The 48211-nt window shown below is 58.8% G+C and carries 43 protein-coding genes, 1 pseudogene and 1 riboswitch (1 of these 45 running past the window's edge); of the genes and pseudogenes, 18 read left to right on the forward strand and 26 right to left on the reverse strand.

The window, feature by feature from the left end; all coding sequences use genetic code 11:
• The 7 genes from IPM39_29100 to IPM39_29130 all read left to right on the forward strand — a co-directional run.
• Positions 1-410, forward strand: the end of a protein-coding gene (locus IPM39_29100) for an ABC transporter ATP-binding protein (protein ID MBK8990074.1). It extends 502 nt beyond the left edge of the window; 410 of the gene's 912 nt are visible here — the last part of the coding sequence; its start codon lies off the left edge, out of view; the stop codon is at positions 408-410.
• 50 nt (positions 411-460) lie between these two features.
• On the forward strand, positions 461-1270 hold the full coding sequence (locus IPM39_29105; GenBank protein MBK8990075.1) for an ABC transporter permease: 810 nt from the start codon (positions 461-463) through the stop codon (positions 1268-1270).
• 359 nt (positions 1271-1629) lie between these two features.
• Positions 1630-2037, forward strand: coding sequence for a hypothetical protein (locus tag IPM39_29110; protein ID MBK8990076.1), 408 nt, complete (start codon positions 1630-1632; stop codon positions 2035-2037).
• Positions 2038-2056: 19 nt separating this feature from the next.
• Positions 2057-2230, forward strand: a riboswitch (cobalamin riboswitch).
• A 267-nt stretch (positions 2231-2497) separates the two neighbouring features.
• Positions 2498-3481: an ABC transporter substrate-binding protein gene (locus IPM39_29115; protein ID MBK8990077.1), complete on the forward strand. Its 984-nt coding sequence runs from the start codon at positions 2498-2500 to the stop codon at positions 3479-3481.
• A gap of 32 nt (positions 3482-3513) precedes the next feature.
• Positions 3514-4545: an iron ABC transporter permease gene (locus tag IPM39_29120; protein ID MBK8990078.1), complete on the forward strand. Its 1032-nt coding sequence runs from the start codon at positions 3514-3516 to the stop codon at positions 4543-4545.
• A gap of 36 nt (positions 4546-4581) precedes the next feature.
• Positions 4582-5436 carry a heme ABC transporter ATP-binding protein gene (locus IPM39_29125; protein MBK8990079.1) on the forward strand — a complete coding sequence of 285 codons (855 nt, stop codon included), beginning with the start codon at positions 4582-4584 and terminating at the stop codon, positions 5434-5436.
• 31 nt (positions 5437-5467) lie between these two features.
• Positions 5468-8347, forward strand: coding sequence for an FAD-binding protein (locus tag IPM39_29130; protein ID MBK8990080.1), 2880 nt, complete (start codon positions 5468-5470; stop codon positions 8345-8347).
• Between the two features lie 92 nt (positions 8348-8439).
• Here the strand turns inward: IPM39_29130 and IPM39_29135 are convergent, their stop codons facing one another.
• The 6 genes and pseudogenes from IPM39_29135 to IPM39_29160 form a co-directional block, all read right to left on the reverse strand.
• Positions 8440-8895 (reverse strand): hypothetical protein, encoded by a 456-nt coding sequence (locus tag IPM39_29135; GenBank protein ID MBK8990081.1) that lies wholly within the window; start codon positions 8893-8895, stop codon positions 8440-8442.
• 233 nt (positions 8896-9128) lie between these two features.
• The gene (locus IPM39_29140; GenBank protein ID MBK8990082.1) at positions 9129-9938 is read right to left on the reverse strand and encodes a hypothetical protein; all 810 of its coding nucleotides are present in this window, start codon (positions 9936-9938) and stop codon (positions 9129-9131) included.
• A gap of 308 nt (positions 9939-10246) precedes the next feature.
• On the reverse strand, positions 10247-11677 hold the full coding sequence (locus IPM39_29145) for a hypothetical protein (GenBank protein ID MBK8990083.1): 1431 nt from the start codon (positions 11675-11677) through the stop codon (positions 10247-10249).
• 43 nt (positions 11678-11720) lie between these two features.
• Positions 11721-12419 carry a hypothetical protein gene (locus IPM39_29150; GenBank protein MBK8990084.1) on the reverse strand — a complete coding sequence of 233 codons (699 nt, stop codon included), beginning with the start codon at positions 12417-12419 and terminating at the stop codon, positions 11721-11723.
• A 279-nt stretch (positions 12420-12698) separates the two neighbouring features.
• Positions 12699-14046 (reverse strand): annotated as a pseudogene (locus IPM39_29155) (transposase).
• A gap of 60 nt (positions 14047-14106) precedes the next feature.
• On the reverse strand, positions 14107-15033 hold the full coding sequence (locus IPM39_29160; protein MBK8990085.1) for a glycosyltransferase family 2 protein: 927 nt from the start codon (positions 15031-15033) through the stop codon (positions 14107-14109).
• A 569-nt stretch (positions 15034-15602) separates the two neighbouring features.
• On the opposite strand from IPM39_29160, the gene coaBC reads away from it, so the two are divergent.
• Positions 15603-16856 (forward strand): bifunctional phosphopantothenoylcysteine decarboxylase/phosphopantothenate--cysteine ligase CoaBC, encoded by a 1254-nt coding sequence (gene coaBC, locus IPM39_29165; GenBank protein ID MBK8990086.1) that lies wholly within the window; start codon positions 15603-15605, stop codon positions 16854-16856.
• A gap of 13 nt (positions 16857-16869) precedes the next feature.
• On the opposite strand, the gene IPM39_29170 is transcribed toward coaBC, so the two are convergent.
• Positions 16870-17295, reverse strand: coding sequence for a type II toxin-antitoxin system VapC family toxin (locus IPM39_29170; protein ID MBK8990087.1), 426 nt, complete (start codon positions 17293-17295; stop codon positions 16870-16872).
• Positions 17292-17540, reverse strand: coding sequence for a type II toxin-antitoxin system Phd/YefM family antitoxin (locus tag IPM39_29175; protein MBK8990088.1), 249 nt, complete (start codon positions 17538-17540; stop codon positions 17292-17294). Before IPM39_29175 ends, IPM39_29170 begins: the two co-directional genes overlap by 4 nt.
• Before the next feature lie 322 nt (positions 17541-17862).
• Here IPM39_29175 and IPM39_29180 point away from each other — a divergent pair, with 322 nt between their 5' ends.
• From IPM39_29180 to IPM39_29200, 5 genes are all read left to right on the forward strand, one after another.
• The gene (locus tag IPM39_29180; protein ID MBK8990089.1) at positions 17863-20040 is read left to right on the forward strand and encodes a c-type cytochrome; all 2178 of its coding nucleotides are present in this window, start codon (positions 17863-17865) and stop codon (positions 20038-20040) included.
• 237 nt (positions 20041-20277) lie between these two features.
• Entirely contained in the window at positions 20278-20478 is a 201-nt protein-coding gene (locus IPM39_29185) for a DNA cytosine methyltransferase (protein ID MBK8990090.1), read from the forward strand.
• Between the two features lie 29 nt (positions 20479-20507).
• Positions 20508-21314 (forward strand): HNH endonuclease, encoded by an 807-nt coding sequence (locus tag IPM39_29190; GenBank protein MBK8990091.1) that lies wholly within the window; start codon positions 20508-20510, stop codon positions 21312-21314.
• Between the two features lie 496 nt (positions 21315-21810).
• Positions 21811-22176: an AIPR family protein gene (locus tag IPM39_29195; GenBank protein MBK8990092.1), complete on the forward strand. Its 366-nt coding sequence runs from the start codon at positions 21811-21813 to the stop codon at positions 22174-22176.
• Positions 22085-22807: an AIPR family protein gene (locus IPM39_29200; protein MBK8990093.1), complete on the forward strand. Its 723-nt coding sequence runs from the start codon at positions 22085-22087 to the stop codon at positions 22805-22807. The genes IPM39_29195 and IPM39_29200 overlap by 92 nt, the downstream gene beginning before the upstream one ends.
• A 264-nt stretch (positions 22808-23071) precedes the next feature.
• Here IPM39_29200 and IPM39_29205 read toward each other — a convergent pair whose 3' ends face one another.
• The 17 genes from IPM39_29205 to cysK form a co-directional block, all read right to left on the reverse strand.
• The gene (locus IPM39_29205) at positions 23072-24280 is read right to left on the reverse strand and encodes an acetyl-CoA C-acetyltransferase (GenBank protein MBK8990094.1); all 1209 of its coding nucleotides are present in this window, start codon (positions 24278-24280) and stop codon (positions 23072-23074) included.
• Between the two features lie 201 nt (positions 24281-24481).
• Positions 24482-25111 (reverse strand): MBL fold metallo-hydrolase, encoded by a 630-nt coding sequence (locus IPM39_29210; GenBank protein ID MBK8990095.1) that lies wholly within the window; start codon positions 25109-25111, stop codon positions 24482-24484.
• A gap of 110 nt (positions 25112-25221) precedes the next feature.
• Positions 25222-26178 (reverse strand): NAD(P)-dependent alcohol dehydrogenase, encoded by a 957-nt coding sequence (locus tag IPM39_29215; protein MBK8990096.1) that lies wholly within the window; start codon positions 26176-26178, stop codon positions 25222-25224.
• 28 nt (positions 26179-26206) lie between these two features.
• The gene (locus IPM39_29220; protein ID MBK8990097.1) at positions 26207-26722 is read right to left on the reverse strand and encodes a hypothetical protein; all 516 of its coding nucleotides are present in this window, start codon (positions 26720-26722) and stop codon (positions 26207-26209) included.
• A 21-nt stretch (positions 26723-26743) separates the two neighbouring features.
• Positions 26744-26983 carry a hypothetical protein gene (locus tag IPM39_29225; GenBank protein MBK8990098.1) on the reverse strand — a complete coding sequence of 80 codons (240 nt, stop codon included), beginning with the start codon at positions 26981-26983 and terminating at the stop codon, positions 26744-26746.
• Positions 26984-27057: 74 nt separating this feature from the next.
• Positions 27058-29730: a hypothetical protein gene (locus IPM39_29230; protein MBK8990099.1), complete on the reverse strand. Its 2673-nt coding sequence runs from the start codon at positions 29728-29730 to the stop codon at positions 27058-27060.
• Between the two features lie 532 nt (positions 29731-30262).
• Complete coding sequence (locus IPM39_29235; GenBank protein MBK8990100.1) at positions 30263-31519, reverse strand: DUF1501 domain-containing protein; 1257 nt, start codon at positions 31517-31519, stop codon at positions 30263-30265.
• A 21-nt stretch (positions 31520-31540) separates the two neighbouring features.
• Positions 31541-33028 (reverse strand): DUF1800 domain-containing protein, encoded by a 1488-nt coding sequence (locus IPM39_29240; protein ID MBK8990101.1) that lies wholly within the window; start codon positions 33026-33028, stop codon positions 31541-31543.
• Positions 33018-33545, reverse strand: coding sequence for a hypothetical protein (locus IPM39_29245; GenBank protein MBK8990102.1), 528 nt, complete (start codon positions 33543-33545; stop codon positions 33018-33020). The genes IPM39_29240 and IPM39_29245 overlap by 11 nt, the downstream gene beginning before the upstream one ends.
• A 118-nt stretch (positions 33546-33663) precedes the next feature.
• Entirely contained in the window at positions 33664-34179 is a 516-nt protein-coding gene (locus IPM39_29250; protein ID MBK8990103.1) for a hypothetical protein, read from the reverse strand.
• A gap of 6 nt (positions 34180-34185) precedes the next feature.
• Positions 34186-34785: a hypothetical protein gene (locus IPM39_29255; GenBank protein MBK8990104.1), complete on the reverse strand. Its 600-nt coding sequence runs from the start codon at positions 34783-34785 to the stop codon at positions 34186-34188.
• Between the two features lies 1 nt (position 34786).
• Positions 34787-35344 carry a sigma-70 family RNA polymerase sigma factor gene (locus tag IPM39_29260; GenBank protein ID MBK8990105.1) on the reverse strand — a complete coding sequence of 186 codons (558 nt, stop codon included), beginning with the start codon at positions 35342-35344 and terminating at the stop codon, positions 34787-34789.
• The gene (locus IPM39_29265) at positions 35280-35858 is read right to left on the reverse strand and encodes a hypothetical protein (protein MBK8990106.1); all 579 of its coding nucleotides are present in this window, start codon (positions 35856-35858) and stop codon (positions 35280-35282) included. Before IPM39_29265 ends, IPM39_29260 begins: the two co-directional genes overlap by 65 nt.
• A 75-nt stretch (positions 35859-35933) precedes the next feature.
• Positions 35934-36173 carry a hypothetical protein gene (locus tag IPM39_29270; GenBank protein MBK8990107.1) on the reverse strand — a complete coding sequence of 80 codons (240 nt, stop codon included), beginning with the start codon at positions 36171-36173 and terminating at the stop codon, positions 35934-35936.
• Between the two features lie 138 nt (positions 36174-36311).
• Positions 36312-37349, reverse strand: coding sequence for an SIS domain-containing protein (locus IPM39_29275; GenBank protein ID MBK8990108.1), 1038 nt, complete (start codon positions 37347-37349; stop codon positions 36312-36314).
• A 129-nt stretch (positions 37350-37478) separates the two neighbouring features.
• The gene (gene cysE, locus IPM39_29280; protein MBK8990109.1) at positions 37479-38186 is read right to left on the reverse strand and encodes a serine O-acetyltransferase; all 708 of its coding nucleotides are present in this window, start codon (positions 38184-38186) and stop codon (positions 37479-37481) included.
• Between the two features lie 59 nt (positions 38187-38245).
• On the reverse strand, positions 38246-39181 hold the full coding sequence (cysK, locus tag IPM39_29285) for a cysteine synthase A (protein ID MBK8990110.1): 936 nt from the start codon (positions 39179-39181) through the stop codon (positions 38246-38248).
• Positions 39182-39489: 308 nt separating this feature from the next.
• On the opposite strand from cysK, the gene IPM39_29290 reads away from it, so the two are divergent.
• Both IPM39_29290 and IPM39_29295 read left to right on the forward strand, forming a co-directional pair.
• On the forward strand, positions 39490-40176 hold the full coding sequence (locus tag IPM39_29290; GenBank protein MBK8990111.1) for an RNA polymerase sigma factor: 687 nt from the start codon (positions 39490-39492) through the stop codon (positions 40174-40176).
• 72 nt (positions 40177-40248) lie between these two features.
• On the forward strand, positions 40249-40980 hold the full coding sequence (locus IPM39_29295) for a hypothetical protein (GenBank protein ID MBK8990112.1): 732 nt from the start codon (positions 40249-40251) through the stop codon (positions 40978-40980).
• 128 nt (positions 40981-41108) lie between these two features.
• On the opposite strand, the gene IPM39_29300 is transcribed toward IPM39_29295, so the two are convergent.
• Complete coding sequence (locus tag IPM39_29300) at positions 41109-43523, reverse strand: CHAT domain-containing protein (GenBank protein MBK8990113.1); 2415 nt, start codon at positions 43521-43523, stop codon at positions 41109-41111.
• A gap of 198 nt (positions 43524-43721) precedes the next feature.
• Between IPM39_29300 and IPM39_29305 the strand changes: the two genes are divergently transcribed.
• The 3 genes from IPM39_29305 to IPM39_29315 form a co-directional block, all read left to right on the forward strand.
• Positions 43722-45998 (forward strand): hypothetical protein, encoded by a 2277-nt coding sequence (locus IPM39_29305; GenBank protein MBK8990114.1) that lies wholly within the window; start codon positions 43722-43724, stop codon positions 45996-45998.
• Positions 45999-47170: 1172 nt separating this feature from the next.
• The gene (locus tag IPM39_29310; protein ID MBK8990115.1) at positions 47171-47557 is read left to right on the forward strand and encodes a hypothetical protein; all 387 of its coding nucleotides are present in this window, start codon (positions 47171-47173) and stop codon (positions 47555-47557) included.
• On the forward strand, positions 47491-48211 hold a 721-nt coding region (locus IPM39_29315; GenBank protein ID MBK8990116.1), incomplete at its 3' end, for an SIS domain-containing protein. The genes IPM39_29310 and IPM39_29315, both read left to right, overlap by 67 nt.

Below are 48211 nucleotides of genomic sequence, written 5' to 3' on the forward strand. Positions count from 1 at the left end.
AGCTGCATGGGGTGATGGGCGAACTGCGGCAGCAAGGGACAACCATCATCCTGGCGACCCACGACATGGCCGAGGCGGAGGCGTTGGCCGACCGGGTGGCGATTTTGCTGAACGGCCGTTTAGCCGCCAGCGGCGCCCCTCTGGAATTAACCGCCGCCGGGAACGGCCTGACGAAAGTCTCTGTCCATACCCGCGATGGGCTGCTGTTGGCAAACCACACCCCCATCCCGGCCGTGACGCAGCAAACGGTCAAAGAGCAGTACGCCATCTACTTCAGCCACAACATCGGCCAGACCGTCTCCGCCCTCATCGCCCACATCGCCGACCAGGGGGATGAACTGATAGATTTGCGCGTCGAACGGCCGTCGCTCGAAGACCGCTTCCTGGAACTAACCAACGAACGGCCGTAAGCCGTATTCCATGACCTGGCGACTACCCGACTTTAGACAAGGAGACTACCATGCACGCCTTTACCGCTCACTTCGCTTTTGAATTTCGCAGCGGCATCCGCAACAAAAACCTGCTGCTGCTCAACTACCTCTTTCCGCTCGGCTTCTACCTGATGATGGGGCTGATCATGACCGGCATCAACCCCCTCTTCCAGGACACCATCCTGCCGGCCATGACCCTCTTCGCCGTCCTGGCCGCCACCCTGCTCGGCCTGCCCGACCCGCTGGTCAACGCCCGCGAGAGCGGCATCTTCCGCAGCTACAAAATCAACGGCGTCCCGGCCGCCTCCATCCTGGCGATTCCGGCGCTGACCACCGCCCTGCACCTGACTGTGGTAATGGCGATTATCAGCCTGACGGCGCCGCTGCTGTTCGACGCCCCCACGCCGCAAAATTGGGGCGCGTTTCTGCTGGTCTTCGCCGTGGCGACCTTTGCCTGCGCCAGTTGGGGCGTCCTCATCGGCGTGGTCTCGCCCAGCACGCGGATGACGGTGCTGTATGCCCAGGCCGTCTTTCTGCCCTCCATGCTGATTGGCGGCCTGATGCTGCCCTATGGTATGCTGCCGGAAACGGCCGCTGCCTTCGCCCAACTCTTGCCCGCCACCCACGCCATGAACGCCTTCAACGGGCTGGCGATGGGCACAGGGGCCGACTTTAGCCCCTGGGGGTCGCTGGTTGTGCTGCTGCTGAGCGGGCTGTTGGCATTGGGGTTGGCGGGCTATCTGTTTAGCTGGGACAGCCGTAATACAGAGCGGCGGGGGCATCCGCTGCTGACGCTGCTGGTTTTAACGCCTTTTGTGGTGGGGTTACTGGTGTTCTAATTTGCTGAGGCAATTATGAAAACACACAGCAATTCTCAATTTGGCATGGGGGTATAGTCGGGGTGGGACGGCGCGGACAGGTAGCAGCCGCAGCGGACGGCATTTTCCCGCGCCGTCTCGCCCAATGGGACCCAAAGAGGGGCGAGACAGGCGGGAGGCCAGGCTTTGGTGATTGGCAAAGATGCTCCACCGCCTGTCCCGCCCTGACTATACCCCCATGCCAAATTGAGAATTGCTGGGATGGGATGTGTTGATGGTGAAACGGCCGTTTTTCCTCTCGCCTTCAAGCAAAAGACAGGGTAGGATTGTTGGCCTAGCGTAGCGCTTGAATTTGGGCACGTAGACAGAACGAGAAGCCAATGGTCCACAAAGAAGCAAAAGCCAGAATCAAAATCAACAAGCTGTTGGAACAAGCCGGATGGCGTTTTTTTGACGACAAAAACGGCCGTGCCAACATCCAGCTTGAACTCAACGCCAAAATCAGCCAAACACAGTTCGACGCCTTTGGCGAAAACTTTGAAAGCAGCCAAAACGGGTACGTGGATTTTCTGCTGCTCAACGAAAAAGGGCAGCCCCTTCAATGTCTTGGAAGCCAAATCGCCAGATCATCACCCGCTACCAGCAAAAAATCACAGAGCGCATCGCCCGCGTCTGGGGAGAATAGGCCAGCAATGGGCCAAACCAGCCGCGCCAGGATAACAAAAGCTGCTCGCGCCAAGATTGGTCCAATCTTCCCTTACGTTATAACCGATAATCAGGTAAAATAGGTTCTGTACTTTTCTAACTGAAAACCATTTGGATCGAGGCGCCTTAACCCCCGGATGGGTAGGCTCAATGGCGAAGCCGGTAACGTCTGTGGCAAATAAATTATTTGCTCGCAGAAAGAGTCCGGCGCTGTCCCGCAACTGTATTCCGCGTCAGCGGAGAGTCAGGTCGCCCACCTTGATCTAAGTTACCACACGCTTCGAGGACAAGGAGGTGGAACTGTGATTTGCAAACCCGGTTTCTTATCACACCATTGGTAAATTAAAATCAACCAATCTTAATCCACCCCCCGTCACATGATGGGGGGTTTTTTCGTTTAAAGGCAGATAGTCAATCATTGGAGAAGACTTCATGAGTGGGCTGCATCCACCACCACGAATGAAAACCCTGGGAGCGCAGGCGTCTCGCCTGCCGAAGCGGACGGGACGTCCGCGCTCCCATTTTCACAGGAGATAAACAAACATGAAAAAAAATAGCATCGGCCTCTGGCTGATATTGATGTTAGCGACGGTTTTTGGATTGAGCGGCTGCGGCGGGCAAACGGCCGTTTCCCCCACCGCCGAACCCACTGCTATACCCGCCGCCGTTGAACCAACGGCCGTATCCCCATCCCTCACCTTCACCGATGGCCTGGGCAATACCATCGAACTAGCCGGCCCGGCGCAGCGCATCATCTCCCTGGCCCCGTCCAATACCGAGGTTTTGTTCTATGTCGGCGCGGGGGCGCAGGTCGTGGGGCGTGATTCAGTGTCCGATTACCCGGAGGCAGCCCTGGCTGTGGCCGACATCGGCGGTGGTTTTGGCGAATTGGCGATGGAGACCATCATTGCCCTGGAACCCGACCTGGTGCTGGCAGCCGACATCACCCCACCGGAACAAATCAAAGCGCTTACCGATGTGGGGCTGACCGTGTATGCCCTGCCCAACCCCTTGACGTTAGACGACATGTTTAACAATCTGCGCACCGTCGCCCAACTGACCGGCCACCAGGCAGAGACAGAACGGTTGGTAGCCGATCTGGCGGCGCGAGTAACGGCCGTTACCGACAAAATTGCCACCGCCAGCGCCACCCCCCTGGTCTTTTATGAACTAGACAGCACCGACGCCAACGCCCCCTGGACGGCCGGGGCAGGCACGTTTGTGGATACGCTCATCACCATGGGCGGCGGCCAAAACGTGGGCGCGATGATGGACAGCGCCTGGGCGCAGATCAGCATCGAAGAGCTGCTGGTTCAGGACCCCGACGTGATTTTGTTGGGTGACTACACCTGGGGCGGTGTGACGCCGGAAGATGTGGCCGCCAGAGAGGCGTGGCAAGGGTTAACGGCCGTGCAAAACAATACCATCTACACCTTCGACGACAACACCGTCAGCCGCCCCGGCCCGCGCCTGGTAGATGGCCTGGAAGCGATGGCCAAAGCGCTGCACCCCGAGTTGTTTGAATAGATTGTTTGATGGTGGGGTAATAAGGACGTTACATGGCCCATTCCCGATTTCGCCCCTACCTCATCAACAGCCTGCTGCTGGTCCTGGCGCTGCTGGCCAGCGTGGCCATTGGCGCGGTGTACATCGCGCCGGCAACCGTGCTGCGCATTTTCCTGGGGCATCTTCCTGGGGTGAACATGGCGGGGGATTGGCCGGCAACGGCCGTCACCATCATCATGCAAGTGCGCCTGCCCCACACTGTGTTGGTCGCCCTGACCGGGGCGGCGCTGGCCGGCAGCGGCGCGGCCTACCAGGGCCTTTTTCGCAACCCACTGGCCGACCCGTACCTGATCGGCGTGGCCTCCGGCGCCGGTCTGGGCGCGGTATTGGCAATGTCGCGCAGTTGGCCGACAAACTGGCTGGCGTTGTACGCCGTACCGGTGGCCGCTTTTCTGGGGGCCGTCGTTACCATTATCATCGTCTACACGCTGGCCAGGACTGGGCCAACCCTGCAAACCACCACCCTGATTCTGGCTGGCGTGGCCTTTAGCTCCTTCGCCACCGCCCTGACCTCATTCCTGATGCTGCGCTCCAACGCTGAACTGCGCCGGGCGCTGGGCTGGCTGTTGGGCGGTTCCATTCTCAGCGGCTGGACGCCGGTGTTGGCGATGCTGCCCTATGTCACCGTGGGCCTGCTGCTGCTGCTGACGATGGGCCACACCCTGAACGTGCTGCAATTTGGCGATGACCAGGCGCAGCAAATGGGTCTCAACGTCGAGCGCAGCAAACGCCTGCTCATCATCGCCGCTTCGCTGACGACGGCCGCGGCGGTGGCTTTTTCCGGCATCATCGGCTTTGTTGGCCTGATTGTGCCCCATTTGGTGCGGCTGCTCTGGGGGCCGGACTATCGGCATCTGACGCCGCTGTCCATCATTGGCGGCGGCACACTGCTGCTGCTGGCCGACATTCTGGCGCGGGTGGTGCTGGCTCCCCAGGTTTTGCCGGTGGGCGTGGTGACAGCCCTGGCCGGCGCGCCCTTCTTCTTATGGATTTTGTACCGGGCGAAGGCGAAGGTAATGTGGTAGAGGAAGAAGGGGAATTTATGACAAAGGATGGCCGAGATGTTAGAAATTAAGAACCTGTCAGCAGCCTATGGCAGCCGTATTATCCTACAAGACATATCGCTCAACATCGCGCCGGGGCAAATTCTGGCGGTGATTGGGCCGAATGGGGCGGGCAAATCTACGCTGGTGCGGGCGGTGAGCGGCGTACTGCCGGCGCAAAAGGGGCAGGTGTCTATTGGCGGACGGCCGTTACACAGCCTCACCGCCAACCAACGCGCCCGCTGTCTGGCCGTCGTGCCCCAGGCGCGCCAACTGCCCGGCGCGTTCACCGTCTACGAAACCATTCTACTGGGGCGCACCGCTTACCTGGGCTGGTTGGGCAAAACCGGCAGCCAGGACCACGAACAGGCCCAGTGGGCCTTGCAGCGCACCCGCCTTACTGATCTGGCCGCTCGCAAAGTGGGCGAACTATCCGGCGGCGAGCAGCAGCGCGTGCTGCTGGCGCGGGCGCTGGCCCAGGCCGCCCCGGTTTTGCTGCTGGACGAGCCGACGACCCATCTGGACTTGCAGCACCAATCGGGCCTGCTCAATTTGCTGCGTGAGCTGGCGCTGGAGCAAAAGCTGGCGGTGCTGATCGTCTTGCACGACCTGAACCTGGCGAGTTTGTACGCCGACCGGGTAGCGCTCTTGGTAGACGGCCGTATCCAGGCCATCGGTTCGCCCGCTGACGTGTTGACCAGCAGCAGTTTAACGGCCGTCTTCCAGGTCCCCATCGAAGTGATCCCCCATCCCGCCTATGGCACGCCGCTGGTGCTGCCAGACGGCGTCGCCAACCTGCCCAGCCTCAGGCCAACCCCGCCGACAGCGGCCGTCAGCCAGGCGCCAACCGCACACTGGCAGCCTTTGGCCTGAAAACAGCCAAAATTTCAGGTAAACTGCGTCCATGGATGAGTTTCTGCGTGAACTGCGCCAAAACGTGGCCGGTGACGTGCGCGCCGACGCCATGAGCCGCGTCTTGTACAGCACCGACGCCAGCATCTACCAGGTGATGCCGTTGGCGGTCCTCATCCCGCGCACGGTGGAAGATGTGGTAACGGCCGTCTCCCTGGCCGCCCAACACCACATCCCCATCTTGCCGCGTGGTTCTGGAACCAGCCTGGCCGGGCAGGCCACCAACGCCGCCCTGGTGCTAGATACCACCCGCCATCTGGACCACATCCTGGAATTGAACGTGGCCGAAAAATGGGTCCGCGCCGAGAGCGGCGTGGTCTTGGCCCACCTGAACGCCCATCTCAAGACGCACGGCCTGAAATTTGGCCCCGATCCGGCCAGCGCCAACCGCGCCACCCTGGGCGGCGTGGTCGGCAACAACGCCTCCGGCGCGCATTCCATCCTCTATGGCATGGCCGCCGACCATGTGCTGGCGGCGCAAATGGTTCTGGCTGATGGCTCGCTGGTTGGCTTTGCGCCGGAAAATGGGGCCGCGTCGGTTCTGGCGCAAAAGGTGGCCGCTCTGGTCAATCACCCGGCCAATCTGGACATCATCCGCCAGAGAACGCCGCGCCATTGGCGGCGCTGCGGCGGCTACAACCTGGACCGCCTGACCAACGGCCGTGACCTCACCTTCCAATGGCCCTTCGACGGCCGCTTTAACCTGGCAAAGCTCATCTGCGGCGCGGAAGGCACGTTGGGCTTCATGACCGAGGTGACGCTGAATCTGGTGGACGCGCCGACCCACACCGGCCTGGCAATCCTCCAGTTCGACGAGCAGCGCGCCGCCCTGGAGGCTGTGCCCGCATTGTTGGCGGTGGAACCGGCGGCCATCGAGTTTTTGGACCATTATGGCCTGTCGTTGGCGCAAGGCGTGCCCGCGTTTGCCGGCATGATGGCCGGATTTGTGCAGGGGCAGCCCCACTGTTTGCTCATCACCGAATTTTATGGCGCTTCGGAGCGGGAGATAGCGGCCAAATTTGCCCGGCTGCGCGACCATGTGCGGCGGCGCGGATTACGGCCGTCGGCCATCACCACCCTCACCGACCCGCAGGCCATTGGCAATGTCTGGCGCGTGCGCGAGGGCGGTCTGGGCGTGTTGATGAGTATGCGCGGCGACGTGAAGCCGCTGCCGTTCATCGAAGACGCGGCCGTGCCGGTGGAACATCTGGCCGATTATATCGGCCGTCTGGAACAGTTTTGCCGCGATGAGTTGGACACCGGCATGGCCTATTACGCCCATGCCAGCGCCGGCTGCCTGCACGTCCGCCCGCTGATCAACACCAAAATCGCTCAGGATGTGGCGAAATTACCCCAAATCATGCGCTTTGCCGTCGAATTATTGGGCGATTACGGCGGCGTGTTGTCCAGCGAACATGGCGATGGCAAAGCGCGAAGCTGGCTCAATCCCCGTTTCTTCGGCCAGGAGTTGTACGATTTATACCGGCAGGTGAAGGGTGTTTTCGACCCGGACAACCTGTTCAATCCGGGCAACATCGTCGCTGGCCCGGCGATGACCGATAATCTGCGCTACGGACCAGATTACCGCACCATCCCCATTGCGGCGCTGTTGGACTTTCGCGCCGACCAGGGTTTTGACCGGGCGGTTGAGATGTGCAATGGCGCCGGCGTCTGCCGCCAACAAAGCGGCACGATGTGCCCCAGCTTTATGGCGACCCGCGAGGAGGCGGACAGCACACGGGGGCGGGCCAACGCGCTGCGGGCGGCATTGGCGGGTGGTTTGCCGCCGGGTTCGTTGACCGGACCAGATGTGTATGGGGTGATGGATTTGTGCGTGAGCTGCAAAGCGTGTCAGGCGGAGTGCCCATCGTCGGTGGACATGGCCCGGATTAAGGCGGAGTTTTTGCATCAGTACCATCAGGCGCATGGCTGGCTGCTGCGCGACCGTTTTTTTGTCCACGCGGCCGACCTGAGTCGGTTGGCGAGTGGGCGGCTGGCCCCATTGTCTAATTGGGCGTTGGGCAGCCGGCGGCTGCGCGGGGCGCTGAATCGGTTGTTAGGTCTGGCGGCACGGCCGTTTCCCCTCTTCGCCGCCCAGACGTTTGACCGGTGGTATGCGCGCCTGCCCAAACGAGCGGAAGATGAGGCACGGCCGTCGCTCATCCTGCTGGTGGATATGGCGCACAACTACCACGAACCGGCGGCGGCGCAGGCGGCGCTGAAGGTGCTGACGGCCGTTGGCTTTCAGGTCATTTGCCCACCCATCCACGATTTTGGCCGGGCGGCTTTTTCCAAAGGGGATTTGCCGCGGGCGCGGCGGCTGGCTCTGAGCGCCCTGGCAGCGTTAGCGCCATTGGCCCAGGCCGGGTGGCCCATCGTCGGGCTGGAACCGAGCGACGTTTCCATGCTGCTGGATGATTATGCCGCCTTACTGCCGGATGACGGCCGTGTGCCATTGGTGGCGGCGCAGACGGTGACGTTTGAGGAATTGATGTGGCGGCAGATGGGCGACGGCCGTTTAGACGGCTTGTTTGCGCCGCAGACCGGGCGCGTTTTGCTGCACGGCCACTGCCACCAAAAGGCGCTCGGCGGCGTGCGCGCCAGCCAGGAGCTGCTGGCCTACCTGGGCTACGAAGTGACGGAGGCGGGGGCGGCCTGCTGCGGCATGGCTGGATCGTTTGGCTATGAGGCGGAACACGAGGCCATTTCCCGGCAAATGGGGGAACTCAGACTGCTGCCGGCCGTGCGCGCCCAAACGATGGATACGCTTATTGTTGCTGCCGGGGTAAGCTGCCGCGAGCAAATTCGCCAGGGCGCACAACGCACGGCGCTGCATCCGGCGGCTGTGCTTTATAGTTCGTTGGCTGGTTAGCAGCCGTAAGCCGGAGTCCGTGTGCTGTTTTCCGTTGGCGCTTGCCATAGGCCGCGCCTTATGGCTTACCGAACATGGCTTACCGAATACGGCTACAACCGCTCGCAGCTGTCCAACAGCAGGTTGTACGTCCCAGAGAGGCTGACGTAGACAAAGCCGCCGCACTCCTGGCAGGAAACCTGGTACTCCACGCCCTCTTCGCCAGAAACAGGCTCCCAACCGGTCAGCACGTGGCCGTGAATACTGGCGAAGGCTTCTACTTCGCGCATTTGCCGGTTCAGGAAGCTCTCTTTTTCGATGGCCTCGGTGACGTGCAACGTTTCGGTCGCGCCGACGATGGCCCGCACGACGGCCGCATGGACCAGATTGTCTGGCACGTTGTCGGGCAAGCCGGCCACTTTTGCCAGCAGCAATTCTAATACTTCTGAGATTTCTTGCCGGGTTTCCCGGTCGTAGTGCTGCACGAGGGAGCCTTCTTCTAACAGACTGGCCAGGTAGTGAACGGCCGTTTGCAAATGCGTCTTCCTAACTTCTGCCGACGTGGTCATTTTGCTGCGTCTCCTTGCCTGCCGGCGCTTCTGGCGGCGGCGCGGGTATTCGTGATGCTGTCTGGTTGTTTCTCACCAGCCTGCTAATTATACCGGCTATGTTGTCCTATGCCAGCCGCTTCAAATCAGGTCAGCAATTCTCAATTTGAAATCCAGCCGTCGCTGCGGCTGTTATCTGTCCGCGCCGTCCCGCCCCTACTTAGCACACCAGGGCAAATTGAGAACTGCTAAAATCAGGTCTGGTCTGGCGGCGACGGCCGTTGCAAATTCTGGAACTGCGCTTGAATCATGTCTCGTTCCACCTGTTTGCGGGCAATTTTTCGCTCCACATCGGCTACCATTTCACCCAACAGGTCGCGCCCCTGGCGTTGGGCCAGCTTTACTTCCAGGCTCAAAGAGACCATCGGGCCGGTATGCAGGCTTTGCCGCTCCTGCTGAATACGCTGCAAGCGGCGCTGACAGCGGCTCAATTCTTCTTCCAGCGCGCGCATCATCTCGTTTTCGGTTTGGGCGGAGGCGGCGGGCGCGGCCGGTTGGCCGCCATCCAGCTGGCGGGCGACGGCCAGCAGTTCGGCCAGACTGCGGGCGGCGTAAGCATCGTTGACGGCCGTCATCATCTCGGTGCGGTAGGCGCGGTCGGCCGCCTCGGTGGTCAGGTCTGGGTGCAGGCGGCGGGCCAGTTGGCGGTACAGCTTTTTGATTTGCGCCTCGGTAGATTGGCTGACAGGTTCAGACGGCCGTTTGGGGGCCGCCTGGGGTGGTGTTTGCCAGGTACGGCGAAACTGTTCTTCCACCGGGCGAAAGTCTACGCCAAATGTCTGTTCGTTGCGGCGGCGCTGAATGCGGTCCAGCAGATCGGCCACTTCGGCTTCGACGGCCGTCAACTGCGCCAGCCGCTCGCCCAGCCGCGCCGCAAAGGCAAATTCAAACGCCTCGATGTCGGCGCGATAATCGGCCAGTTTTGCCTCGGCTTCAATCAGGTCGGTGCGCGCCGTTTCTACAGCGGCGCGCAAACGGGCGATTTTATCGGCTCTTGTTTGCAAGGCGGTTTTTCTTTCCTAACCTGGACAAGCCAGAACCAAAAAGGTTAAATTCTTGCACAGTGAGCAAGAATCTGACTTGTAAGGCACTTATTTAGACCTGACAGGTTGCTATGCGCGCAAAGGTCATCATCCAATTTCAATGATAAACCTGTCTCGCCCGGTTCAGGCGAAAATGGGCGAGACGGCGCGGGAAAATGCCGTCCGCTGCGGCTGCTGCCTGTCCGCGCCGTCCCGCCCCTACCAACATTGGAATGGTCGGTCACAATCTGCCATTTTTGTCACCTTGTCAGATGTCGCCTTGTCGGGTCTTAGCGGTGAATGGCCGGTAGATAGGCGTGGTAGATAATGTCGGTGACGGCCAGGGTGAGGGGGATGGCTGCCGGCAGCCCGGCCGTCTCGGCTGTGGCGCTGATGGTGAGAGAGCCGGTGTAAATGCCGGACGGCCGTGCCACACTCTCAATTGCCACCGTCACCACGCTGCGCTCTCCCGGCGTCAGCATCCCGCCGTCGGGGGCAAAGACCGGGACCAGGTCTGTGCCCGCGTCGGCCTGAATGGTAAAGGTGATGGTCCGCGTGCCCACGTTGTCCACAACGATCTGGCGTGTGGTCGAAAACGGCTGCTGCGTCGGGGTGATGATGGCCGCCAACTGGCCGGGCCACACACTGGCGGCGGCAAAAGTTGGCACTTCGGCTTTGGGCATGTCGCGCAGAGCGGTCTCGGCCGGGCGGCCTTGCACGGCGTAGTAGCGCATTTGCTCGCACTCCTGGTACAGGCCGGGCTGGTTGAAATTGAGGTTAAAGACGATCAGCGCCTCCATCCAGGGCCAGTTGGCGGCGGCGTATTGGAACGCGCCCACCAGGTTGTCCGCCTGTTCTTGTTCGGTGACGAGCTGCCAGAGACGGCCGTCCCAAGAGCCATCGGCGCGGCAGTGGTCGGGCGGTGTCACCAGCCAGCCAAACTCCGTCGCCCACATCGGCTTATGGCCGTAGCCATACTGCTGCATGAGGGCGTACAACTTTTCCGCGCCACGGAAGCAAAAGCCATTGACGCAGTTCTGGGTTGGGTCGGCCGAAGGCATGTCGGGCGCGGCGTCGAAATTGGCGCGAAAGCCGTAAGGATGGTAGCCCACGCCGTCCAGGCAGCTGCCGCCGCCGGCCGCCAGAAATTCCTTAAAAAATTCGCGTTCATCCTGATACAGCCCATTGTGGCCGGGATGTCCGTTCCAATTACCCGTCACCCGGCCGGTGGGGGCCAGCCCGGCGGAGATGACTTTGGCCTGGGGGTCGGCGGTTTTGATGGCGGTGTAGGCGGTGCAGAGCAGGCTGGCGTAGTGGGCGGCATTGGGTGAAGTGGTCCAGCCGTAGCTGGCGTCCAGGTTGGGTTCATTGCCGATTTCGTAGGCGTCTACATAGCCGGCCTGCGATTCGGCCAATTGGCTCATGGCCGCGCCAAAGGCGGGCAGGTTGTTAAACTGATTGACGCTGGCCTCGACGCGCAGCAGCACATGCACCGGCAGACGGCTGCCGGGTGGGTTGAACACCTTGATCCAGTTGAAGCCCATCGTTTGCAGGCGGTCTACATCCCAGGCGGCGACGTTGAAGCCGTAGCCCAAAGCCAGCTCGGCCGGCTTTTGCGGGTTGGCGTGTAACTGGCTAAAGAGAAGGCCCAAGCTGAAAAATGCCAGGGTAAAGCTGTTAAACAGGGAAACGGCCGTGCGCCGCCCAATCTTCCAATCCATTATGTTCTCCTTGTCAATCATCAAGCCTTCGACAAGCGCAGGACTAATCGCCCATCGCCAACTGCCGGACGCCAACGGTACCGCGCACCAGTTTAAATAACAGGTAGGAGGCCAGGGCAAAGGCGGCTGCGCCAAAGGTGGTCAGCGTTTGCTCAAACCAATGGAGGGCGATGGGTTTGGGCTGGATGGGGGCGATGGCCTGTAAAACAAAAATCATCCCCACGTTGACGATGAAAAGCAGCGAAACGCCCCACTTGCCGCGGCGGCCGGCTTCGATCATCAGCAGCGCGGTCAGCCACAGGTTTGTCAGGCTGGCCAGGCTCATGATGGGCATGAACCAGCCGCGCTCCACGCCCTGCAGCCAGAAGCGCAGCGCGGCGATGCCATAGACCAGCACAATCGCAGCCAATGGAGCAAGCCACACGTTTTTAGGGCTGGATTTTCCGTGCAGGCGGCGCATGGCAATCCATACGGCCGCAGCCAACAGCGTAAAACCCGGCGCCATGAGTGGAAACAACGCCTCTGCCATCCAAACCACGTCCTGGCCGGCAACGGCCATTTCCAGTTTCCAGATGGCTTTCAGTAGACCGGCGGTCACGACCAGCCCTGCGCCGACAGCAGCCATCAGCTTTTGGTCCGGCGCGACGGTTTCCACCAACCGGGTTATAAAAAAAAGAGCGACCCCGGTGAATATAACCGGCAGAAAATCGTACAGCGCCAGACCAATGGTGTAATCGTTCATGCAAACCTCCTTCGTAAACGGGGGCGCGGATGTCCTGTCTGCCCTGGCAGGCGAGACGCCTGCGCTCCCAGGGTTCTCATTCATGGTGGTGGGCAAACCACTCATGAAGTCTCCTAGCAGGCTGTCGGAAAAATATCTTCTGAAGGCCCCATGATAGACAAATAACGATTTCAAAGCATCAAGACAAGCAGTTTGCAACTCATATTGGCCTCATTACCATGAATTTTGCACGGTTTTACAGCCCGTTTTCGGGCATCAGGCAGGGGCAATAACGCCCCATCAACCAACCTGCAAGGTATGCAATCGTTTCAAGTTGTAAGCCAGACAAACCAATGTCCATTCGCCACCGGCAGCAACCAGGCCTCGCAGAAAACTGGCGAGACCCAAGGTTTCCTTGATGATACCGATAACCGGTTCAACCGTCGATTTGCGCAACGGTAGGTGGCTTTGCCGAGGTGGTCTGCAGTTTGTAAGCCATTTGCTCTTTGACGGAAGCATCATTGGGTGGCGGGTTGGGATTGTCCAGGAAAAGGCACGCCAACCCTGATGGTGTGGGCTGCGACCGTGGCGATGTAGGGGTCAATGCCGCGCGCTTCCAAGCTGGCGATGTTGTTTTCGCTGAAGTAGCCGGTGTCCAAATTGACCTTTTTCGGCTGACCCACGACTGGTGGTACGGTGTCGAGGTTGGCAGGGCGGCCTGTTTATCGTTGGTATGGTCACACAACCAATTGCCCACTACCAGACGACTGTCATGGTCAACCACTACCTGGACGTTATAATGTTGGTCAAAGCCGCTGTTGGTGGCGTTTTCATGATGCGCGATTCGGGGTCGGTGAAGTTGTACTGGTCTTTATCTCTGGGTCCTGGAGTGGGTGGCTGCGGTGGTTTGCCCGGCGGCTTTTTTTCCCTGTGGGTCGGTCTTTTCGGCCCGGGCTTGCATCTTGGCCTCGTATTCGGCTTGCTCGGCTTCATACCGGGCCTGGGCGCGTTCCTCCAGCACCTTCTTGGCTTCGGCCAGCCGCGCCAATTGCTGCTGGCGTCGGGCAATCTCATCGGGAATGTTCATCTCTTCGGGCAGTTGTCCTCCATCGGCAACTTCAGCCAAAGTGAACAACTCCTCGACTTCGGCTTGCAGATGGCTTCGATAGCCAACAGCCGCTGGTAACTGACCGCTTTGCTCTTGGACGCATCGGCATGGTTTGCTGCCATCCAGACTGACGTTACCCAATTGCAAATAGCCCATCGCCTGGGCAATCAACAGTATCTGGACAAACAACTCTTTCAGTTCAGCCAGAAATTGTTGGCGGAAAGCCGCAATCGTGTCATGGTCCGGGGTGCACGTCACCGGTAATGAAACGAAAGGGAATCACCTCATGGGTGGCGCGTTCAATCTTGCGCGAACTGAATACGCCGCTGGCATAGCTGTAGAACAGCAATCCCAACATCACTTCCGGGGCGTATGGGTGGCGCACCCTGCTCGCTATACCTTCTACACATGATCCCCAAATCAGTTGGGCGACGACAGCGACAATGAAGCGAGCCAAATGGTCGGGTGGCGGACATCGCGCAAGGTGATTTGCAGGTCCAGGGTCTTTTCGTAATCAGCAGTTCTGAATTTTCTTGCCATACCCAAAGTTTACACCGAAATCATTTTTGTTCGGAGAAACGTATCTTCTCCGACAAGCTGCTAGGTTAATTTATGCTTCATCACCCGAAACCAACCGCGCACCTGGATGCCCGCCAGCACAAACCTGGTGACGACGGCCGGATACTGCTGGCTGTAAAACTTGCGATAAAACACCTGCATCGCCCGCACCGATTCCTGGGCTACTTTGATGCGCGTCTCTTTTGGCGGACGGGCGATGTCGGCCGATTCTTTGCGCAGACCGGAACTGGCCCCTTTGTAATGCAGCACAGTGACGTGTGGGTAGTAGATGATTGTATACCCCGCCTGATGGATGCGGTAACAAAAATCTATGTCTTCGCCATAGAAAAAGTAAGTCTCGTCCCAGCCGCCCAACGCATCAAATAGGGCGCGGGGCATCAGCATATAGGAACCGGCGATGACGGGCACGGCGTGGGTCTGGTTAAAATCGGCGTAGGATTGGAAGTAGCCGTTGAAGCGTGGCGCGCGCGGGAACAGGCGGCTGAGGCCGGCGAAATGGCACAGTGCGTTCCAGGGAGTGGGAAAGCCGCGATGGTTGTCCGGGTCGCGCCGGCCGTCTGGATAGATCAACCGCACTGTCAGCGCCCCCACGTCGGGATTGGCCTGCATGTAGGCGACTGGCCCGCTGAGGGCGTCGGGTTCGACGCGGGTGTCGGAGTTGAGGAAGAGGACGTATTGGCTTTGGGCAACGGCCGTGCCGACATTATTCGCCGTCGCAAACCCCTGGTTGGTCTCGCTCGCCACCATCCGCACCTGCGGATACCGCTGGCGCACCATCGCCGCGCTGCCATCCGTCGAAGCATTGTCCACGACGATGATCTCCAGCCCACCCGGCGGCGCTTCGGCCGCCAGCAGCGCAGCGAGGCAATCATCCAGCAGCTGCCGGGTGTTATAAGAAACGATGATGACCGAAAGGGTAAACGGCCGTGAGTGGTATGTATCGTTCATAGATGTTCCGTCAGTCGCCAATCGTCAGACTAGCAGCCTGTCGGAGAACTCAGGATAGGTACACGGATTGAACGGATTCGACGGATTTTTACGGATAAATCACCAGAAAATCGGTGTAAATCCGTGTCATCCGTGTATCCATTTCTACTTTTCCGACAACCTGCTAGTTTCCGTATTCGGTAATCCGTGATTCGTAATCCGGGCATGGTTCATTTCAGTTGATTTGTGCTTTACAAATTTTGCAAAAAAGCGTGTCATGCTGAGGTCCTCCGAAGCATCCCGTTCCTCTGGCGTTAGCGGGATGCTTCGCTCCGAAGACTCCGCTCAGCATGACAATGCCGCGTAAATTTGTAAAGAAGATGTTTCGCCCGATGAACCATGCCGTAATCCGTAATCTGTGTTCCGTAGGGCGCTAACTCTGGCAAATGCCGACGGAAACGGCATACGGACTTCGGTTTACGGCTGCGAGCCTCTCTCTGTGCTACGCCTGACGCCTGACGCCGTTAGTTTATCACGTTCTGTCATAAACTGGTTCGATGTTGCCCGGCGCATGGCGTATAATTGCCTTCATGGAACCCATTAACCCTATCTCCCTCTTACACAACAAACATATTTTACTCGGCGTCAGCGGCTCCATTGCCGCTTACAAAAGCATTGACCTGGCCTCCAAACTGACCCAGGCCGGGGCGCTGGTGGATGTGATCATGACCGAAGCGGCGCAGCAGTTTGTCACGCCGCTGGCTTTCCGTTCTGTAACCGGCCGGCCGGTTTACACCTCCATGTGGGATTTGGCGGACCATGTGCGCCACGTAGGATTGGGCGAAACGGCCGACCTTTTGCTGATCGCCCCGGCCACCGCCCACACCATCGCCAAACTGGCCCAGGGCATGGCCGACAATCTGCTGACTGTCACCGTGCTGGCTGCTCGCTGCCCCATCCTGCTGGCCCCGGCGATGGACGGCGGCATGTATGAACACCTGGCGACCCAGGCCAATATCGCCACGTTAAAAGAGCGCGGCGTCATATTCATTGGTCCGGCGGCGGGGCGCATGGCTTCTGGCCTGACCGGACTGGGGCGCATGGTGGAGCCGCCGGAACTGCTGGCCCAGGCGCGGTTGGCTCTGGCGTGGTCTGGTCCGTTGGCTGGACTGCATGTCGTTGTCAGCACTGGGCCGACGCGGGAAGCGCTGGACCCGGTGCGGTTCATCAGCAATCGCTCGACCGGCAAGCAGGGGCTGGCGGTGGCGCAGGCGGCGCTGGACGCCGGGGCGCGGGTGACGCTGGTGGCCGGCCCCATCAGTGAACCGGCCCCGCTGGGCCTGACGCGCATAGACGTGGAGACGACGCAGCAAATGGCCGAGGCGGTGTTGGTGGCGACTGAGGACGCCGACGCCCTGTTCATGGTGGCCGCCGTGGCCGATTTTCGCCCGGAAACGCAGTCGGCGCGCAAAATTAAGAAGACGGAGCAGGAGGAAGGGGGCAACGGCGGCTGGGGGTTGGCGATTGGCCTGGAGGTGACGCTGGATATTCTGAGCGCGGTGAAGGAGCGGCGCGAGAAGACGGGCTACCCGCGGGTGTCGCTGGGTTTTGCTGCCGAGACGCACGATGCGTTTGAGTACGGCCGTCAGAAACTCCTGCGCAAAGGTCTCAACTTTATCGCCGTCAACGACGTGCTGGCCGACGGGGCGGGTTTTGCCGTGGATACCAACCGGGTGGTGCTGCTGAGTTCGGCCGGGGTGGTAGAAGAGATGCCGCTGTTGAGCAAAACGGCCGTTGCCGAGCGGCTGGTGCATCATGTGGCGCGGGCGTTGGGGCGGGAGTGAGGGGAAACGGCCGTTACATCTCCAGCCACGGGTTCACGAGTACCACGCCTAAACCGGTAAAATCGGTCGTATTCCGTGTGACCAGGGCTAGATTGTGGTGAATGGCCGTTGCGGCGATTAACCCGTCCATGACCGGTAGTTTACGCCCCCGCTGCATCAGCTTTCCGGTAAGCATTCCCCACTGCCGCATCGTGCCCGTATCCAGCGGCAGTATGTACTCCTGGTAAGCGGGTAACAGCATTTCTTCTAACCACACGGTCAATTGCTCTTGTTTTTGCGATGCGGGCAGCCGGGTAATGCCTTGCTGAACTTCGCCAATTGTGACGACGCTCAGGAACATGGGCATATGTTGATGGATTTGCAGCCAGTTAACGACAAGCGATTCCGGCGTCTCTGTGGCAAATTCAGAGACAATGTTTGTGTCCAGCAGATAAGTCACAAAACCACCTCGCGCCCTACATCCTTCCGGTCCCGCGTGATTTCCACACCAGACCCCGCCAACGGTGAGGCCAGAAGAAGGTCGAGCAAAGTGGTTTTAGGCTTCATCATCTGGCGATATTCCGCCATAGATAGAACAACAACGACCTCTTCACCGTGTCGCGTGACAATTTGTGGTCCTTGTTCCAGCGCTTGATTGACCACCTGACTAAATTTGCTTTTCGCGTCTTGTAACTGCCAGATCATGATTTACCTCTGTCTAGCAGCTTGTGGGAGAACTCAGGATAGGTACACGGATTGAACGGATTCGACGGATTTTTACGGATAAATCACCAGAAAATCGGTGTAAATCCGTTAAATCCGTGTCATCCGTGTATCCATTTCTACTTTTCCGACAACCTGCTAGCTCGTTTGATGGGTCCGACTAGCCTGACTAGATTTTAATTGATAGTCGTCCTCAAAGTCAATCACGGTATAATCCCCTCCGACTACCATACTCTGGGAGCGCGGACGTCCCGTCTGCCGCAAGCAGAACGTCGGCGTTCCCACTGCCCAAGGAGTTCCGTTGGTGAATAAACGTAACCGCCGAATTGTTCTGCTCATCCTGGTGAGCAGCCTGCTGTTGGCCGTTAGCTTTGTCTGGAACGGCCGTAGCCACCAAAACAACATCGCCATCGCCGTCGCCAAAGGCAAAGCGGTCTACGACATGACCGCCATGACCCAAATTAGCCTCAACCAACCGCAAATGCAAGCCATCGCCCTGGCCGACGAAGGGCTGATGGCGCTGCTTGGCGGCGACGAATTCGGCTTTTTAGATGCCGTCGTCCTGGGGGAAGGCGAAGCCGCCCGCTGGCAGGCCGCCGGCTGCGGCCGCCAAAACTGCGTCCACATCTCCCTTTATGATTACACCAACGGCGGCACGGTGAATGCTGTCCTCAACACCAGCAGCGGCCGTATCGTAGACCGCTGGACCAATCCCGACGCCCGCCCCGGCGGCAGCGAATTTATCTTGCCCCGCGCCATCGCCATCGCGGCCGCCGACCCCGGCGTGCAAAACATCCTGGGCAAGCTGGATCAGGACCCGGCGATGATCCCTATGTCGGCCTGGCTGGCCGACGACGCCTGCCGTGACGATTGGTGCGTAGACCTGACCTACCAGGACCCATCGGGCAGCGGCAAAATTGTCCACGTCTTTGTCAATATGGAGCAGAAGCGGGTGGCGCGCACGTTCATGACGCGCGGCCGTGACCCCATCGCCTCTGCCGCGCCGCAGCCGCAGCGCAATTCGTATACCGACGGCTGCCAGGAAAACGAATACGGTTGGAATGTCTGCTGGGAAATGACGGCCAACGATGGCCTGAATTTTTACGGCGCAGCCTACAATGGCACGCCTATTTTTGCAAGCGCCAAAATTGGGCAAATTGAGGCGTGGTACCCAAGCTGGCCCGGCGGCTACCGCGACGAAATCGGTTTCCGCTCCACGGTGCCCCCCTTTGGCGACACGCAGGTGACGGATTTGGGCGATGGCTTTGAGGTGATGCAGTTGTTTACGGAGTTCACCCACTGGCCGAACTGCATCTGCTGCTACCGCTATGAGCAGATTATGCGTTTTTATGAAGACGGCCGTTTCGCCCTCGGTTTTGTCTCGCATGGCCCTGGCTGTGATGATTTGTCGGTCTACCGGCCGTTTTGGCGCCTGGATCTGACATTAGACGGCCGTGGCCGCACCGATGTCTGGGCCTGGGACACCAGCCAGTGGGTTGAGCTGACCGAGGAGAGCGAATTCTTCCCCTTTATTGACCAGGTTTCACCGGAAGGGGAGCAACTGGCAACCTTCAACGGCGACCTCCATTACCGCTGGCAGATGACGCGCACCGACCCGTTTGGGCTGGATGAAGCCCGTGTTTTCCTGCTGCAATACCAAGAAGGCGAAGGGGATGGCCCCATCCCGACCGGCCCCGGCGACACCTTCATCCCGCCGCGCCAATGGCTGGATGGCGACGCGCTGTCCGGCGGCGACCCGGTGTTGTGGTGGGTCCCGCTGCTCAAGAGCAAAAAGAGCGAACCATACTGGTGTTCGCCCGACCCGGAACCGGGCATCAACATGTGCGAGACTTTTTTGATTGCCCGGCCGGCCGGTGAATTGGTGCAGCCCACAGAAGAAGAATTGGCGGCCATGCCGACGGCAACGGCCGTGCCCGCCGAAATCTCCACACCCGCCCCCACGCCCACGCCCCGCCCCGTGCAAGGCGAAGACGCCGAAGACATCATCCTCAACGCTGGCTGCGGCTCCTGCCACCAGATCGGCGCGTTGGGCGAAGCCCACAAGGTCGGGCCAGACCTGTCTGGCATTGGTCTGGTGGCCGGGTCGCGGGTCCCCGGCTTGTCCGCCGAAGAATATCTGCGCCAGGCTATTCTGGAACCCAACGCCCACATCGTCGCCGATTGTCCCAACGGCCCGTGCATCCCCAACATCATGCCGCGTGATTATGCCACGCGCCTCAGCCCGGCGCAGTTGGAGCTGGTGATTGCTTATCTGCTTACCATGCGCGACGAGGTGGTGGTTGTCGAAACGATTGGCGACGGGGTGGTTCCCGCGCCGAAGGCGATCCCATCGGCCAAAAATGCGTCGGGCGCGACCACTGCCCCGGCGCGGGCGACTGGGTTGGTGGTGCAGGTGGTGTTGGTGGTATTTGTGTTTTTGCTGACGGCGTTTTTGTTAGCAAAACTGCCAGAAGAGAGATAGGGTTGGTCCGGTATGAAACAAGGCCGGGTGAATCCGGCTTTTCAACCCCTTTTTTACGTGGCATGGGGATGGGGTGTGTTTTGTAGGTGTGTGAGTTTGACCGTGAGGGATGCGGGGCTATGTCGCTGAAACAGTTGGAACTGCCGCCAGTGATGGACACCTCGTCGGCCGACATGGCCGGGGAATTTTACGTGCCTGCGCTTTCGCTGCTTCTACTAAATCGAGTACAATAAAAGCATGAATCACTCTGAATTCCAAAACGGCAAACCGAGAATAAGAACCCTGGACCTGTTTTGTGGGGCAGGGGGCAGCAGCTATGGCGCGCGCCAGGCAGGGGCGGAGATTGTGGCTGCGATTGACTACTGGCAAACGGCCGTTGACACTTACAACGCTAACTTTGGCGAAGGCAAAGCGCGTTATGCGGCTTCCCACCTTTGAATCTGTGCTTTACGGCGGGGCGAATTATTATGGCAAAAGGGGGGTTGTGGACATACGACGAGCTATTATTGGCGCTTAACTTGTACTACAAGATACCCTTTGGGCAGTTTCATCAGCACAATCCAAAAGTAATTGATTTAGCTAAATTAATAAACAGAACACCCAGTTCTGTGGCTATGCAACTCAGTAATTTTGCAAGCCTTGACCCATATCACCAAAGTCGGGGAATTAGTGGGCTACGTCCGCCTGGCAAACTTGCACAAGAAATTTGGATAGATATGCAAAACAACTGGGAAGACCTTATCATGAAAAGCGAGGAGTTACTGGATTTACTGGCCCAGCCGCAAGACGAACCCAAAACATCCTATACGTTGGAAGAAGAACGCAATAAAGCCCAATATCTTCAGATTCAGAAAGAAAAGCACGTCCCAACAGAGGTTGAACGCTCTGTAAAGGTGCGATTGGGGCAAAGATTTTTCCGAGAATCAATTATGGCAAACTATCGAGAACGATGTTGTGTGTGCGGTATGCCCATCCCAGAGTTGTTGATAGCAAGTCACATCATTCCTTGGAAGGCAAGAGAAGATTTACGTTTGAATCCAAGCAATGGATTGTGCTTGTGTGTTTTACATGACAAGGCTTTTGACCGAGGGTTACTTTCAATAGATGATGATTACAAAGTGATGATCAGTTCATTGATTCAAGAACATTCATTACAAGAAGCAGTAAAACACGGTTTAACAGCCTACAATGAACATTTTATCTTACTACCCGATAGATTTGTGCCTGAGAAAAGATTTTTGCAGACTCATCGTAATGAGTGTTTTATCTGGTAATACTATCGCCAGATCATGACTTCCGAGACAAAAAAGTCCTTCTGAGTAAGAAATGTAAAAACTTGTGGAAACGGTTTGGAATGTAGTGCCTTGATTAATCATTATGATGTACTGGCTAGCCACTCCGAAATTTTTGCATTCCTGAACTAGACGACATTGTATGGCTTTCAGGACTTTTTGCAACAAGCGAACTACGGCGATTGCATATTCGCCAAACTCAGATGTCTCAGATGACCTCGCCAGGGCGTAAACGCCCCGGCTAGACAACAACGCCGGTTGAAACCGGCTTAAAGCCCCATTTATGGTGCGTTGTTTGGTAGCCTGATGCTTTAGCATCAGGCGGAACGGGCCGTAAAGTTGGGTATGCAATCGCCCTAACAAGCGAACTAGTAGTGCGACCGACTAGTTTTGACGGGTTCTATTACAGCAAAAAAATCCGTCAAAACAATATTGTTGGACTACTAGAATTTCCGAATATGCTAATACTCAAAACAGGGTGAGCGCCGCAGACTTCTTTTCAAATCATCCCTTTCATCTCAGAATCGAAGAGATTTCTCGTCGTTTGTGGGCACCTTCGCCTGAAGGTGGGCTAAGGGAAACTCATTGGTTCTATGAACGCGCACGCGGCCAGTATATCAATGCCCAAGCTAACTTAACCCCAGCAAAACAGAAAGAATTCCTGTCTAAGAACCCCCGCTCTCAAATGTTTACAAAAACCGATCTCGCCAAGTTTGAGAATTCCTTTGGTATGCGACCCCACATGGTTAGTTTTGGAGCGCAAAAAAAACTTTGCGGAATTCGCAAAGGAAATTGGTCAAAAATGGGAGCAGAACGAAAAACAGTTCAACGAGCTTTACTTTAAACATCTTGTGGCAAAAGCAATCCTATTCCGTTTTCTTGACAAAAATATCATGCGACAAGCGTGGTACGGTGGATACAAGGCCAACATAGTTACCTATTCAATAACAAAACTGGCATATATGGTTTCAAGTACCCGCAAGCGCCTAGATTTAGAGCAAATATGGAAGAATCAGAAATTATCACCTGCTCTCGAATCTCAACTATTGCTTATTGCTGAGTCAGTAAATGAGCAAATACAAGACGCACCAGAACTGATAACAAATGTAACTGAATGGTGTAAGAAAGAAGCCTGTTGGCAAAGAATCAAAGACTCACAACAAGTAACTTTGAACCAAGACCTTATTATTGAGCTTTTGGACGTTCAGGAAGTACTAGATCGTGCAAAAGATGCCGAGAAAACTCAAACGATAGATAACGGTATCTTTTCACAAAAATATGTAATTGAAAAAGGAGCTGACTATTGGAAGCAAGTCGCCCAATACGGACTGAAGGGGAAGCATCTTAGCCCTATGGAAATGGAAATTATTCAAATTGCCTGCAAAATCCCGAATAAAATCCCATCTGAAAAACAATCACAGGTAATCATAAAAATCGAAAACAAGGTTATTGCTGAGGGATTTTTTGTTGAATAGTACTCCATAATCTTCGGAATAAGCTGGCCAACAGCCTTTGTCGTCTTCAATTGGAATTGTTTTTTCTGGCAGTATTCCAAAGAAAACCAGAATGAGCAGAACGGATTATTATCTCGACCAATTCGCCCGCCTCAGCGTCAACAAAAACCGCAAAACGTGGACGGCCGTTTTCCCCCCTCTCCAGTTACCAACCTCTTTACACAGAAAAATTTGGGGTGGTGGGAAAAACGGCCGTTCAGTTACCAACTTCTTTACATCGCTACACTACACCCGCTCAATAATCGTCGCAATCCCCATGCCGCCGCCGACGCAGAGGGTGATCAGCGCCGTCGTCAGGTCCCGGCGCTCCAATTCATCCAACACCGTGCCCAACAGCATCGCCCCGGTCGCCCCCAACGGATGGCCCAGCGCAATGGCCCCGCCATTCACATTCACGGATTCGCTGCTTTCAATGCCCATGTCGCGCATAAAACGCAGCACCACGGCCGCAAACGCCTCGTTCACTTCAAATAAATCAATGTCCTTCACCGCCATGCCCGCCTGCTTTAACGCTTTTTTTGCCGCCGGGCCTGGCCCAACCAGCATGATCGTCGGTTCCGTGCCCACCAGGGCGGCGGCGCGGATTTTGGCGCGGGCTTTCAGGCCCAGCGCTTTGCCGCTCTTTTTGCGCCCCACCAGCACCAACGCCGCTCCATCCACAATGCCGGAGGAGTTGCCGGCCGTGTGGACGTGGCGGATGTGTTCGACTTCCGGGTAGCGCTGCATGGCAACAGCGTCGAAGCCCATCTCGCCCATCATCTGGAAGGCGGGGCTGAGTTTGCCCAACGATGCCAGCGTCGTGCCAGGGCGGATGAATTCGTCTTCGGCCAGGATGGGCAGGCCGTTCATGTCTTTAACCGGCACAATGGATTTGGCAAAATGGCCCTGGGCGCGGGCCTGGGCGGCGCGCTGCTGCGATTGCACGGCGAATTGGTCCACGTCTTCCCGGCTGAAGCCTTCGATGGTGGCGATAAGGTCGGCGCTGATGCCCTGGGGGATGAAGTGAGTCTTGCTGTTCACTTTGGGGTCGGCCACCCACGCGCCGCCATCGGACCCCATAGGCACGCGGGACATGGATTCCACGCCGCCGGCGACGACCAGTTTTTCCCAACCGGAGCGCACTTTCATGGCCGCCAGGTTCACCGCCTCCAGCCCGGAAGCGCAAAAGCGATTGAGCTGCACGCCAGGCACATCTACGTGCCAATCGGCGTAGATGGTCGCCGTGCGGGCAATGTCCGCCCCCTGATCGCCGATGGGTGTGACGCAGCCCAAAACCACGTCGTCTATGTGGGCGGTGTCCAGGTCGTGGCGCTGCTCCATCTCTTTCATCAGGCCGGCAACCAGGTCAATGGGCGTCACCTCATACAGGCTGCCGCTGCTTTTGCCCTTGCCCCTGGGGGTGCGGATGGCGTCAAAAATATAGGCGTTTGGCATGTGTTTTTCTCCCTTGAAAATGGGAGCGCGGACGTCCCGTCCGCCCCGGCAGGCGAGACGCCTGCGCTCCCACGGTTTTCATTCGTGGTGGTGGGTGCAGCCCACGCATGATGTCTCCCTTGAAAATGGGAGCGCGGACGTCCCGTCCGCTTCTTTAAGATTTGACAACTCTAAACCTTCCGTTACCCCGCCACGTCTCGGTCATTGGAGGAACGGGTTGTTTTGTTTTTCCGCGCCGATGGTGGTGGCGGGGCCGTGACCGGGAAAGACCCGGGTCTCGTCGGGCAGAATGAGCAGTTTTTCGCGGATGGAGCGCAGCAGCAGGCTCAAATCGCCGCCGGGCAAGTCGGTACGGCCGATGCTCTGTTGGAACAGCACATCGCCGACAAAAACAACGCCATGTTCAGGCAGGTAAAAGCTGACATGGCCGGGCGCGTGGCCGGGGGTGAAGAGGACGTGTACGGCCGTTTTCCCAACCCATACAACCTGCCCTTCGCTCAACAGTTCATCCGGCGGCGGCAGGGCGGGGAAGCGGATGTTCCACAGCGCGCCGCTCATGGTGGCGTGCTGCAGCATATCAATCGCTTCGGGGTGGATGTAGATGGGCGCCGGTTTTTCGGCTTGCAGTTCGGCCAGCCCGGCGACGTGGTCGAAGTGGCTGTGGGTAAGCAGGATGTGGCTGAGATTGTAACCGCGCTCGTCCAGGGTGGCGGCGATGGCCCGGCCGTTCCAGGAGGGGTCAATGACGGCCGTATCCAGCGTTTCTTCACATACCAGCACATAACAGTTGGTTTGCAGCGGACCTAAAGGCAGTTGCAGAATCTCGATCATGATGCCATCTACTCCATGCGTTTGTCACTATCTTACATGGGATGACCATACTCTGCACGTGATTTGGGGGAATGTCCAGGGCATACGCGCTCGATCCGCGCGCCTCATCTTCATTCCGCTACCGTGATGACCACTTTGCTGCGGGCGTGTTCTTTTTCCAGATAGCGGAATGCCTCGGGCGCCTCGCGCAGCGGGTAGGTTCGTTCAATGACCGGTCGGACCTGCCCGGTTTCGATCCATTCCTTTAATTGCGTCAAGTCGTTGCCATCTGGCACAGTCAGGTACATGCTCCCCAATTGGCGCAGGAACGGTGAGAGCAAAAACGCCTTGAACACGTAGCCCATGCCGCCGTGACCGCTGTTGGGAACGAGCCGCCCCTCTGGGGTGAGGACGCGCATCATATCTGAAAACGAATGGCTGGCGACATTGTCCAGGATCAGGTCGTAGCGACGGCCGTTTTGTGTGAAGTCCTTCTGGGTGTAATCCACAACGTCGTCCGCGCCGAGGGAGCGCACCATGTCCACATTCCGCGTGCTGCATACGCCAGTCACTTCGGCGCCGAGCGCTTTAGCGATTTGCACGGCAAACGTGCCCACCCCGCCTGAAGCCCCGTTGATCAACACCTTCTGCCCCGGCTGCAACTGGCCGACATCGCGCAAGCCTTTCAGGGCGGTAATCGCACCGGTTGGAATGGCAGCGGCTTGCTCGAAGGCGAGGTTGACAGGCTTGAGCGCCAGTTTATCTTCCGCCACGCTCGCATATTCGGCCAGCGCGCCATTGCAAGAGGCATACACCGCGTCGCCGGGGCGGAACTGCGTTACGCTGGACCCAACCGCCTCAACTACCCCAGCCATATCCATGCCCAGCACATGGTTTTTGGGTTTGGGAAACCCGGTTGTCAAACGGACCAGCCACGGGCTGCCGCGCATGGTGAACACATCCCCGGCATTAATGGAAGCAGCTTTGACGCGAACCAATACCTGGTTATCTTTCATCGCCGGCTGGGCAACCTCAGCCAGTTTGAGAACATCGGGTGAACCGTAGTCGTTTTGAACAATCGCTTTCATGCGTTTTCTCCTATTCGTATTCGTTTTATCAGGCTTCGACAGTGCGCCATTTCCAGGCAATCCAAATGATGAGCAGCAGGCAGAGGGTCTCGACCGTGGCGATGAAAATGTAGTGGGGATATGACGCTGCGCCGCCCCAGATATAGGCAATGGTGACGAGGCTCACAACGATATTGGCCCAGCGATTGATTCCGTACTTCAACACGCGGGATAGGATGATCATGGCAATGCCGAGTTGCCCCATGATCGCGCCGATCAACATCAATTGGGGAATGGATGCGCCAGTGCTGACTGAGGTTCTCGCCACTTCTTCTGCCACGCCGGGGATGTTCAGTGAAAGGATGTCCGCTTTCAACATGTTGATCATGACAACGACCCACAGGGTCGAGAGCAGAACTTTTGTGTCGATCTTTTTAGTAAGATTTACGCTTGTATTCATTTTTCTCCCTTGAAAATGGGAGCGCGGACGTCCCGTCCGCCCTGGCAGGCGAGACGCCTGCGCTCCCACGGTTTTCATTCGTGGTGGTGGGTGCAGCCCACGCATGATGTCTCCATTTTTTGAATGTTAGTGATGCGTTTCAGTGAATTTGACTTGAATAACCGAGACCAGGGGCATTCCCAGATCACGCACTTTTTTTAGCAAACCATGCAAAGCCGCCTGATCAACCACTGGACCGGTTAGAATCGTGTCGCCATTCTCTTCCAGCGTGATGGTCAGACCGTCGAACCAGTCCATCCATTGCGGCAGCAGGTGGCCTTCGACCCGGATTTGGTAGCCAGTGGGGTGTGTTTCCGTTGGTTTCATGAACGCAAATATACCGGCAAGGTGGTATTGTCCGGTAGCAACTTAAGTATTGTTTTGGAGTATTGTTTGGGGAATTACAGCAGACCCAACTCGCGGGCGCGAGCAGCGGCCTCGGTGCGGTTCTGTACCTGGAATTTGTCAAAAATCCGCAGGTTGTGTCCCTTGACCGTGCTGAGCGCCAGGTATAACCGCTGGCTGATTTCGGTATTGGAAAGTCCCTGGGCGACGAGGCGCAGGATTTCGAGTTCGCGGGGGGTCAGGGCATCAGGCAGCAGAGATGGGGGAGTAGTGGTTTGGGAATCCGCCGGCGAGCCAAACGCTGCCAGGAGTTTGTCGGCGTAGGCGAGCAGCGGATGGGGCTGTCTGTCAATCGTCAAGCGAAAATCCGAAATCAGCAATCGCATGGCTTCGCCTTCGTCCACAAACGTTCGCCGATAACCTTCTGGTTTCGCCAGGGTCAAGGCGCGTTCGAGCGCGGCGAGAGCCTGCAGGGCGTGACCCTGCGCCTGATGGGCCAGCGCCTCGGTAAGCAGGATTTCCAGCACGCTGCCCAGCCGCTTTTGCGCTTCCGCCAGGATTCGCAGGCGTTCCAGCAGGTCGTCCACCGCGGCAAAAGAACCTTCCGCCAGCCGCACCCGCGCCAGGGTGAGCAGGTCAAACTCTGCGAGGTAACTGACCTCGTCGGTGGTCGAATTTCCTCGCTCCTGTGCCCACTCCTGCGCTTTGTCCAGCCGCCCCTGTTTGAGATAGATTCGCGCTTTGAGAGCTTCGACCGGCCGGGTGATGGGAACCGGATTTTTGACGTAGTTCCGTTTGGCTTCGTCGAGTAGTTCGAGCGCTGCGCCCCATTCCCCGGCTGATTCTTTGAACCGGGCCTGGGCCAGTTTCCAGCGATGGAGCCAGTCCACCAGGGTGGTGTGCTTGCCGAGGTCGGCGGCGGTTTGCAAATGCACGGCCGTGGATTCGGAATCGCCCAACTCGTGATAAATCAGCGCCAGTCCCAGGTGATGATGAGCGGTAATCTGCTGCGCTTCCGCGCCATGTTCGGCGGCAAGTTGTAAAGCCTGCTGGTAGGCGCGAATGGCTTCGTGCAGACGTCCCAACGCAACCAGCAAGTCAGCTTCGGCAAAGGCGCTGGCAATCACAAAGACCGGGTTGCCCACTTTGTGCATATCCGCCATCCAGGCGCGGATGGCATAGAGGGAGGAATCCAAGTCGCCGCTTGCCCAGTGGGTGAATTCCAATGTGATCACGGCTTGGGCGCGGTGATAAATGTTGTCCTCGGGAATGAGTTGCAGCGCCCGTTCAGCGTATTTGACGGTATCGGTCAAATTTCCCTGTACCTGGGCGTTGTAAGCGCGGGTCAAGGCAATGTTCCCCGGCAGGCTGGCGAACCCGGACTGGTTGGGCGCTTCGGCCAGGGCGCGCTCGGCATTTTGCAGGTGAATTTCGCTCGTTTTGGGATCCCCGGCGTCTGAATACGCCCGGCCGGCCTGGAAGCACAACTCTGGCCTTGAGCGGACGACCACTTCGGGCAATTGGTTCACCCAGACGAGCCAGGCAGCAGATTGGAAAGACTCTTCCGCGCCCGGCCAGGCGACTTCGGCCAGGCGCGCTGCCCGCTCGAAATCTGCGGCGGACAAGGCGTGATGAAATGCTTCGAATAGGTCGCCGTTGGTTTCGTGCCACTGACTGGCGCGGCGGTGATACTCGGAGAGCGCCGGGGGAGCGCCGAGACGCTGGCGCAATAAATCGCCGAACAAGTGGTGATAGCGATACCAACGCCGTTCGTTATCCAAAGGGACAATGAACAGGTTCGCCCGTTCGAGATATTCCAGGGTCTCTTGCCCGGCTGCAGGAGAGTCGAGCAGAACAGCATCACAAAGGAGACCGCACATGCTGTCGAGGATGGAAGTGCGCAACAAAAAATTCTGAATACTTTCGGGCTGCTGCTGCAAAACTTCTTCGACCAGATAGTCGAGTACGAAGTGGTGGCTGCCAGTGAAAGATTTGATGAACCTGGCGGTATCTGAGCGCCCCTGCATGGAGAGGGCGGCTAATTGCAGGCCGGCGATCCAACCTTCGGTGCGGGTTTCCAGGGCGGCGATGTCTTCCGCGGAGAGGTTTAGGCCCATCATCTGGTTGAGAAATTCAGCGGCCTCGGCGGGGGTGAAACGCAAGTCGGCGGCGCGTAACTCAGTCAGTTGGCCGCGGGCGCGCAGCCGGGACAGGGGCAGAGGTGGGTCTTCGCGGGTGGCGATGACCAGGTGCATCTGCGGCGGTTGGTGTTCAATGAGAAAGGTCAGGGCATGGTCAACCATTCTGGAGTCAATGACGTGGTAGTCATCAAGGATGAGGATGAAATTGTCCGAGATGGCGGTAATTTCATTGAGCAAGGCTATCAGAATCGTTTCGGTTGGCGGTGGTTGTGGCGATTGGAGTGCCGCCAACACGCTGGCGCCAATCTTTGGCGCAATTGTCTGTAATGCCGCAACGAGGTAGGCCAGAAAGCGTGTGGGATCGCTGTCGGCTGCATCAAATGACAGCCAGGCGACTGGCCTCCCACAACGGGCAAGCCATTCGCCGACCAGGGTGGTCTTGCCAAAACCGGCGGAGGCAGAGATGAGCGTCAGTTTGCCACCTATCGCCAAACCCGCGTTCAGCCGATTGCTCAGGCGCGGGCGCGGGACAACACCGGGCCGGGGTGGGGGGATATACAGTTTGGTGGCTAAAATCGGAGTGGACATAGGTTACTTAAGCAGCACATTCCCAAAAATTAAAGGGCGGCCAAACCAGACGAAGTAAAGCTCCACGCGGCGCGGAGGTTGCGGAGTTGTCGCATAATCCTGAGCTGAACGAAGCCGCACTCGGCCGGAACCTTTCTATTTGGAATTGAAGTCCGGGGACACCCGATAACGGCTACCTTTCACCCCCATGACAAAGGTCATTGTAGCAGGTCGAACTAGAAAAGAGCAAAAATCACCGCCAAAACGGCATTCCCCCCACCACCCCCCCCAAAAAAACCGCCTCAAACCCCCGGTGGTGATCTTTCGTACAACACCCAAAAGGTAGCCTATCGGCCACTGTCAGCCCGGCCATCGCCTCCTAAAATCGCCGGGTATAAAGATGATTGGACTGACGGTATTCAGACACCCGGCCACATCAAACAGGTCATATTAGGGGCGTTAGATTCTGTTAGTTGGAGGTAAAAAACTGGCCTGCTTTCGGGACATGCCGAAAGTATACCTGGCTGTGTTGCAAGCGTCAGATTCGGGGGCGTCAGGAGACAAAACCGTGGTGGGTTGGCTGGTAATGCGGGAACACTTGGTCCACGGCCGTATTGCCCAACCGTATCTGTATGACCTCCGCCAACACATCCCGATAATCTGTCGTTACCATCAGGTCGCCCGGCCCGAACAACGAACCCCCTTCCAGGCCTGGCCAGTCACCCAATACCTGCCCGCCGGCCACATGCCCACCCAGCAGCATCATCATCCCCCCGTGTCCATGGTCGGTGCCCAGGCTGGCATTTTCAAATACCCTTCGCCCGAATTCCGACATCACCACCACGCTGATGTGCCCCATGTAATCCAGCAAATCGGCGTGAAAAGCGGCTAATCCCTGCCCCAGATCGGCCAGCAAACCGGCCATCAGCCCGTTGCTGCCGCCCTGCCCAAAATGCGTATCCCAACCGCCCAGGTCCACGGCAGCCACCTCTAGCCCCGCGTCTGCCTTAATCAGCATGGCAATCTGACGCAGGCTGTAGCCAAAATCGCTTTCCGGGTAGAGTCCACCACCTTGAGGCAGATACCTGGCCGGGTCTAGTTTTTCCAGCGTGTTGATAGCCGCCAGCGTCTCGCGCCCCATCACGCCCAGTTCGTCTTTTTGCCAGTACAGGTCGCGCAGCACGGCCGTCATCTGCCGCGCCCGCTGTGCATCCCCGCTCAGGTGAAACGCAACAATTGAATGCATGGCTGTCGCCGGAACAGCGCCGTAGAGGCTGCGCGGCAGCGTTTCTCCCAGGCCGATAGCGCGTATGGGGCTGTTGTTGCCGGTGTTGTGGCTGGCCAAATGGCGGTTGATCCACCCAGAGGCGGGACCACGTTCATCGGCCACGCCCCGTTCCATCAGCGCCATAGCTTTGAAATGGCTGCGCGACTCGTCCGGCGCGCCGCAGGCGTGGACGATGGCCAAATGGCCCGTTTGCCAGGCGTTCAGCAACGGCCGTAACGCCGGATGCAGGCCAAAAAAGCCATCCAGGTCAATGACCCGTTCGCGGCTGTTCACACTGCTGTGGTCGGGGCGGGCAATCGCCAGTGTGGGGCGGGCACGGTAGTAGGCCTCCTCACCGTGTGGCGCCACCATATTGAGCGCGTCGGCCGCGCCGCGCAAAAACAGCACCAACAGCACGTCGCCGCGGGCGTTGGTTTGGGGCGGCGCAAAGGCTAAACGGGGCATCCAGGCCGGCCACACGGCCGTTACCCCTGTCGCCATTCCTGCCAAAAAATCACGTCGTGTCAGGTGTGAAACAGTCATGAGTTGTCCTTTAGTTCCCTCTCATCGCCACTGAAAGGCGGGCGAAGCCAACAGCCCAGCCAGAAAAACAGGTGCGGCCTGAGCCAAATCTGCCGCTTGCGTCGGAGTCAGCGCCGCCAATAACGCTTGGCTGTCGGCCGGGGTCAATGCGCCGCCCAACAGCAGGCGGCTCAACTGCGCCAACAACGCCGCCGGCTGCTCCAATTCGGCCAGCAGCGACGGGGCAAACTGCCACCGGGTTCCGCGATAGCCGTTGTCAGCCAAACGGGTAGCAAAGCGCCAGCGCGGCAGCAGATTGCGCAGCCAGGCAGCGGCTATGTCGGGCGGGCCATCCGGGGTAGGCCACGCATAATCGGCCTGTCCCATGGCCGCCAGTTCTGTTTGCAGCGGTTCACCGCCATCCGTTTCCAGCGGCAGTTGGCGCAGGGCGCTGCTGACGAAATCTACCGGTCGCTTAAATTTGGGCGGCGGGGGACCGGGCCAAACGGCCAGGCCATCCAACAGCACTACCCGCAGCATGGCGCGAATATCGCCGCCGGTGCGGCTGAAGGCCACGGCCGTTTTCTCTACCAGTTCCGGCGCATCCCGCTCCGGCGCGTCACTGATAAAGCGGCGCACCAGCTTTGTGGCCAGGTAACGGCCGGTTTGGGGATGGGTCGCCAGGGTTTGCAGCGCTGCTGTGCCAGACGCCTGGCCGGGCGCGGCCACCGTCTGCCCCAACCACTGCCTGGCGGTCGGATCATGCTGAGTCTCGTCGAAGGTAAACTCGCCCCACCAGCCGTGCGTCTTCATTGACCAGCCGGTCAACATTCGCGCCAGTTCCAGCACATCTTGCTGGCTGTAGCCACCGTCCACCCCCAGGGTATGCAGTTCCATCACCTCGCGGGCGTAATTTTCATTGGGCCACGCTTTGACGTTGGCCTGGTTGTCCAGGTAGGTGAGCATGGCCGGGGAGGTGGCTGAAGCGTGCAGCAGGTCGGCGAAATTGCCCAGGGCATGGGGGCGGATAACCTGCCGGTCATCTACCGGCTTCAGCGCCCACACTTCCCCTTTGGTGATGGCGATGTTGAAGTGGTCGGTCCAGAAATGGACCATCATTTCGTGAAGCTGGCGATGGCTGTAGATACGACGTAGAAAGGTGGCCTGCTGAAACGGCCGCTGCACCTCTTCCGGGTCCCACAGCCGCAGGTAATCGGCGTCCTGGGCGATGAGGTCGTAGGGTCGCAGCCGTATTTCCACGGCGCGGTCATCTATTGCCTCGTAAGCCAACTGCTCTTCCAGCCAACCGGCAAACCCCATCTCGGCAACGGCCGTGCGTTCTGCCAGAGTAGGGCCAAAGGTCACACGCCGCAGTAGCGGATAGGCTGGTTCGTGGGTCCAATCGGGCCACTGCGCCAGCGTAATCGGCCCACCAGCCAACCGGGTGTAAATAGGCGCGCAGCCGCTGAGGGCCGCGCCACCTGCGGCCAGTCCAGCCATTTGCAGGAATTGGCGCCGGTTAAGCGGCATCGCCGGCCCCCGTTGGCTGCACGACGATACGCGCTTCAGCGGCCGGGCGCGATATGAGGGCGTGCACGGCCGCCCCCAGGCTGAGGACCAGACAAAGGGGGATGAACAGAAACCAGCCGATGATGGGAAAAGCGGCAGCCAATTCCAGGGCCACCACGGCGCGCAAGAAGCCGCCCGCCGCCGACAGCCCGGGGTTGGAACGCTGCCGCAGTTGTTGGGCCATCCAGTGCGTCAGCCCGGCTGCGCCCACGGCAGCAACAGCCAGGCTGAAAATGACAAGGGCGACGGCCGTAAAGTTGCCGCCCGGCAGCGGCAGGTTGACCAGCACCAAAACCGCAGCAGTCAGGAGGAACACCAACAGCAGCCCCCAAAAGAAGGTCCGGCCGGGGGTGTGGGTCAGCTGCGTTTCAGCGCGGCTGACAGGGCCGGGGAAGAGCAGCCACCAGGTGAAGATAAGGCCGGGGAAAGCAATCCCCAACGCAAGTAAGGTACCAAAAACGGCATAAACGTCAGACATGGTATGACCTCCGCAAAAAGATTGTCTGTTGGTTGGTTAGCCAACCACGGGATGAACTGCTTTTACAGAGGGATACCAGGGACGGGCAGGAAAAGTTGCAGCAGTTTCGCCGGGTCTATCAGGTGGGGCTGTTGGCCTCGTCTGCGGGCAGCATACGTCCTTGTTGTACCCGGCCGATGGCCACCATCACGCACGCGCCCAGAGCGGCGGTGAAAAACAGGGGTAGCAGCAGAAACCAACCCACAAAGGGGGCCAGCAGCGCCAACAGCAACAACAAGGCGGCGTAAGCGTGGCGGGTAACCGGCGGCTTGTCGGGCCAGAGACGCTGCCCCAGCAGCAGCGCCAGACCGGCCAGCCCCAACAGCCCGGCGGCTGCCAGCACCCCAAGAAATATAAGGGCAGGCAGGGCAAAAAATTGGGCTGCGTTTTCCGCCAGGGCCAACAGGGTCAGAGTGATGACGCTGAGAAAAAAAAGGTTGACCAGGCCAACGATGAATGAGCGACCGGGCGACTGTTCTAAGGCAACGTGTGTTTGTGCGGCGAAGCGGGGAAAGAGGCCAATGAGGGTGACGAGAACGGCCGTGCCCGTGACCAATACCAGGAGGGCTGCGAAAAATAGTCGAAATAGTTCCATAGCTTTTTAACCTTTTTTGTAACCGTTGACCGGCGCTGAATGCCAGATGGCGCGCACGCTGACAAACCAAAGAATGGCCGCCACCAGCGCCAGCGGCAGCAGCCAGGAAAGAGACAACCACGCCTGATCCAGCCCTTGCCAGGCGGTTGCCCAGCGCGCCGACCATAATTCAGGCGTCCAGGCGGTGGCAGCCCATGTCGGCCATCTCTGGCTGAACGCCATCCAGGTGGTGGATGGGGCGCTTAGCCAGCCGGGCAGGGCAGGGCGCAGGGCCGACCAGGTAGCCAATAGGGGCCAGGCCAACAGCATGACCAGCAGAGCGACGACCGCTTGCCCGGCCACCAGTGAACGCCAGGCGCGGGCCGGCAGAGAGACGGGGGCATCCAACCGGGCCAGCACTCCGGCGGTCAGGTCGTGGCTGAGTCGTGGTTCGGGCAAGGCGCTTAGTTCAGCGTCCAGGGTACGCCAGCGGAACAGAACAGCCGCCAACGCCGGTTCTTGCGTCAGCCGGGCCGTTAAGGCGGCGTGCTGGTCAGGAGGCAGATCGCCATCCAGGTAAGCGAGCAGCAGCAGTTCATCGGCGGGGGTCACTGTTTTTTCATCCATATCATCCATCTTCATCAGGCAGCCGTTCCAGCAGCAGCCTGCGGGCGCGCAGCAGGTGGCTTTTCACAGTGTTGATCGGCAGGTTAAGCTGGTCGGCAATTTCATTGTAGCTTAACTCCTGAAAGTGGCGCAGTTCTACGACAAGCCGGTAATGGGCTGGCAGGGCATGGATGGCCTGCCAAAGCTGCTGCTGCCGCTCCCGAATGATTTGTCGCTGTTCCGGTTCACGCCAGACGGTGTTGCCGACGCCCGGCCAATCTTGTTCCTCCCACAAGGGGGATGGGTCAGATGGTCGTTGCCTGAGCCAATCATAACAAACATGGGTGGCGATTTGCCGTACCCAGGGGCCAAACGGCCGTTGGGGGTCGTAATTTGCCAGAAACCGAAAGGCGCGTACAAAGGTTTCCTGGGCAGCATCTTCCGCGTCCTGCCGCTGACCTAGCAGCCGGTAACAGACAGCAAAGACAGATTGCTGATACCGGCCAATGAGTGCGCTATACGCTTGGTGGCTGCCGCCCAGGGCCTGGGCCAGCAGTTCGGGTTCGTCGGGCAGATTCATACCTGGAAAGGATACCGGATTTAGCGGCAATTTGTTGCAGGATTTGGCGGGTTATCAGGTTTTTGCCAATGGGCCATAGGCATGGCCGGGCGGCATCAGCCGCGGAGCAGCCAGGAGCGCCGCCGCCGACAGCGCCAACAGCAGCAAAACGCCGCATACGGCCGTCTGCGCCCCGTTTTCTTCTGCCGGAGAGCACAGCCAGGCCCACCAGGGCAAAGGCAAAACCGACCAGGAACAGCAAGATAAACGGAGCCAAAACCAAGTGATACGCCTGGCGCTTGTCACGCGAGAAGTAAAACGACGCTCTATCTTCCAGCGACAGGCTGGTTATCTCCTTTTCCTGGCCGAATGGCTGGTGGCCTACGGTCACGTTAAAGATATATTCCAGCACAATGATCTCTTGCCACAAGACAATGGTCATCAAAGCAAAGCTGGTCAGCAGCCCCGGCAAAGCCGGACGCAAGAGGTAGCGCCGCTCAATTTGCCCGTTAGATAGCCCCTTCTCCCGGGTCATCTCCACGTAATCCTCACTAGAATAGACCAGAAAATAACCCCGCAGCCACCAGGCGTTCCTCTGGCGGCGTATCGCTCAGCCAGCCGCTGTCTGCCATGCCATCAACGTGTTTTCAATGCGCCCTTCGATGATTTCATCTACATACCCGCCCAAATTACCCACAATGATGATGATGTAGACGACAGCAGCCACAGTCAGCAATGACATGATGCCGCGACCAGCAATGTATTGCGCCAGGTTACGCCAGCCAGAACGCGCCGGTGCAGGATTGGAAGTGTCAAAGCTTGCGGATGGGGAACGGCCGTATTCAGACATGGCCTCAATTGTCCATGGGGAGCCACGAGAGAGCCACGAGAGAGTCACTCACCAGCCACCGAAGAGCCGCCAGCTGTTGGAAGTTTCTACTCGATCACTGAACAGCGGAACCAGCTTCGGGGAAGCTTCAAATAGCCGTCAGGTGGTGCGCGTTACCTTGTTCAGGCCACGCGGCGCTTCTGTGTTGTATCCCATGGCATCTGTCAGGTGGTAGCAAAACAACTGCGCCGCAATAATGCTGATCAGTGGCGAGAGCCATTCGGGTAAATCATCGGGCAGGGGGATGGGGGAGTGGGCCAGGGCCAACGCCGGGGGATCGTTGCTGATGACCAGCAGTTCGGCCTGCCGCTCCTGGGCCAGTTTTTGCAGCAGCGCCTGCATATCCGGCAGCACCGCGCCCGCGGGCGCAACGGCCATCACCGGAAAGCCCCGCTCCACAATAGCGATGGGGCCATGCTGAAAGTCGGCCGAAGAGTATGGCTCGGCGACGACGTAGGTTAGCTCTTTGAGCTTTAGCGACCACTCGAAAGCGGTGGCGTAGTTGTAACCCCGACCCAGCACCACGCAGTGCTGCATATAGCGATAGCGCTGGGCCATTTCACCGATGGCTTTGTCCTGCGACAATACGGCCGTTGCCCACTCTGGCAGCCGGGCGATGGCCTGCCACAGGGCCGGCTCTTCCGCCCAGGCAGCCGAAAGCATGGCAATCGCCAGCAGTTGGCTGGTGTAGGTTTTGGTGGCGGCGACGGCCGTTTCCCGCCCGGCGTGAATGTTGATGACAAAATCGGCCGTTTGCGCCAGCGGCGAATCCGGCTCGTTGGTAATGGCTAACGTGGGCTGCCCTTGCCGTTTGCCTTCGGTCAGCACGTTCACGATGTCCGGCGACTGCCCCGACTGCGAAATGCCGATGACCAACGCACCGCGCAGACGGGGCGGCTGGTGGTACAGGCCAAACAGCGATGGCGCGGCCAGTGTGACCGGCAGGCCGTTGACCGCGCCCCAAAGATAATTCGCGTAGCGAGCAGCATTGTCGGAGGTTCCACGAGCCGCAATAAAGGCATGGTAAAACGAATCCGACGGCACAGCGCGGGCGATGGCCCGCACCGTCTCCAGGTTCTGATTGAAACTGCGGGTTAAGACGGCCGTTTGTTCATGAATTTCTTTGTGTAGAGACATAGGTGTACAATCATCAAAACGATACAGCGTTTGCCAGCTTCATCCTGGGCATACGTCGTTGTCTGGTAGATAGGCGTCAGAACGGCCCTGGGTGGGGGAATTGAACGACGCGATGAGCCATTTGCCTGTTTAGATAGAGAAATCATCCCAATGCCAGAAGCCATGATCGGGGGCGTGTATCTCTGGGCTGTAGACAGCGTCGCCATTTAGCCGTTTTTCGAGCGCTTCGACGTGGGCGATCAAGGTGGTTAATGTTTCGCCTATAGTGTCGGGCAAACGGCCGTGTTCCAGGTCTGCCTTCTCATCTTTTGCATGGGCAACATGTTCCCGCACCACAATCTGACCAGGGACGCCCACCACAACTGAATCGGATGGCGTAGACTTTACCACCACCGCGTTGGCCCCAATGCGGCTGTTTGCGCCGATGGTGATCGCCCCCAGTACTTTAGCCCCGGCGCCAATCACCACATGATCTTCAATGGTCGGGTGGCGTTTGGTTTTTTGCAGGCTGGTGCCGCCCAGCGTCACCCCATGATACAGCGTCACCTGATCGCCAATCTCCGCCGTCTCGCCAATCACCACACCCATGCCATGGTCAATAAAAAAATTACGTCCAATGGTGGCGCCCGGATGGATTTCAATACCTGTGGCAAAGCGTGTGAATTGTGATATCCAACGCGCCAACAGCTTAAATTTGCCCAACCAAAGCCAATGGGATAAACGATGCGACCAGATGGCATATAGGCCAGGGTAACAAAACAGAACTTCCACAGCGTTTCGGGCCGCAGGGTCCCGATCTAGGACCGATTGAATATCTTCACGCAAGGTTTTTAACATCGTACTTTCATGGTTAGACCTGACAGGTTTCCGCAAACCTGTCAGGTCTTGCTAAAGCCTTAGTCTGCCAGGCCGCTGAACAGGGCGGTGGATAGATAGCGTTCGCCAAACGAGGGAATGATCACCACGATGAGTTTACCCGCGTTTTCTGGGCGATGGGCTACCTGAATGGCCGCCCAGGTGGCCGCGCCGGAAGAGATGCCTGCTAAGAGACCTTCTTCACGGGCCAGGCGACGCGCAGTCTCGAAGGCGTCGTCATTCTTGACGCGAATCACCTCATCGTAAACTGCCGTGTTGAGGATGTCGGGGATAAAGCCCGCGCCAATGCCCTGAATGGGATGCGGTCCTTTAACGCCCCCGGAAAGCACCGGCGAAGCGTCTGGCTCGACGGCGATGGCCTGAAACGATGGTTTGCGCGCTTTAATCACTTCGCCAATCCCGGTAATGGTTCCGCCTGTGCCTATGCCTGAGACGAGAAAGTCAACCTGCCCGTCTGTGTCGCGCCAGATTTCCTCGGCGGTTGTCTGGCGATGGATTTCGGGATTGGCCGGGTTCTTGAACTGCTGCGGCAGGAAATATTTCCCAGGATCCGACGCGGCAATCTCTTCAGCTTTGCGGATAGCGCCACCCATGCCGTCTGGTCCGGGCGTGAGGATCAGTTCTGCCCCATAAGCGCGTAACAAAATGCGGCGCTCTTTGCTCATTGTTTCGGGCATGGTCAGGATGAGTTTGTACCCCCGCGCGGCGGCGACAAAAGCCAGGGCGATGCCTGTATTGCCACTGGTTGGCTCAATGATAACGGTGTCCTTGTTAATCAGACCGGCCTTTTCGGCGGCGTCTATCATGGCCAGGCCAATTCGATCTTTGACTGAATGAGCCGGGTTGTAGAACTCTAATTTGGCAACCACTTCGGCGACGGCGCCGTCGGTGACGCGATTCAGGCGAACCAATGGCGTATTGCCAACCAATTCGGTGACGTTGTTTGCAATTTTCACGAGACTTCTCCTTATATATACGGGTGTTTTCCCCGATGGAAATGAATTAGGAAACGGCCGTTTCCCGGCCTTCAACTGCTGTCAGCAATGCCAACGACAGACCAAATCTGTCTACCTACAAGACTCGTGATTCGGCGGGTTAAACCCGCCCGGTACAGATGCAATTCTGCATGATTCCATGACCTTCCTAATCATCAATCTGTGTTTGATCCTCTGCCGCGACGACCTGGCACCCTATCAAGTATATTACCCGATCCACAGCTCTTCAACACGCACTTAATATCCGGTCGGCGTGCGGTTCAAAACCAGTGAGCGCATCTTCTGCTGCCTGTTTTGCCCTGGCAGCCAAACCTCTCTACAATAGCCGCATGACTGACTCGCCGTCCCACTATCAGACCCTCGACAACAGCGCCCTATACGCCGCTTGCGGCAGCAATAATCCAGATGAACAGACTGCCGCTTACCGCGAGCTGTGGCGTTACCTTTACCAGGTGGCCGCCTACATGACCCGCAGCCAGCCTGATGGCGACGCCCTGGCCCAAGATTGCGCGCAGCGGGCGCTGCTCCGGGTTCATGAACAGTATATCAGCTGCCAAGAGCCGCTGGCGTTTCGCGCCTGGGCGCGCCGCATTGTTAGCAATCTGGTGATTGACGAGCTGCGACGGCAAAAACGCTGGCAGCTATTGCCTGAACCCGAGCAGGCCGCAGAGCTGACAGAAACGCGGCAGCCTGGCCCGGAAACGGCCGTCCTCCTCTCGTTAACGGCCGTTTCCCTACGCCACCTCCTTCAACAAGCCCCCATCAGCGACCGCTCCCGCCGGCTGGTCGTCGGCCGTTATCTGGACGATTTGCCAGACGAAATACTGGCCGACACAGAAAGCGAGTTAAGCAGCAGCCCGGTGCTGCCCAGCCATGTCCAGGTGACACGCGCCAAAAACATTGCCAAACTGCGCCAATGGCCGCTGCTGATGTCCTTTTTGCAAGAAACCGCCTGACGTTTTGCAGGGAAAGGTTGCCCGGCCATTAACCGTCTTTATTAATAAGAAGAAGTGTGGAGGTAGGAAGTTGTGATCACGAATACCCCTGACGAAGCCACCGCCCGCGTGATGGCTTTCATCTCTGTTATCAGGCACGCGCCCGACGATGCCGATTGCGCCCTGTGCCTGGATCAGCTTGATGGCTACGTACAGGCCCAGTTAGCCGCTGCCGATTATCGGGCGCAGTTTGCCTGGACGGCGCAGCACCTGGATGGCTGTGTGTCTTGCGCTGAAGCCTATGCGCTGCACTATGAGGCAGCTCTGGCGGAGGCGCACGGCCGTTTGCCCCAACCCGACCATCTACCCCAACCTGACCTGGCCTTTTTGCACGCGGCGGTGGATTGGTTGGCCGTCTTGCAGGCGGCGCTGCGCATAACCCCAGCCCGCTTCACCTTGCAGCTCAACGAAACGCTCAATCGCCTGCTGCCCCCAACACCAACGCCAGCCCTCACGCGGTCAGCCGCCGACGGCCGTTACCAGCCCAAACTCCTGGAACTAAACCAGGACCAGGCGCATGTCGCCGGTTTGCCGTTCACGCTGGCCGTTTACGCCGACCGGCAGCAGCCCGACCGCTGCCTGGTAGAAATAACCGTGCAGCCGCCCGGCCAAAGCTGGCCCGACCTGGGCGGCTATCTTGTCACGCTCACGGCCGCCGAGCAATCAGTTACCACTAAGACCGACGACTGGGGAACGGCCGTTTTCCCTGACGTGCCCCTGGCTCAACTGGAACAGGTACGGCTGGACGTAGCCATCGGCCGGTAACCCACCTGGTTTGCCTTGACGAGACAGTGTTCAGCATTCAGTGTTCAGTATGAAGTTTTGAATCCGCGTTTTCTTAGAGGTAACGACGATTGAACACTGGTCACTGAATACTGATTACGGGTACTCCGTCAGACCGCAGAACTGCCCACCAGGAGGAAACCCGCCCAATATTCCGGCGCGGCGTAAGGCGTGGCCCCGCCGGGCAGCCGCGCCCAATCCGGCGGCGCTTCGATGGCTGATTGGGCGAGAACGGCCGCGGCTTCGCTGGCGGTCAGCTGCTGCAGCCAGCTTTGCGCCTGGTGCAAAATCGCTCCCAAATCGGCCGCCGACTGTACCCAGTGGTAGAAACGACCCATCAACAAAAAGGTAGCCAGATCATCCACCGGCCACTGCGTTACCAGCACAGCCCGCGCCCCGGCCGACAGAAAAGCGCGCACCAACCCCATCGGCTCGTCGCCGCGCAAAATATGGCTGACCCCCGTCTCACAAGCAGACAGCGTGACCAGCTCCGCTTGCAGCGCCCAATCTGCCAGCACATCCCGCGCCGTCAACCGTTCGCCATCGCCTGTCTCCAGATAGCTCGCCAGAGGATCGGCGTCGTCAAACCAGCCGTGGCAGGCGATATGCAGCCAGCGACAGTGGGCCGCCGCCTGGCGCAGCCGCCCTTTTTTGGCTTCGGACCCAGTCCATGCCTGCCCACCCAGCAGCCGGGCTACCTGCTGCACTTCCGCCTCGGTGTAACGCAGCGAACGGCCGTCGCCCACTTCACTGTTATACCCAACTGCCAGGCAGCCAACGCCCGCCATCAGGCGCCGCTGCTGCGCGGCAAAAATGGTCCCGCTGGGGGCGTAGCTGATGGTCGGCCCGCCCGGTTCGTGCAGCAGCGCCGTGAAGGGTACGCGGTGTAATGGCCCATGTGGGATAACAACCAACCGCGCCGCGCCAGCCGCAAGCAGCGGCCGGCTGGTCGGCAAAAGGGTCTGGCGCAGGCGCTGGATAACGGCCGTTTGCCAGAATCGCTGCGCCGTCTGCCCACGCGGCGACTGTGTCGCAAACAGGTTAGGGTCCAAGGGGCACTCGTGGGCAGTCAGGCGCTCATTGGTCAACACAAAGAGCAGCGTACACGCTGGCAGCAGCAGGTGTTCGCGCAAGGGATTGTCGGGCGGGATGGCCCGCAGCAGGGGTACGTCTTGTTCTAACACGCCGGTGGTGAAGTAACACAGCAGCATCGTGCCCGGCGCCAGCGCCGCCTGAATTTCGGCGGCGCTGGCTGCACCACCTTCTGGTGGGCCACCATCAGGCGGTGCCGCCAGCCCCTCGGCAAAAGCCCGTGCCCGCACCCGTTCCGCCCAGGCAAAGGCGTCTTCCACCCGCCCCAGCGTCAGATTGTGCAGCACCAGCATCTCATAAACCTGCTGCCAGCGACCGAGCAAGCTGATCTTCAAGCTCTCATCACGCAAAGGGGCGCGAGCTGCCTGAATGGCCGCCGCCGCTTGCTCGAAGTAATGCAGCGCCGTTTCATCTTCGCCACGCTGACGCAAAACGCAGCCCAGGTGGTAGGCCGCGTGGGGCACAATTTCGCGCCGCTCAATTTCCTGGGCCAGAGCCAACGCCTGCCGAAAATGCGCTTCGGCTGCTGCCAGGTCGTCTTCAGACTGGTAAGCCAGCCCCAGGCTGAGCAGGTGGTCCACGTGATACGTGCGACTGACCAGCAGACGGAGCGCTGTTTGCAGCGCCACTTTTGCCGCCGCCAGATCACCTTTGAAGAGCAGCACTTCGCCCCGGTTGGCCTGGCCCACGCCCACGTCCTCCGCGGCGCCGACGGCCTGGCTTTGGGCCACGTAAGCGTCGAAGCAGGCCAGAGCCGCATCCCAATGGCCCAGGTCGCGCTGCACCAGACCCAACTCGCTTTGCACTTTGCGCAGCCAGACGGCCGAACCGGCGCTGCGAAAGAACTGTTCAGCCTGGCGCAGGTGGGCATCGGCATCGTGGTAACGACGCAGGCCGTAGCTGATAATACCCAGGTTCAGGTGGACGATGCCCTGATAATGGGGGTCGCCCAACTGCTGCCAGAGGGTCAGACTGGCGCGGTAGCCGCTCATCGCTTCTTCCAGGCGGCCAGTGAGGCGGCTGATGACGGCACGGCCGTTCAACGCACGCGCGCGCAGAGCGATGGGCAGGTCGGGGGCGGCCAGTAAGTCGTCGAAGGCGTCTCGCGCCGCTTCATAGAAGTCCTGGCGAAAGGCGGCGACTGCCTGAAAATAACGGCGGGTGTGGCGGGCTGCGGCCGTTGTCAGCGGCAGGTCGGCCATTTGCGTCGCCAGCCGCAGCAGGGCCGGTGTGTCGCTGGCGTAGTAGAGATTGCCCAATCGCTCGAACACGGCCGTCCACGCTGCTTCCGCGGCCGGATTGCCGGCGGCGATTTGCCCGGTCAGGTAGGCGATGGCCTCCTCGTGGCTGCGGCGATACTGCGCCGGGTCGCTGTCGTCGAGTGAAGGCAAAAGCTGGTCAGGTGACAGGGGGAAGCGGCTGTTTTGCGCCATGCCGCCAGATTATAACACACGAACGCGCCCCACCCACGCCGCTGCGCCGCGCTGAAACAGATGATGGGAACGGCCGTTTTGCGCATTCCGCCTGCCTCGTGTTATCCTGTTACTATGAAAATTTTGTACATGACGAGCAACTACTACAGCTTGCGGCAGATTGCACATATCTTCTGACAGTCTGAGGAACTCCCAGCCATGAAAACTCATTCCATCTTTCTGACCATCAGCTTTGCCTGCTTCATCTTTCTGTTCAGCGCGGCGCTCTTTGCCGCCGCGCCGGGCAGCCAGGCACGGCCGTATGCCGTGCAATTCAAAGACCAGGATGGCGGCCTGATCACCGACCAGGTGCGGGTATTGTGTTTTAGCGGGGCAGCGGCCGTCTCGCCCTTCGCCGATCTGGTCATCGCCGTGACTGCTGGCCTGCCAGATGACCCCCTGCCGGCCGCTTGCAGCCACCTGGCCGCCCTGCGCCTGCGCCACAGCCAGCCCGCCGGAAAACGCGCCGGTTTTGCCTACCAGGTTTACGCCACAAGCTGGCAGCCCGGCGAAACACAGCCGGCGCCGGCCACAGGCGACGTGGTGTTGAGCGATTTACGGCCGTTAACCCTTTTCCACCTCGTCGCCAGCCTGGGCTGGACACCCGCGCCCAATTCGGTCGTGACCAGCGCCGCCGATATATCTGCCGCCGCGCGGGAATTGTCGGCGGTGTTGTATGATTGGACCGAAGGGCAAATGGCGATTGGCCCGGTCAGCGTTTATACCGGTGGCGACCATTGGGCGGAAGCGGATTTGCGCTTCACGCCGGCCAACGACCAACGGCCGTCCGCCTTCGTTGGTGGTATTGTGTCCGATACCCTGGTTTACAGCGGCCACCTGACCAATACCACTTACACCCCGGCGGCCACTTATTACGGCCGTTTATGGGATGGCCGCGATGCGTTTGTCGAGGGCAGCGGTCGTTGGACCGAACCCGCCGCCTATCGCACCATCGCCCACGAATGGGCGCACTATGCCCTCTTCCTCTACGACGAATACCAAAACAGCGCCGGTCTCTCCGGTTACTGCATCTGCAATGACCTGGCGGCCAGCGGCTGCCGCACCACCGTGCCCGACGCTTCGGCCATGGCTTACCATTATCAGACGGCCGAATTCTGGCACAAAGACACCCACCTCACCGTCGCCAGCTTTTGTTACGATACCTGGCAGTTTCACGTTCACGGCCAGCCCGATTGGGACACGCTTGGCCGCTGGCACATCATTCAAGGGCTGCCGCTCTCCTTTGCCCCGCTGAACCTGCCGGTTCCGCAGCTCACTGCCGGGCCAGAGTTGGGGCTGGCGGCCCATTTATTTGGTCGTGAAGCAGGCTATCGGCATTTTTTGCCGCTGGTGGCGGGTGGGGTAACGGCCGTTGCCCCACCCGCCGAACCGCTCGTCAACCTGCTGCTGGACAGCCCGGCCACGTCATCCATCAGCCTGCCTTCGCAGGTTTACCTGCTCAAAGGCAATCCGGCCCAGCCGCAGCGTATTTTGCCCCAGGGGCGGGCCACCGGCAGCCCTTCCGGCAGCGCCATCGGCCAGATTCGTCTGCTGGACGTGGCGCCTGGCGACGCAGTACGCGCTTATGTGGATTGGCCGGACGCCGGGCAGCGCTATACGGTCTATGCCAACGAGAATCCAGGCAGCGACATCGTCGTCCAGGCCAACGCCTGGGCCTACACGCTGGAACACCGCTTCACGCTGGCAGATAATCGTGTTACCGGCCTGACCCTGTGGTTGCAAGATGATGACAGCCGGCTGGCTGCGCCGGTGGCCCAGATTTGCAGTCTGGATACGGCCGTTGGCTGCCATCCCGGCTGGCAAACAACGATGGCGCGGCATGGCGGCTGGTGGCAGGCGCAGTTCGCGCCTTTGCCCGGCCAGCGCGAGCTGCCTCGTTACCTGGTGGCGCGCATTGTGGATGGCGAGGATACGGCCGTAGACAAAGAAATTGTGCAATGGCTGCAAGTGGCTGGTGGTGTTGGCCCCACCCACAACGACGGCATGGCCCCGCTGCTGGATGCCCAGGTGATGGTCAACACCGCCACCCCGCTGGCAAACAGCGGTGACTGCAATGTCGTCAGCTACATGCCGGCGGCTAACCGGGCGGCGTTGGTCGCGCCCCTGCCCACTGGCATTGGCGGCCTGATCGGCATTCCTCTGGACATCAGTATCACGCTTTTTGCCAATCAGTGCCCGCTGTTTGTGCCCGGTCAGCGCATCTCGCTGCCTGTCCCGGTGCTGCTAAACATGGGTTACAGCCAGGACGAAGTGGACCGTCTGGGTCTAAATGAACCGATGCAGCTAGAGATTCTACGCTACGTCCCGCAGTCTGGCTGGGTGATCTGGCAGAAAGTCAGCCTGAACAGCGACCTGAACTGGCTCACAACCACCACATTTAACGATGGCATTTACGCCATTGGCTGGCGGTCTTAGGGTTCGTTTGCAATTAACTTTGGAGTTTCCAGATTGGACCAATCTCCAAGATTGGTCCAATCTCACCAGGTTAAAAACATATGAACCCTTAGCAGTCTGTCGGAGAAAGAAAAATAGGACACAGATGAACACAGATGGACACAGATTTTGACCTAAAATTGAGTAAAATCTGTGTCCCATTTGCAATCCAGCCGTAGGGGCGGGACAGGCGGCGCAACGTCTTTGCCAATCACCAACGCCTCGCCTCCCGCCTGTCTCGCCCTCTTTGGGTCCTATTGGGCGAGACGGCGCGAAAAAAGTCGTCCGCTGCGGCTGTTCCCCGTCCGCGCCACACCATGACCAATTGAGAACTGCTGCATCTAAAACACGCCCTTTGACAAAAAACGGTGGGTGCGTTAGTATGCCTGAAAGGTAATTTCATTACCCTATTGACAGGAGATAAACGGTTGGCTGTTTGTGATTGAGGGCGGCAGCTTTTGTCTCCGGGGCAAGGTAGCGCATGGGCCAGGTTATTGCTAAATCTGGTTGACGAGGTGAAGGTTCCCGGCCGCGAGGTTGGGTTAACCGGTGGAATGTCGTAAACCGTTATCTGTTACCCGTAAACCGTTATCCGTTGACGGAATACGGAACACGGGCATGGTTCATTCCAGGCGATATGTGCTTTACAAATTTGGCAAGAAAGCGCGTCATGCTGAGAGCCTGTGCTGAGGGAAGCCGAAGCATCCCCGAAGCATCCTCCTCTTAGCGGGGCGGGATGCTTCGCTCCGAAGACTTCGCTCCAGCAGGACAATGCCGCGTAAATTTGTAAAGATGATATTTTGCTCAATGAACCATGCCGGAACACGGAATGCGGAACACAGGACACCGGGAAAATCGAAAGATCAGCGGATGCCTTCCAGGGTGGGCCACATCCTGACTTTTTGCCCCTTCAAAGTATGGTGATGCGTGAAAACGGCCGTGGCAACCGGCCGAACAAAACGTATGACCAGTGGCCTGAGCGGCGGCTTTACGGCCGTTAGCTCATTATTTATCGAAGGGGCGTCCCCCAAGCAAAATACAATTGAGGGCCGCCCGTACTGGTATTCAGTATTCAGTATCCGGTATTCGGTGTTCAGTTACAGAACACTGATTACTGATTCCTGAACACTGATTCCTGAACCTGGAGGTTCATCATGTGCGGTATTGTTGGCTATATTGGTTCGCGGGAAGCTTCGGCCGTGGTTGTTGGCGGCTTGAAGCGGTTGGAGTATCGGGGATACGATTCGGCCGGGGTGGCGGTGTTGGCGCAAAACGGCCAGATCGAGCTGCGGCGTGATGTGGGCAAACTGGCGAATTTGCAGGCGACGCTGCAAACGTCGCCGTTGATGGGGCAGATTGGCATTGGGCATACACGCTGGGCAACACACGGCGCGCCCAGCCAGCGCAACGCCCACCCCCATGTCAGCATGAACGGCCGTGTCGTACTGGTCCACAACGGCATCGTCGAAACTTCTTGCTTCTGCGCCAGGAATTGGAGGCTGAAGGCGTCACCTTCCGGTCGGAAACCGACACAGAAGTGATTGTGCAGATGATTGAGCGGTATGTGGCGGCAGGCGAAGAATTAGAAACGGCCGTGCGCCACACCCTCAACCAGCTCAAAGGGGCCAACGCCGTCGTTGTCATGAGCGTGGACCGGCCAGACACGTTGTTGTGCGCCCGATTAGGCAACGCTGGCGGCATCACTCTGGGCATCGGCCAGGATGAAATGTTCATCGCCTCAGACATCCCGGCGATTTTGGAATACACCCGCCAGGTGGTCTTCCTGGAGAGCCGCCAGATGGCCCGGATCAGCCGGAATTCGTACCAGGTGATGGATTTGAATGGACGGCCGTTCACGCCGCAAATCCACCAGATCGCCTGGGACCCGGTCAGCGCGGCCAAAGGGGAGTTCAAGCACTTCATGCAGAAAGAAATCTACGAGCAGCCCCAGGCGCTGATTGATACGGTGCGTGGGCGGGTAGATTTTGAAAACGGCCGTGTCCATCTGCCGGAAATGAACCTGACGCCAGAACTGGCCCAGCGCATTCAAAAGCTGGTCATCATTGCCTGCGGCACAAGTTACTATTCCGGGCTGGCGGGCAAATTCATGTTCGAGTCTATCGCCCGGCTGCCCACCGAAGTGGCCTATGCCTCGGAGTTTCGTTATTACGACCCGCTGGTGGATGAAAATACGC

The organism is Candidatus Leptovillus gracilis, from assembly GCA_016716065.1.
GTDB lineage: Bacteria > Chloroflexota > Anaerolineae > Promineifilales > Promineifilaceae > Leptovillus > Leptovillus gracilis.

Excerpts from the sequence above, each read along its gene's own strand:
- IPM39_29260 (MBK8990105.1), bottom strand. The coding sequence starts at position 35,344 with ATGAATCTGCCCGACGAACCCGAACTGCTGGCCCAGGCCCTGGGCGGC.
- IPM39_29225 (MBK8990098.1), bottom strand. The coding sequence starts at position 26,983 with ATGAAACCAACGGAAACACACCCCACTGGCTACCAAATCCGGGTCGAA.
- IPM39_29300 (MBK8990113.1), bottom strand. The coding sequence starts at position 43,523 with ATGGCGCAAAACAGCCGCTTCCCCCTGTCACCTGACCAGCTTTTGCCT.
- IPM39_29105 (MBK8990075.1), top strand. The coding sequence starts at position 461 with ATGCACGCCTTTACCGCTCACTTCGCTTTTGAATTTCGCAGCGGCATC.
- IPM39_29130 (MBK8990080.1), top strand. The coding sequence starts at position 5,468 with ATGGATGAGTTTCTGCGTGAACTGCGCCAAAACGTGGCCGGTGACGTG.
- IPM39_29125 (MBK8990079.1), top strand. The coding sequence starts at position 4,582 with ATGTTAGAAATTAAGAACCTGTCAGCAGCCTATGGCAGCCGTATTATC.
- IPM39_29175 (MBK8990088.1), bottom strand. The coding sequence starts at position 17,540 with ATGATCTGGCAGTTACAAGACGCGAAAAGCAAATTTAGTCAGGTGGTC.
- IPM39_29190 (MBK8990091.1), top strand. The coding sequence starts at position 20,508 with ATGGCAAAAGGGGGGTTGTGGACATACGACGAGCTATTATTGGCGCTT.
- IPM39_29210 (MBK8990095.1), bottom strand. The coding sequence starts at position 25,111 with ATGATCGAGATTCTGCAACTGCCTTTAGGTCCGCTGCAAACCAACTGT.
- IPM39_29145 (MBK8990083.1), bottom strand. The coding sequence starts at position 11,677 with ATGGATTGGAAGATTGGGCGGCGCACGGCCGTTTCCCTGTTTAACAGC.
- IPM39_29220 (MBK8990097.1), bottom strand. The coding sequence starts at position 26,722 with ATGCGTGGGCTGCACCCACCACCACGAATGAAAACCGTGGGAGCGCAG.
- IPM39_29270 (MBK8990107.1), bottom strand. The coding sequence starts at position 36,173 with ATGTCTGAATACGGCCGTTCCCCATCCGCAAGCTTTGACACTTCCAAT.
- IPM39_29265 (MBK8990106.1), bottom strand. The coding sequence starts at position 35,858 with ATGACCCGGGAGAAGGGGCTATCTAACGGGCAAATTGAGCGGCGCTAC.
- IPM39_29245 (MBK8990102.1), bottom strand. The coding sequence starts at position 33,545 with ATGTCTGACGTTTATGCCGTTTTTGGTACCTTACTTGCGTTGGGGATT.
- IPM39_29255 (MBK8990104.1), bottom strand. The coding sequence starts at position 34,785 with ATGGATGAAAAAACAGTGACCCCCGCCGATGAACTGCTGCTGCTCGCT.
- IPM39_29115 (MBK8990077.1), top strand. The coding sequence starts at position 2,498 with ATGAAAAAAAATAGCATCGGCCTCTGGCTGATATTGATGTTAGCGACG.
- IPM39_29215 (MBK8990096.1), bottom strand. The coding sequence starts at position 26,178 with ATGAAAGCGATTGTTCAAAACGACTACGGTTCACCCGATGTTCTCAAA.
- IPM39_29135 (MBK8990081.1), bottom strand. The coding sequence starts at position 8,895 with ATGACCACGTCGGCAGAAGTTAGGAAGACGCATTTGCAAACGGCCGTT.
- IPM39_29230 (MBK8990099.1), bottom strand. The coding sequence starts at position 29,730 with ATGTCCACTCCGATTTTAGCCACCAAACTGTATATCCCCCCACCCCGG.
- IPM39_29150 (MBK8990084.1), bottom strand. The coding sequence starts at position 12,419 with ATGAACGATTACACCATTGGTCTGGCGCTGTACGATTTTCTGCCGGTT.
- IPM39_29185 (MBK8990090.1), top strand. The coding sequence starts at position 20,278 with ATGAATCACTCTGAATTCCAAAACGGCAAACCGAGAATAAGAACCCTG.
- coaBC (MBK8990086.1), top strand. The coding sequence starts at position 15,603 with ATGGAACCCATTAACCCTATCTCCCTCTTACACAACAAACATATTTTA.
- cysE (MBK8990109.1), bottom strand. The coding sequence starts at position 38,186 with ATGTTAAAAACCTTGCGTGAAGATATTCAATCGGTCCTAGATCGGGAC.
- IPM39_29240 (MBK8990101.1), bottom strand. The coding sequence starts at position 33,028 with ATGCCGCTTAACCGGCGCCAATTCCTGCAAATGGCTGGACTGGCCGCA.
- IPM39_29160 (MBK8990085.1), bottom strand. The coding sequence starts at position 15,033 with ATGAACGATACATACCACTCACGGCCGTTTACCCTTTCGGTCATCATC.
- IPM39_29310 (MBK8990115.1), top strand. The coding sequence starts at position 47,171 with ATGTGCGGTATTGTTGGCTATATTGGTTCGCGGGAAGCTTCGGCCGTG.
- IPM39_29120 (MBK8990078.1), top strand. The coding sequence starts at position 3,514 with ATGGCCCATTCCCGATTTCGCCCCTACCTCATCAACAGCCTGCTGCTG.
- IPM39_29275 (MBK8990108.1), bottom strand. The coding sequence starts at position 37,349 with ATGTCTCTACACAAAGAAATTCATGAACAAACGGCCGTCTTAACCCGC.
- IPM39_29110 (MBK8990076.1), top strand. The coding sequence starts at position 1,630 with ATGGTCCACAAAGAAGCAAAAGCCAGAATCAAAATCAACAAGCTGTTG.
- IPM39_29250 (MBK8990103.1), bottom strand. The coding sequence starts at position 34,179 with ATGGAACTATTTCGACTATTTTTCGCAGCCCTCCTGGTATTGGTCACG.
- IPM39_29205 (MBK8990094.1), bottom strand. The coding sequence starts at position 24,280 with ATGCCAAACGCCTATATTTTTGACGCCATCCGCACCCCCAGGGGCAAG.
- IPM39_29305 (MBK8990114.1), top strand. The coding sequence starts at position 43,722 with ATGAAAACTCATTCCATCTTTCTGACCATCAGCTTTGCCTGCTTCATC.
- IPM39_29235 (MBK8990100.1), bottom strand. The coding sequence starts at position 31,519 with ATGACTGTTTCACACCTGACACGACGTGATTTTTTGGCAGGAATGGCG.